Annotated in this window: 65 protein-coding genes and 1 pseudogene (2 of these 66 running past the window's edge); 61 read left to right on the forward strand and 5 right to left on the reverse strand. The window is 36.7% G+C overall.

Annotated elements, in window-relative coordinates:
- The 4 genes from AC6IWN_RS18820 to AC6IWN_RS18835 form a co-directional block, all read right to left on the reverse strand.
- A protein-coding gene (locus AC6IWN_RS18820) for an SPFH domain-containing protein (protein ID WP_497989654.1) crosses the window boundary here: on the reverse strand, nucleotides 1-6 show its beginning. Its footprint begins 1011 nt before the window's first position; 6 of the gene's 1017 nt are visible here — the first part of the coding sequence; it begins with the start codon at nucleotides 4-6; its stop codon lies beyond the left edge, outside the window.
- An 83-nt stretch (nucleotides 7-89) separates the two neighbouring features.
- The gene (locus AC6IWN_RS18825) at nucleotides 90-884 is read right to left on the reverse strand and encodes a TPM domain-containing protein (protein WP_497989656.1); all 795 of its coding nucleotides are present in this window, start codon (nucleotides 882-884) and stop codon (nucleotides 90-92) included.
- Nucleotides 884-2026 carry a hypothetical protein gene (locus tag AC6IWN_RS18830; protein WP_497989658.1) on the reverse strand — a complete coding sequence of 381 codons (1143 nt, stop codon included), beginning with the start codon at nucleotides 2024-2026 and terminating at the stop codon, nucleotides 884-886. Before AC6IWN_RS18830 ends, AC6IWN_RS18825 begins: the two co-directional genes overlap by 1 nt.
- A 143-nt stretch (nucleotides 2027-2169) precedes the next feature.
- A complete protein-coding gene (locus AC6IWN_RS18835) occupies nucleotides 2170-2844 on the reverse strand; it encodes a PspA/IM30 family protein (RefSeq protein ID WP_497989660.1) in 675 nt (224 codons plus the stop codon).
- 436 nt (nucleotides 2845-3280) lie between these two features.
- Between AC6IWN_RS18835 and AC6IWN_RS18840 the strand changes: the two genes are divergently transcribed.
- The 56 genes and pseudogenes from AC6IWN_RS18840 to AC6IWN_RS19115 all read left to right on the forward strand — a co-directional run bounded on the left by AC6IWN_RS18840 (nucleotide 3281) and on the right by AC6IWN_RS19115 (nucleotide 46846).
- Nucleotides 3281-4144 (forward strand): class I SAM-dependent methyltransferase, encoded by an 864-nt coding sequence (locus tag AC6IWN_RS18840; RefSeq protein ID WP_497989663.1) that lies wholly within the window; start codon nucleotides 3281-3283, stop codon nucleotides 4142-4144.
- 63 nt (nucleotides 4145-4207) lie between these two features.
- The gene (locus AC6IWN_RS18845) at nucleotides 4208-4555 is read left to right on the forward strand and encodes a hypothetical protein (protein ID WP_497989665.1); all 348 of its coding nucleotides are present in this window, start codon (nucleotides 4208-4210) and stop codon (nucleotides 4553-4555) included.
- A gap of 595 nt (nucleotides 4556-5150) precedes the next feature.
- On the forward strand, nucleotides 5151-5462 hold the full coding sequence (rpsJ, locus tag AC6IWN_RS18850; protein WP_497989667.1) for a 30S ribosomal protein S10: 312 nt from the start codon (nucleotides 5151-5153) through the stop codon (nucleotides 5460-5462).
- 188 nt (nucleotides 5463-5650) lie between these two features.
- Nucleotides 5651-6280, forward strand: a complete 630-nt coding sequence (rplC, locus tag AC6IWN_RS18855; RefSeq protein ID WP_497989669.1) for a 50S ribosomal protein L3 — start codon at nucleotides 5651-5653, stop codon at nucleotides 6278-6280.
- Between the two features lie 27 nt (nucleotides 6281-6307).
- Complete coding sequence (rplD, locus tag AC6IWN_RS18860) at nucleotides 6308-6928, forward strand: 50S ribosomal protein L4 (RefSeq protein ID WP_497989671.1); 621 nt, start codon at nucleotides 6308-6310, stop codon at nucleotides 6926-6928.
- A complete protein-coding gene (gene rplW / locus AC6IWN_RS18865; RefSeq protein ID WP_497989673.1) occupies nucleotides 6928-7227 on the forward strand; it encodes a 50S ribosomal protein L23 in 300 nt (99 codons plus the stop codon). The genes rplD and rplW overlap by 1 nt, the downstream gene beginning before the upstream one ends.
- Nucleotides 7228-7312: 85 nt before the next feature.
- Complete coding sequence (rplB, locus tag AC6IWN_RS18870; protein WP_497989675.1) at nucleotides 7313-8155, forward strand: 50S ribosomal protein L2; 843 nt, start codon at nucleotides 7313-7315, stop codon at nucleotides 8153-8155.
- A gap of 101 nt (nucleotides 8156-8256) precedes the next feature.
- The gene (rpsS, locus tag AC6IWN_RS18875; protein WP_497989676.1) at nucleotides 8257-8535 is read left to right on the forward strand and encodes a 30S ribosomal protein S19; all 279 of its coding nucleotides are present in this window, start codon (nucleotides 8257-8259) and stop codon (nucleotides 8533-8535) included.
- Nucleotides 8536-8567: 32 nt separating this feature from the next.
- Nucleotides 8568-8951 (forward strand): 50S ribosomal protein L22, encoded by a 384-nt coding sequence (rplV, locus tag AC6IWN_RS18880; protein ID WP_497989678.1) that lies wholly within the window; start codon nucleotides 8568-8570, stop codon nucleotides 8949-8951.
- Nucleotides 8952-8962: 11 nt separating this feature from the next.
- Entirely contained in the window at nucleotides 8963-9622 is a 660-nt protein-coding gene (gene rpsC, locus AC6IWN_RS18885; RefSeq protein ID WP_497989680.1) for a 30S ribosomal protein S3, read from the forward strand.
- Nucleotides 9622-10059, forward strand: a complete 438-nt coding sequence (gene rplP / locus AC6IWN_RS18890) for a 50S ribosomal protein L16 (protein WP_497989682.1) — start codon at nucleotides 9622-9624, stop codon at nucleotides 10057-10059. The genes rpsC and rplP overlap by 1 nt, the downstream gene beginning before the upstream one ends.
- Nucleotides 10049-10258 (forward strand): 50S ribosomal protein L29, encoded by a 210-nt coding sequence (rpmC, locus tag AC6IWN_RS18895; protein ID WP_497989684.1) that lies wholly within the window; start codon nucleotides 10049-10051, stop codon nucleotides 10256-10258. The genes rplP and rpmC overlap by 11 nt, the downstream gene beginning before the upstream one ends.
- 57 nt (nucleotides 10259-10315) lie before the next feature.
- Nucleotides 10316-10570 (forward strand): 30S ribosomal protein S17, encoded by a 255-nt coding sequence (gene rpsQ / locus AC6IWN_RS18900; RefSeq protein ID WP_497989686.1) that lies wholly within the window; start codon nucleotides 10316-10318, stop codon nucleotides 10568-10570.
- Between the two features lie 158 nt (nucleotides 10571-10728).
- Entirely contained in the window at nucleotides 10729-11097 is a 369-nt protein-coding gene (rplN, locus tag AC6IWN_RS18905; RefSeq protein ID WP_497989688.1) for a 50S ribosomal protein L14, read from the forward strand.
- 14 nt (nucleotides 11098-11111) lie between these two features.
- A complete protein-coding gene (rplX, locus tag AC6IWN_RS18910) occupies nucleotides 11112-11429 on the forward strand; it encodes a 50S ribosomal protein L24 (protein ID WP_497989690.1) in 318 nt (105 codons plus the stop codon).
- Between the two features lie 23 nt (nucleotides 11430-11452).
- Complete coding sequence (rplE, locus tag AC6IWN_RS18915; protein ID WP_497989692.1) at nucleotides 11453-11992, forward strand: 50S ribosomal protein L5; 540 nt, start codon at nucleotides 11453-11455, stop codon at nucleotides 11990-11992.
- 12 nt (nucleotides 11993-12004) lie between these two features.
- Nucleotides 12005-12190, forward strand: a complete 186-nt coding sequence (locus AC6IWN_RS18920) for a type Z 30S ribosomal protein S14 (RefSeq protein ID WP_066712887.1) — start codon at nucleotides 12005-12007, stop codon at nucleotides 12188-12190.
- Between the two features lie 25 nt (nucleotides 12191-12215).
- Entirely contained in the window at nucleotides 12216-12617 is a 402-nt protein-coding gene (gene rpsH / locus AC6IWN_RS18925; protein ID WP_497989694.1) for a 30S ribosomal protein S8, read from the forward strand.
- A 48-nt stretch (nucleotides 12618-12665) separates the two neighbouring features.
- Nucleotides 12666-13208 (forward strand): 50S ribosomal protein L6, encoded by a 543-nt coding sequence (rplF, locus tag AC6IWN_RS18930; protein WP_497989696.1) that lies wholly within the window; start codon nucleotides 12666-12668, stop codon nucleotides 13206-13208.
- Nucleotides 13209-13225: 17 nt separating this feature from the next.
- Entirely contained in the window at nucleotides 13226-13594 is a 369-nt protein-coding gene (rplR, locus tag AC6IWN_RS18935; RefSeq protein WP_497989698.1) for a 50S ribosomal protein L18, read from the forward strand.
- 15 nt (nucleotides 13595-13609) lie between these two features.
- Entirely contained in the window at nucleotides 13610-14119 is a 510-nt protein-coding gene (gene rpsE / locus AC6IWN_RS18940; protein WP_497989700.1) for a 30S ribosomal protein S5, read from the forward strand.
- Between the two features lie 68 nt (nucleotides 14120-14187).
- Nucleotides 14188-14370 (forward strand): 50S ribosomal protein L30, encoded by a 183-nt coding sequence (rpmD, locus tag AC6IWN_RS18945; RefSeq protein ID WP_497989702.1) that lies wholly within the window; start codon nucleotides 14188-14190, stop codon nucleotides 14368-14370.
- Between the two features lie 26 nt (nucleotides 14371-14396).
- The gene (rplO, locus tag AC6IWN_RS18950; protein ID WP_497989704.1) at nucleotides 14397-14837 is read left to right on the forward strand and encodes a 50S ribosomal protein L15; all 441 of its coding nucleotides are present in this window, start codon (nucleotides 14397-14399) and stop codon (nucleotides 14835-14837) included.
- A complete protein-coding gene (gene secY, locus AC6IWN_RS18955) occupies nucleotides 14837-16159 on the forward strand; it encodes a preprotein translocase subunit SecY (protein ID WP_497989706.1) in 1323 nt (440 codons plus the stop codon). The genes rplO and secY overlap by 1 nt, the downstream gene beginning before the upstream one ends.
- 328 nt (nucleotides 16160-16487) lie before the next feature.
- A complete protein-coding gene (locus tag AC6IWN_RS18960) occupies nucleotides 16488-17132 on the forward strand; it encodes an adenylate kinase (protein ID WP_497989708.1) in 645 nt (214 codons plus the stop codon).
- Between the two features lie 79 nt (nucleotides 17133-17211).
- Entirely contained in the window at nucleotides 17212-17967 is a 756-nt protein-coding gene (gene map, locus AC6IWN_RS18965) for a type I methionyl aminopeptidase (RefSeq protein WP_497989710.1), read from the forward strand.
- Nucleotides 17968-17980: 13 nt separating this feature from the next.
- The gene (locus tag AC6IWN_RS18970; protein WP_497989712.1) at nucleotides 17981-18268 is read left to right on the forward strand and encodes a hypothetical protein; all 288 of its coding nucleotides are present in this window, start codon (nucleotides 17981-17983) and stop codon (nucleotides 18266-18268) included.
- Complete coding sequence (gene infA, locus AC6IWN_RS18975) at nucleotides 18268-18486, forward strand: translation initiation factor IF-1 (protein WP_497989714.1); 219 nt, start codon at nucleotides 18268-18270, stop codon at nucleotides 18484-18486. Before AC6IWN_RS18970 ends, infA begins: the two co-directional genes overlap by 1 nt.
- A 202-nt stretch (nucleotides 18487-18688) precedes the next feature.
- Entirely contained in the window at nucleotides 18689-18802 is a 114-nt protein-coding gene (gene rpmJ, locus AC6IWN_RS18980) for a 50S ribosomal protein L36 (protein WP_003497809.1), read from the forward strand.
- Between the two features lie 351 nt (nucleotides 18803-19153).
- Complete coding sequence (gene rpsM / locus AC6IWN_RS18985) at nucleotides 19154-19522, forward strand: 30S ribosomal protein S13 (RefSeq protein WP_497989718.1); 369 nt, start codon at nucleotides 19154-19156, stop codon at nucleotides 19520-19522.
- Between the two features lie 168 nt (nucleotides 19523-19690).
- Nucleotides 19691-20092: a 30S ribosomal protein S11 gene (gene rpsK, locus AC6IWN_RS18990; RefSeq protein ID WP_497989720.1), complete on the forward strand. Its 402-nt coding sequence runs from the start codon at nucleotides 19691-19693 to the stop codon at nucleotides 20090-20092.
- A gap of 17 nt (nucleotides 20093-20109) precedes the next feature.
- Nucleotides 20110-20706: a 30S ribosomal protein S4 gene (gene rpsD / locus AC6IWN_RS18995; RefSeq protein WP_497989722.1), complete on the forward strand. Its 597-nt coding sequence runs from the start codon at nucleotides 20110-20112 to the stop codon at nucleotides 20704-20706.
- Between the two features lie 80 nt (nucleotides 20707-20786).
- Nucleotides 20787-21746: a DNA-directed RNA polymerase subunit alpha gene (locus AC6IWN_RS19000; RefSeq protein ID WP_497989724.1), complete on the forward strand. Its 960-nt coding sequence runs from the start codon at nucleotides 20787-20789 to the stop codon at nucleotides 21744-21746.
- A gap of 23 nt (nucleotides 21747-21769) precedes the next feature.
- Entirely contained in the window at nucleotides 21770-22306 is a 537-nt protein-coding gene (locus AC6IWN_RS19005; protein ID WP_497989726.1) for a bL17 family ribosomal protein, read from the forward strand.
- A gap of 550 nt (nucleotides 22307-22856) precedes the next feature.
- A complete protein-coding gene (locus AC6IWN_RS19010) occupies nucleotides 22857-23813 on the forward strand; it encodes a hypothetical protein (protein ID WP_497989728.1) in 957 nt (318 codons plus the stop codon).
- Between the two features lie 506 nt (nucleotides 23814-24319).
- On the forward strand, nucleotides 24320-25174 hold the full coding sequence (locus tag AC6IWN_RS19015; protein ID WP_497989730.1) for an energy-coupling factor transporter ATPase: 855 nt from the start codon (nucleotides 24320-24322) through the stop codon (nucleotides 25172-25174).
- Nucleotides 25175-25253: 79 nt separating this feature from the next.
- Nucleotides 25254-26105 carry an energy-coupling factor transporter ATPase gene (locus AC6IWN_RS19020; RefSeq protein WP_497989732.1) on the forward strand — a complete coding sequence of 284 codons (852 nt, stop codon included), beginning with the start codon at nucleotides 25254-25256 and terminating at the stop codon, nucleotides 26103-26105.
- Complete coding sequence (locus AC6IWN_RS19025; RefSeq protein ID WP_497989733.1) at nucleotides 26102-26929, forward strand: energy-coupling factor transporter transmembrane component T family protein; 828 nt, start codon at nucleotides 26102-26104, stop codon at nucleotides 26927-26929. The genes AC6IWN_RS19020 and AC6IWN_RS19025 overlap by 4 nt, the downstream gene beginning before the upstream one ends.
- A 301-nt stretch (nucleotides 26930-27230) precedes the next feature.
- Complete coding sequence (truA, locus tag AC6IWN_RS19030) at nucleotides 27231-28001, forward strand: tRNA pseudouridine(38-40) synthase TruA (RefSeq protein ID WP_497989735.1); 771 nt, start codon at nucleotides 27231-27233, stop codon at nucleotides 27999-28001.
- Nucleotides 28002-28021: 20 nt separating this feature from the next.
- Nucleotides 28022-28708, forward strand: coding sequence for an MgtC/SapB family protein (locus tag AC6IWN_RS19035; RefSeq protein ID WP_497989737.1), 687 nt, complete (start codon nucleotides 28022-28024; stop codon nucleotides 28706-28708).
- Between the two features lie 376 nt (nucleotides 28709-29084).
- Nucleotides 29085-29276, forward strand: a complete 192-nt coding sequence (locus tag AC6IWN_RS19040) for a hypothetical protein (protein ID WP_497989739.1) — start codon at nucleotides 29085-29087, stop codon at nucleotides 29274-29276.
- Between the two features lie 17 nt (nucleotides 29277-29293).
- The gene (locus AC6IWN_RS19045) at nucleotides 29294-30709 is read left to right on the forward strand and encodes a sugar transferase (protein WP_497989741.1); all 1416 of its coding nucleotides are present in this window, start codon (nucleotides 29294-29296) and stop codon (nucleotides 30707-30709) included.
- Nucleotides 30710-31157: 448 nt separating this feature from the next.
- Nucleotides 31158-32159: pseudogene (locus AC6IWN_RS19050) on the forward strand (NAD(P)H-dependent glycerol-3-phosphate dehydrogenase); the annotation flags it as partial.
- A 66-nt stretch (nucleotides 32160-32225) separates the two neighbouring features.
- Nucleotides 32226-32627, forward strand: coding sequence for a glycerol-3-phosphate cytidylyltransferase (gene tagD / locus AC6IWN_RS19055; protein ID WP_497992225.1), 402 nt, complete (start codon nucleotides 32226-32228; stop codon nucleotides 32625-32627).
- Nucleotides 32628-32658: 31 nt separating this feature from the next.
- The gene (locus AC6IWN_RS19060) at nucleotides 32659-33480 is read left to right on the forward strand and encodes a LicD family protein (RefSeq protein WP_497989743.1); all 822 of its coding nucleotides are present in this window, start codon (nucleotides 32659-32661) and stop codon (nucleotides 33478-33480) included.
- A gap of 24 nt (nucleotides 33481-33504) precedes the next feature.
- Nucleotides 33505-34656 carry a glycosyltransferase family 4 protein gene (locus tag AC6IWN_RS19065; protein WP_497989745.1) on the forward strand — a complete coding sequence of 384 codons (1152 nt, stop codon included), beginning with the start codon at nucleotides 33505-33507 and terminating at the stop codon, nucleotides 34654-34656.
- 6 nt (nucleotides 34657-34662) lie between these two features.
- The gene (locus AC6IWN_RS19070; protein ID WP_497989747.1) at nucleotides 34663-35835 is read left to right on the forward strand and encodes a CDP-glycerol glycerophosphotransferase family protein; all 1173 of its coding nucleotides are present in this window, start codon (nucleotides 34663-34665) and stop codon (nucleotides 35833-35835) included.
- Nucleotides 35836-35966: 131 nt separating this feature from the next.
- Nucleotides 35967-36860, forward strand: coding sequence for a glycosyltransferase family 2 protein (locus AC6IWN_RS19075; RefSeq protein WP_497989749.1), 894 nt, complete (start codon nucleotides 35967-35969; stop codon nucleotides 36858-36860).
- 75 nt (nucleotides 36861-36935) lie between these two features.
- A complete protein-coding gene (locus tag AC6IWN_RS19080) occupies nucleotides 36936-38330 on the forward strand; it encodes an O-antigen polymerase (RefSeq protein WP_497989751.1) in 1395 nt (464 codons plus the stop codon).
- Nucleotides 38320-39804: a flippase gene (locus tag AC6IWN_RS19085; RefSeq protein ID WP_497989753.1), complete on the forward strand. Its 1485-nt coding sequence runs from the start codon at nucleotides 38320-38322 to the stop codon at nucleotides 39802-39804. Before AC6IWN_RS19080 ends, AC6IWN_RS19085 begins: the two co-directional genes overlap by 11 nt.
- Nucleotides 39805-39829: 25 nt before the next feature.
- Nucleotides 39830-40930, forward strand: coding sequence for a UDP-galactopyranose mutase (glf, locus tag AC6IWN_RS19090; RefSeq protein ID WP_497989755.1), 1101 nt, complete (start codon nucleotides 39830-39832; stop codon nucleotides 40928-40930).
- 213 nt (nucleotides 40931-41143) lie between these two features.
- Nucleotides 41144-42031, forward strand: coding sequence for a glucose-1-phosphate thymidylyltransferase RfbA (gene rfbA / locus AC6IWN_RS19095; RefSeq protein ID WP_497989756.1), 888 nt, complete (start codon nucleotides 41144-41146; stop codon nucleotides 42029-42031).
- A 53-nt stretch (nucleotides 42032-42084) separates the two neighbouring features.
- Nucleotides 42085-43104, forward strand: coding sequence for a dTDP-glucose 4,6-dehydratase (gene rfbB, locus AC6IWN_RS19100; RefSeq protein WP_497989758.1), 1020 nt, complete (start codon nucleotides 42085-42087; stop codon nucleotides 43102-43104).
- A 36-nt stretch (nucleotides 43105-43140) separates the two neighbouring features.
- Complete coding sequence (gene rfbD, locus AC6IWN_RS19105; protein ID WP_497989760.1) at nucleotides 43141-44013, forward strand: dTDP-4-dehydrorhamnose reductase; 873 nt, start codon at nucleotides 43141-43143, stop codon at nucleotides 44011-44013.
- Nucleotides 44014-44016: 3 nt separating this feature from the next.
- Nucleotides 44017-44619 (forward strand): dTDP-4-dehydrorhamnose 3,5-epimerase, encoded by a 603-nt coding sequence (gene rfbC / locus AC6IWN_RS19110; protein WP_497989762.1) that lies wholly within the window; start codon nucleotides 44017-44019, stop codon nucleotides 44617-44619.
- 205 nt (nucleotides 44620-44824) lie between these two features.
- Nucleotides 44825-46846, forward strand: a complete 2022-nt coding sequence (locus AC6IWN_RS19115; RefSeq protein WP_497989764.1) for an acyltransferase family protein — start codon at nucleotides 44825-44827, stop codon at nucleotides 46844-46846.
- Between the two features lie 77 nt (nucleotides 46847-46923).
- Here the strand turns inward: AC6IWN_RS19115 and AC6IWN_RS19120 are convergent, their stop codons facing one another.
- Nucleotides 46924-48036: an acyltransferase gene (locus tag AC6IWN_RS19120; RefSeq protein ID WP_497989766.1), complete on the reverse strand. Its 1113-nt coding sequence runs from the start codon at nucleotides 48034-48036 to the stop codon at nucleotides 46924-46926.
- A 282-nt stretch (nucleotides 48037-48318) separates the two neighbouring features.
- Between AC6IWN_RS19120 and tnpB the strand changes: the two genes are divergently transcribed.
- From tnpB to AC6IWN_RS19145, 5 genes are all read left to right on the forward strand, one after another.
- Nucleotides 48319-48483, forward strand: a complete 165-nt coding sequence (gene tnpB, locus AC6IWN_RS19125) for an IS66 family insertion sequence element accessory protein TnpB (RefSeq protein WP_497989768.1) — start codon at nucleotides 48319-48321, stop codon at nucleotides 48481-48483.
- 55 nt (nucleotides 48484-48538) lie between these two features.
- A complete protein-coding gene (locus AC6IWN_RS19130; protein WP_497989770.1) occupies nucleotides 48539-49249 on the forward strand; it encodes a LytR/AlgR family response regulator transcription factor in 711 nt (236 codons plus the stop codon).
- A 12-nt stretch (nucleotides 49250-49261) separates the two neighbouring features.
- The gene (locus AC6IWN_RS19135; protein WP_497989772.1) at nucleotides 49262-50545 is read left to right on the forward strand and encodes a GHKL domain-containing protein; all 1284 of its coding nucleotides are present in this window, start codon (nucleotides 49262-49264) and stop codon (nucleotides 50543-50545) included.
- A 143-nt stretch (nucleotides 50546-50688) separates the two neighbouring features.
- A complete protein-coding gene (locus AC6IWN_RS19140; protein ID WP_497989774.1) occupies nucleotides 50689-56079 on the forward strand; it encodes a leucine-rich repeat protein in 5391 nt (1796 codons plus the stop codon).
- A gap of 81 nt (nucleotides 56080-56160) precedes the next feature.
- Nucleotides 56161-57671 carry the 5' portion of a pre-peptidase C-terminal domain-containing protein gene (locus AC6IWN_RS19145; protein WP_497989776.1) on the forward strand. 64 nt of this gene lie beyond the right edge of the window, so 1511 of the gene's 1575 nt are visible here — the first part of the coding sequence; it begins with the start codon at nucleotides 56161-56163; the stop codon falls past the right edge of the window.

Here is a 57671-nt window from a genome sequence, read left to right on the forward strand (position 1 = left end):
ACCCATATATTTTCCTCCTATAGTTATGTTTGTTTTAAGTAGAACTCATATGTTATAAAAATTAATACCCAATTTGGAAGAATCATTTGTTAAAAACTAGATCCACCTGAACTATGAGAGCGTCCTCCAGGTGACACTCCACCGCCTGAACCTCCATTGTTCTGAGGCTTTCTTACACGTGTAACCTGTGTATGAAGATAATCATCACGTCGTCCGATTAATCCGGAGTGATTCGGATCCATGTAAGTACCGCCACCCGTGGTCATTTTGCCGCCGGCATTATAAGCCCATATGCCGACCACTGTTCCTCCGATGATAAGTGAAACAAGCAGTTGTAACCAGACATTCATTATGATATTCTCAGGCTTTTTCTTCATATACTTAGCGGACTTATCGATGGATAAGGTAAAAGCATTATAGTAATTACCTTCTTGCACGTAAGGTACCATCTTATCCGTAATAGCTTGAATACGGTTTGAGTTAATATAAGACTCCACTTTTCCATATCCCTGCATCTTAATTTCACGTGAACTCATATCAATTAAGATATAAACCCTGTCTCCGACAGGTAGCTGATCCTCAAAATCTTCAATATATCTTTCGGGGTCTGAGGAGTCTGTATCACTCTTTGTGAGGAGCATGATATCAATTCCGCTATCTTGCCCTTTCTCCATACACAATTGCTCCAGCTCTTTCGCCTCGGATGTGGATAAAAGCTTCGCATTATCGTATACATGTTGATTTTGTAACTCGGTTGAGTTGCCAACCTTAGTTTTATCATTCTCGGCAGCCAGGCTATGCGTTAAAGGCAGGAGTAACGTAGCGATAAAACATGCTATGATTATAGATACCAGCCTTCGCTTGTTAGAGATGAATTGTATCATTAGAAGCCACCTCCTATTAAGAATGTAAGGATACGCATTAAAGCGAAGGATGCGATGGAGATTCCTCCGAACCAGGCTACGATTTTACCAATGCTTAGTGGAGGTCTCCCTACCACTTTACCGGTCTGACCATTCATCGCAAAGATGTGATCCGCTTTTTTATAATCATAACAAACCATCCAAACCGGCATCAATGTATATTCAGAGTTAAGTTTGCGGATATAAATGTCCTTATTGTGGATATTTACCGTAGCATATCCTGCAATTGTGGAATTTATGTAGCCCTCCACATAGGACTGTGTACGTTGCTTGATGCGCGGTAACATCTCATTATCATCGAAATCGTACTTTTCTGCGATATAACCAGCAAGATAGGGCATATTAAAATCCTTCAGGTTGACGTATTCATAGGGCTCGAGCTTATCCATCATTTTGTCCTCCATCTTCTTAGAGGCATCACAGGGAATCCGGGAATAGTTCAGATCTACCTTTCGGTATACATGATAGTACTTTGTCTCCGTATAGATCCAATCACCCATGGTATAGGTTCGAACTTTCGTGCAGGTTGCATCGATTTCGCCGCGTCCGTTCAAATCGTATAACCAGAAGGGAACATAGATACCGGTTATATTCTTAATTCGATCCGCAGTCATAAAATCAGAAGGGGTTAAACGACCCTTCTTGCACCATTTTTTAAATGCTTCCTGGGCTTGTTCCTTATTAATAGTAAATGGTATAACTTTAGCAGGTGCCAGACTGCCAGACAGTCGGTCGCCAAGAACCACGCCTGCCCCGCAAAAGCTACAGGTGGTGGCGGTGGTCTGGGCGTCGGTGATCAGTACCGCGCCGCAGTTGTTGCAGTGATACTCTATTGCTTCATCATTATCAAAGGTGGAATGATTACTGGGTTCGTCCGTATCGGTTGTATCAGAATATTCCTGGTTGAAGGCGGCATCAGCGGCGCGTCGATCCTCCTCGTTCATATCATAAGTGTAATCGCCTCCGCGTGAATGCTGTTGCCCTGCCATTGATTCAATGCTATCCGTTCTTCCACAGCTGCCACAGCGTAGCATACCGGTTGTTGTATCGAATGCCATATCTGCTCCGCAGTTAGGACATTTATATTGAATAACCGTGGCCATTCTTAACCTCCTTGCTCGCTAAAATGTCCGCTAAGCTTCCGTATTAACTTTAGCGGACATTTTGAAAGTCTTATAAGTATATTGTCATCGTATTAATATTTTATGAAATCTACCAACATTTTTATGAATTATTAAGGATGGTCTTATTTGTTTAAATTAGCTTTTAAAGCAGCTAATTCATCATCTACGCTTGCATCGGTGGAGTATTTGCGTGTTAAATCCTCGATGGAATCCTCTTCGGTAGAACGGTTCAACTCGGCCATAGCATTCGCTTTATCCAGGGCTTTGTCAGCCATATCCTCAAATCTCTTAAAGCTTGCCATTGAATTATTTGCTCCCGTAACGGTGGAGCCCATTTTGTTGATACGTTCCTGTGTCTTAGCGACAGCCAGTTTACCTTTAATCATATCCTTGCGGGATTCTAACTCGCCGATGTCCTTCACGAGCTTGTCGTGCATCTCACGCATATGAGTTGCATTGGCATGAGCCAGATCATATGCTTCCTGAAGACCGGAGAGCTTGGCAGACAAAGAAGCTTTCTGTTCCAAGAACTTTCTTGCATCTGCCTCATTATTGGATTCTAATGCTTTAACCGCATAGGTTTGCATTTTGGTAATATCTTCGTTGCAATCATCTAGCACACGTTTTGCACGCTGCTCTTCTGCCATGATAGCGGCGGTCTCGGATTTTACCTTACCAAGATCGGAATTCAGATTACGAAGACACTGGTCGATCATTTTCTCAGGATCCTCTGCCTTATCTAATAGTGCGTTGATGTTACTGGACATAATGTCGCGAAATCTTGTTAAAATACTCATAAATGAATAATCCTCCTTATCATCGGGAGATCATCGCTCCCGTATCATATAATTGATAGTTGTTCCAAGTTGTATCTTGAAACTTTAGCCTAATAAACTAGAAGAAATATCGTTAACGTATAACCTATTTATGTAATTAAGTTTATAATTAATCTTATGTAACGTCAAGTTAAAATATGGTTAGAATAATAAGAGGAATCTTAGTTGAGAAAAGGCACTATATGATTGGTAGCTCACATGAGAAGAAGGAGGTTTTCGTTGTATTTATCAAGGTGGTATATTATAATAGGAAAGAATAATGACTAGAGTGTCAAAAGACCTTATCATTTGAAGGTTGTTAATATACTAGGAATAATGCATGCCATAAGAAGTGCAAACAAGTAATCTTAGGCAACTAACTCAAATCAATAATACAGTTTTAGAAAGAGAGAAAGTTATGTGGATAGCAAGCGATTGGAAAGACTATGAAGTAATTGATACCTCTAAGGGTGAGAAGCTAGAACGTTGGGGGAATTATATATTAGTAAGACCGGATCCTCAGGTTATATGGGATACGGTGAAAAGTAATAAGGGATGGAAGAAGCCGAATGCGCATTATCACAGAAGTTCAAAGGGCGGCGGCGAGTGGGAGTTTTTTGATCTTCCAAAGCAGTGGAATATCAACTATAAGGGGTTGACTTTTAACCTTCAGCCCTTCAACTTTAAGCATACCGGCTTATTCCCAGAGCAAGCAGTGAACTGGGATTGGTTCTCGGACAAGATTAAAACGGTGAAGGATAGACAGATTAAAGTTCTTAATCTATTTGCCTATACAGGTGGTGCAACTCTGGCAGCAGCAAAAGCCGGCGCGGCAGTTACCCATGTTGATGCGTCAAAGGGAATGGTGACCTGGGCGAAGGAGAATGCTACAGCTTCCGGGCTTGGAGAAGCTCCGATTCGTTACATTGTTGATGATTGTGTGAAGTTTGTTGAGCGAGAGATTCGCAGAGGGAATAGATATGACGCCATAATAATGGATCCGCCGTCCTATGGCAGGGGTCCAAAGGGTGAGATATGGAAGATTGAAGACAGCATCCATCCTTTTGTTCAGCTCTGTACGCAGGTGTTAAGCGATGAGCCGTTATTTTTCCTAATCAACTCCTACACAACCGGCCTTCAACCGGGCGTATTGTCATATATGCTATCCACAGAGATAAAGAGCAAATTCGGTGGGAAGGTTAACTCGGATGAAATTGGACTTCCTGTGTCTGGCAACGGTCTGGTTCTTCCCTGTGGTGCCTCGGGACGTTGGGAAGCATAAAAGTGGAGCAATGCGAGTGGTAAAAGAATATAATGTATTAAATAAGAAATAACAGGTGCAGCCATGAGAGTTTTTTGTAACCCACTTACAAAGGATATCCCACAGGTTAAGGTGCCATATAAGATTCATGAGGAAGAGCAGGAGCAGTTGAGTGTAGATGAGGGGCATTCCCCTTGGAAGCTTGATCCAGTATTTGTGGCTCAGGTATTTGCCAGTCTGCTGATTTCTCCTGAAGGTATTGTAGGCGACTATCCGATTGCTTATGATGAGATCGCATTAATTTATCAGGATAGCAAAAAAGCAATCGTTGAGATCCATAATAAAAACAGCCCAGCAAAAAAAGTATATTTAACCAGGCTGTTCCGCTGTAATTATACGGGGATATGGACAGTAGTTGGATATGATAAGTAGGAAACTTTAATTAAACTGATTGTTCCTAGGAATTGCAAAATTAAATGGAATTATATTCAAAGCTATATTGTCTGTAGAAGACAATATGGCTTTTTTATTTTTTAAATAGAATAAAGAATTCCGTACAGGGTGCAAAGCTTAACATCCTAAATTACATTGGATAAAGAGAATAAACTAAATAATTAATTTTTCATACATAATATAAAATAAGTTGGAAATACTAACTGCAATTATACATGACAAAATATAACAATTATAAATTTGTATATTTTTGAAAAAAGTACTTGCAATGCATTGCTCTTTAGTGTATAATAACCCGTGTTGTGACATTGATAGCGTTGAAACGTGAGGTTGCTACCGAGTGCGGTAGGTTTTCCGTGGAGCGAAGGTCAAGTTATGAAACTGGCGACAAGTCACTGTACCATATAATGTTCTGCCATCGGGCAGATAAAACGTGTGAAAATCATTTCGTACATTACATGGCAAATCCGTATAGGTTTGCTTTGTTGTTCGGATAACGAAGATACACACGGATGAGTGTACAGTCACCACTTGTCGTACTGAAATTAAGTGCGAAAAGGAGGCGGCTTTTTTTATGGCAAGTCAAGTAATGAGAATCACATTGAAGGCGTATGATCATCAGTTGATCGATCAATCTGCAGGAAAAATTATTGATACTGTTAAGAAGACAGGATCAAAGGTGAGCGGACCAGTTCCGTTGCCTACTAAGAAGGAAATCGTAACAATTCTTAGAGCGGTACACAAGTATAAGGATTCCAGAGAGCAGTTTGAACAAAGAACACATAAGAGATTAATCGATATCATCACACCAACCCAGAAGACAGTAGATGCATTATCCAGATTGGAAATGCCTGCTGGTGTGTACATCGACATTAAGATGAAATAATTCGTCTAATGTGTAAAAAGTCATCGCTCACGATGATGGACATCATAGGAAAGACAAAACAATTAATTAAGAAGAAATCCTTAGGGTTCATATATGTTTGTATATAACCATCTAGGATGATTGCATTAAAAACGCGATATCACGATATCGTGTGGCAATCCGCTGTAGATTAAACAGGAGGTAAGAAAATGAAGAAAGCGATTTTAGCTACAAAAATCGGTATGACTCAGGTTTTCGGTGAAAACGGAGTACTTGTTCCGGTAACTGTACTACAGGCTGGCCCGCTCTTTGTTACACAGGTTAAAACTGTTGATAATGATGGATATTCAGCTGTACAGGTAGGCTTCGGTGATATCAGAGAAACTCTGGTAAACAAGCCAAGAAAGGGACACTTTGCGAAAGCGGGTGTTGCTAGTAAGAGATTCTTAAGAGAATTTAAATTTGATAATGCAGCTGATTATACAGTTGGTCAGGAAATCAAAGCTGACATCTTTGCTGAAGGTGATAGAATTGACGCAACAGCAAAGACAAAAGGTAAGGGCTTCCAAGGCGGTATTAAGAGACATAACTTATCCAGAGGACCTATGAAACATGGTTCCAAACATCACAGACATGCAGGTTCCAATGGTGCTGCTACCACACCAGGTAGAGTATTCAAAGGTAAGCACATGCCTGGTCATATGGGTAATGTTAAGGCTACAGTACAGAACCTTGAAATTGTAAGAGTTGATGTTGAGAAAAACCTCATTCTTGTTAAAGGTGCAGTACCTGGACCTAAAAAATCCTTAGTAATGCTGAAGGAGACAGTTAAAGCGTAATTAGCTTTAAGAAAGGAGGAAGCATAAATGGCAAATGTAAAGATTTTTAATATCGAAGGCAAGGAAGTTGGTACATTAGAACTTAACGACGCAGTCTTCGGAGTAGAGATAAATGATCATTTAGTTCATATGGCAGTTGTTCAGCAGTTAGCGAACAAACGTCAGGGAACACAAAGCGCTAAGACACGTGCAGAAGTACGTGGTGGCGGTAAAAAGCCTTGGAGACAGAAGGGAACCGGTCATGCAAGACAGGGTTCAACCAGAGCCCCTCAATGGAAGGGCGGCGGCGTTGTATTCGCTCCAAAGCCAAGAGATTATTCCTTCAAGATGAATAAGAAGGAAAAAGCTCTTGCAATCAAATCAGCTTTAACATCAAGAGTAAACGATGCAAAATTCGTAGTTATTGATGAGTTAAACTTTGATGAGATTAAAACTAAGAAGATGAAAGCAGTTCTTGATAATTTCAAATTACAGAAAGCACTTATCGTACTTGATAAGAAGAATGATAATGTAGCACTTTCTGCTAGAAATCTTCCTAAGGTAAGAACAGTATTAACAAACTCCATTAATGTATACGACATCTTAAAGTATGATACTGTGGTATTGACTAAAGATGCTGTAGCTCAAATCCAGGAGGTGTACGCATAATGGCTAATATTAAATATTATGATGTAATCCTTAAGCCTATCGTAACTGAAAAAAGTATGAGCTCCATGGGAGAGAAGAAATACACATTTTCAGTTCATCCGGAAGCTACAAAGAACCAGATTAAAGAAGCAGTTGAAAAAATGTTCACTGGTGCTAAAGTAGCTAATGTAAACACCATCAACATGGATGGTAAGACACGTAGACGTGGCGCTACATCCGGTAAAACCTCTAAGGTTAAGAAGGCAATTGTTCAGTTAACAGCTGACAGCGCAGAGATCGAGATTTTCTCAGGTCTATAAAACGCGAAAGATAAAAACGTTTTTCCGTAATATATGAGATGTTAAGAAAACAATATTTAGCATCGTTTTGAAAGGAGTGCAAATCATGGGAATTAAAACCTATAACCCATATACACCTTCCAGAAGACACATGACTGGTTCTGATTTTTCAGAAATTACCACATCAAAGCCTGAGAAGTCCTTAATCGTTTCTTTAAATAAGAATGCAGGACGTAATAACCAGGGTAAGATCACAGTAAGACACCAGGGCGGTGGCTCTAGAAGAAAATATAGAATTATCGACTTTAAGAGAAGAAAAGACGGTATTCCTGCAACTGTAGTTAGTATCGAATATGATCCTAACAGAACAGCAAACATCGCATTAATCAGTTATGTTGATGGTGAGAAAGCATACATCCTTGCTCCTAACGGTCTTACAGTAGGAACAAAGATAATGAATGGTGAAACAGCAGAAATCAGAGTAGGTAACTGTTTACCTCTTCAGAACATTCCTGTTGGTACACAGATTCACAACGTAGAGTTATATCCTGGTAAGGGTGGACAGTTAGTTCGTTCCGCAGGTAACTCCGCACAGCTTATGGCGAAGGAAGGCAAATATGCTACACTTAGACTTCCAAGCGGCGAGATGAGACTTGTTCCTATCGCTTGTAGAGCAACTGTAGGTCAGGTTGGCAATATTGATCATGAACTTATCAATATTGGTAAAGCAGGACGTAAACGTCACATGGGTATCAGACCTACTGTACGTGGTTCCGTAATGAACCCGAATGACCATCCTCACGGTGGTGGTGAAGGTAGAACAGGTATTGGTCGTCCAGGCCCTGTTACTCCTTGGGGTAAACCTGCTCTTGGTCTTAAGACAAGAAAGCACAATAAGCAAACAAACAAGATGATCGTAAGAAGAAGAGACGGTAAATCATTTAAATAATTGAAAAATCGTTTCATTGGATTTCGAATGCAATAGTGGTATACAGATGAGTTTCATAATTGTAAATTCATTTGTCATTAATTCTAAGGAGGTTAGAATACATGGCTCGTTCATTAAAAAAAGGACCATTTGCTGATGATCATTTATTGAAAAAAGTTGATGCTTTAAATGCAAGCGGTGAGAAGACTGTTATCAAAACATGGTCTCGTCGTTCAACAATTTTCCCTCAGATGGTTGGTCATACAATCGCAGTACATGACGGAAGAAAACATGTTCCGGTATATGTGACAGAAGATATGGTTGGACACAAGCTTGGTGAGTTTGTAGCAACCAGAACCTATAGAGGTCACGGAAAAGACGAAAAGAAAACAAGAAGATAATGCTTAGGCATTAGATGGAAGGAGGTTCATCCATGGCGAAAGGACATAGATCCCAAATAAAAAGAGCTAGAAATGAGCAGAAAGACAACAGAGCAAGCGCAAAATTATCATTTGCTAGAATTTCTGTTCAGAAAGCTTGTTTCGTATTAGACGCCATTCGTGGTAAGGATGTACAGACAGCACTTGGTATCCTGGCATACAGCCCAAGATACGCATCTGCAGTAATAGAAAAAATATTAAAATCAGCAATCGCTAATGCTGAAGTTAAGAATATGGATGCTGCGAAGCTTTACGTTGATGAATGTTTTGCTAACCAGGGTCCGATTATGAAAAGAATCAGACCAAGAGCACGAGGCACTGCTTATCGTATCGAGAAGAGAATGTGTCACATTACTGTAGTGCTTAATGAAAGATAAGGAGGGAAATAATGGGACAGAAAGTTAATCCTCATGGCATAAGAGTCGGAGTTATCAAAGATTGGGACTCCAGATGGTATGCTGAAGCAGATTTCGCAGATAATCTTGTTGAAGACTACAACATCAGAACATTTCTGAAAAAGAAGTTATATAGCGCAAGCGTTTCTAAGATTGAAATTGAAAGAGCGTCTGATCGCTTAAAAATAATCATCTTCACAGCGAAACCGGGTGTTGTAATCGGTAGAGCAGGAGCTGAGATCGAGAACTTAAAGAGAGAAGTTCAGAAGTTCACTGATAAAAAAGTAAACCTCGAAATCAAAGAAATTAAAAGACCTGATCTCAATGCACAGTTAGTAGCAGAGAATATCGCTACTCAGCTTGAGAACCGTATTTCATTTAGAAGAGCTATGAAGTCCGTTATGTCAAGAACTATGAAGTCTGGTGCTAAGGGTATCAAGACTGCAGTTGCTGGTCGTCTTGGCGGTGCTGATATGGCTCGTACAGAGTTCTACAATGAAGGTACTATCCCGTTACAGACTTTACGTGCTAATATCGATTATGGATTTGCAGAAGCAGAAACCACATACGGTAAGACAGGTGTTAAAGTTTGGATTTACCTTGGTGAAGTCCTTCCTGTAAAAGCAGTGAAAGCAGAAGGGAGAGATAACTAATGTTAATGCCTAAAAGAGTTAAACGCCGTAAGCAGTTCCGCGGTAGTATGGCCGGTAAGATTTGCAGAGGCAATACAATTAACCAAGGTGAATTTGGTATTGTAGCTACTGAGCCATGTTGGATCAGATCCAATCAAATTGAAGCAGCCCGTATCGCTATGACACGTTTTACAAAGCGTGGTGGTAAGGTATATATTAAAATATTCCCTGACAAACCTGTAACAGCTAAGCCAGCTGAAACTCGAATGGGTTCCGGTAAAGGTTCCTTAGAGTACTGGGTAGCAGTAGTTAAGCCGGGTCGTGTAATGTTCGAAATCGGGGGTGTCTCTGAAGAAGTAGCAAGAGAGGCATTACGTCTTGCTATGCACAAATTGCCGGTGAAGTGTAAAATCGTATCCCGCGCAGAATTAGAAGGTGGTGCAAACAGTGAAAATTAATAAATATGTAGAAGAGTTAAAGGCAAAAACAACTACAGAATTAAATAACGAATTAGTAGCTGCTAAAAAGGAATTATTCAATTTAAGATTCCAGAATGCAACAAACCAGTTGGATAACACAAGCAGAATTAAAGAAGTTAGAAAAAACATCGCAAGAATTCAGACAGTAATCTCTGAACTTTCTAAGGCTTCTAAATAATCACGGATCGGTTGTTTAACTGCCGGTTAACTGGCGATCACAGAAAGGAGTATTTTTGTGGAAAGAAATTTAAGAAAAGTTCGTATCGGTAAAGTAGTTAGCGATAAGATGGATAAAACAATCGTTGTAGCTGTTGTTGACAACGTAAAGCATCCTCTATATGGCAAGATCGTTAAAAGAACTTACAAGCTCAAAGCACATGATGAGAACAATGCTTGTGCAATCGGAGATAGAGTAAAGGTTATGGAAACTAGACCGTTATCTAAGGATAAGAGATGGAGACTTGTAGAGATCGTAGAGAAAGCAAAATAGTATTTTTACAAATTGCGCTTTCGAAGCTGTTTTGACAGTAGAGAATTTTTGTATAATATGCTCACGATTCATGGGCAGAGCATATTGTTTGCAATACTTGATTAAAAAGCGATGGCAATGCCAACGGTTTTTAAGATTTTTCTGAAAGGAGTATTATCATGATACAAGCTGAAACCAGACTCAGGGTTGCTGACAATACTGGTGCTAAAGAATTACTTTGCATCAGAGTACTTGGCGGATCAACCAGAAGATATGCTAATATAGGCGATATCATCGTTGCTGCGGTTAAAGATGCAACACCAGGCGGTGTTGTTAAAAAAGGTGACGTAGTAAAAGCGGTTGTAGTACGTACCGTAAAGGGAGCACGTCGTAAAGATGGTTCTTATATTAGATTTGATGAGAATGCTGCCGTAATTATTAAAGACGATAAGAATCCGAAGGGCACTCGTATCTTTGGACCGGTTGCGAGAGAATTAAGAGAGAAACAATTCATGAAAATCGTTTCTTTAGCACCAGAAGTATTATAAGGAGGTGTCGACTAGTGGCAACGATGAAAATTAAAAAGAATGATAACGTTAAGGTTATCACCGGTAAGGATAAAGGCAAAGTTGGAAAAGTTATCTCCGTAGCAGAAGGCAAAGTATTTGTTGAAGGAGTTAACACAATATCCAAACACACTAAGGCAAGCCAGAAGAATCCTAAGGGTGGCATCATCCATCAGGAAGCTGCAATTGATGCATCAAACGTAATGTTAGTGCACAAAGGCAAGCCAACCAGAGTAGGCTTTACAACTGTTGAGACCAAGAAGGGTGTTAAGAAAGTTCGTATTGCTAAATCTACTGGTGAAGTGATTGATTAATTCAGAGAGGAGGAACATTTGCGTTGGCTAGATTAAAAGAGTTTTATAAAAATGAAATAGTAGCCGGCATGACAAAGAAGTTCGGTTATGCGAACGTTATGGAAGTGCCGAAGATCGATAAAATAGTAATCAACATGGGTGTTGGTGAAGCTAAGGATAATGCTAAGGTTTTAGAGACAGCTGTTAAGGATATGGAAATTATCGCTGGACAGAAGCCTGTTGTAACTAAGGCAAAGAAATCCATCGCTAACTTCAAACTCAGAGAGGGTATGCCGATTGGATGTAAAGTAACATTAAGAGGCGAGAAAATGTATGAATTCGCTGATCGTTTGATCAACTTAGCATTACCTCGTGTACGTGACTTTAGAGGTGTAAATCCGAATGCATTTGACGGTAGAGGTAACTACTCTCTTGGTATTAAAGAGCAATTAATCTTCCCTGAAATTGAGTATGATAAGGTAGATAAAGTTAGAGGTATGGACATTATCTTCGTTACAACTGCTAAGACAGATGAAGAAGCTCGTGAACTGTTAACACAATTCGGTATGCCGTTTAAAAAGTAGAGGAGGGTTCCCATGGCTAAAACGTCAATGAAAGTAAAGCAACAACGTACGCAGAAATTCTCTACAAGAGAATACAACCGTTGCAGAATTTGTGGCCGTCCGCATGCATATTTAAGAAAATACGGAATCTGCAGAATTTGTTTTCGTGAGTTAGCGTACAAAGGACAGATACCAGGCGTAAAGAAAGCAAGCTGGTAAGATTTAAGAAAGGAGGCAACTGAAAATGACAATGAGCGATCCTATTGCAGATATGCTTACGAGAATTCGTAATGCCAATACTGCTAAACACGATACAGTAGATGTACCTGCTTCTAAGATGAAAATTGCTATTGCCGAAATTCTTCTTAAAGAAGGTTATATTAAGAAATTCGAGATCGAAGAAGTTGAGAATTTTAAGACAATCCATATCACATTAAAGTATGGTAAAGATAAAAATGTAAAGATTATAACAGGCCTTAAGAGAATTTCCAAACCTGGACTTCGCGTATATGCGAACAGAGACAATATGCCAAAGGTTCTTGGAGGATTAGGAACTGCAATCATCTCTACAAACAAAGGTGTTATCACTGATAAAGAAGCTAGAGAATTAAACGTTGGTGGAGAAGTTTTAGCATTCATCTGGTAGTAACCAGATGAATACCACTTACACAAATAAAAATATGGAGGTGCGGGCATGTCACGTATAGGAAGAATGCCTATCGCTATTCCTGCAGGCGTAACTGTAGAAATAGCAGAAAATAATAAAGTGACTGTAAAAGGTCCTAAGGGAACTTTAGAGAGAGTGTTACCTGCAGAGATGCAAATCACTCTTGAAGGTTCTGAGGTTGTAGTTACAAGACCTAACGATTTAAAGAAGTTTAAGTCTTTACACGGTCTTACAAGAACACTGATCAACAATATGGTTGTTGGTGTTACAGAAGGCTATACTAAAAATCTTGAAATCAACGGTGTTGGTTACAGAGCTGCAAAAGCAGGAAAAGAATTAACATTAACATTAGGTTACTCCCATCCGGTTATCATGGTTGATCCGGAAGGTTTGGAATCCATATTAGATGGTCAGAACAAGATCATCGTAAAAGGTATTGATAAAGAAAAGGTTGGCCAATACGCTGCTGAAATCAGAGCAAAAAGAGAACCTGAACCTTATAAGGGTAAAGGTATTAAATATGCTGATGAAGTGATTAGACGTAAGGTTGGTAAGACCGGTAAGAAATAAGGGAGGAGTGAAATCAAATGGTAAGTAAAGAATCAAGAAGCGCAATTCGCGTAAAGAAGCATCTAAAAATCCGTAATCGTTTCACAGGTACTCCTGAGAGACCGCGTTTAGCTGTATTTAGAAGCAACAATCATATGTACGCACAGATCATTGATGATACAGTAGGCAAAACTTTAGTATCAGCCTCCACTTTAGAAAAAGATCTAAAGGCAGAGCTTTCTAAGACGAATGATGTAGCTGCAGCTTCCTATTTGGGATCTGTAATTGCAAAAAGAGCGTTAGAAAAAGGCATTAATACTGTTGTTTATGACAGAGGTGGCTTCATATATCAAGGAAAGATCAAAGCGTTAGCAGATGCAGCACGTGAAGCTGGTCTGATATTCTAAGCAAGGAGGAAAAACATGAAACGTCAAATCGTTGATGCTAGTCAATTAGAATTAGTAGATAAAGTAGTATCAATCAAACGAGTAACTAAGGTTGTAAAAGGCGGACGTAATTTTAGATTTACAGCTTTAGTAGTCGTTGGTGATAAGAACGGACACGTAGGTGCAGGCCTTGGTAAGGCATCCGAAATTCCTGAGGCTATCCGTAAAGGTAAAGAAGATGCGATTAAGAAATTAATCAGCCTTCCTCTTGATGAGAATGGTAGCGTACCTCATGACTTTATCGGTAAATTCGGTAGTGCATCTGTATTACTGAAACGTTCCCCAGAAGGTACCGGTGTTATCGCAGGTGGTCCTGCACGTAACGTTCTTGAGCTTGCAGGCTTCAAGAATATTCGTACTAAGTCACTTGGTTCCAATAATAAGCAGAACGTAGTTCTTGCTACTATTGAAGGATTAAGCCAGTTAAAGACCCCTGAAGAAGTAGCTAAACTTCGTGGTATTCCGGTAGAGCAGTTATTAAGATAATTGCCAAAACGTATTAATAGATGAATTGTCAAGATGATTCATCTTGTATAAACATGGAGGTGTCAGAAATGGCAGATAAATTAAAAGTCACATTAGTGAAATCAACAATCGGCGCCATTCCGAAGCACAGAGCAACCGTTGAGGCATTAGGCTTAAAGAAACTTCATTGGACCAATGAATTGCCAGATAACGCTGCTGTTAGAGGAATGATCGATCAGGTTAAACACTTAGTTAAGGTGGAAGAAATATAATTAGCTAATAGAAGGAGGTGCACGACATGAATTTATCAGAATTGAGACCGGCTGTCGGTTCCAAACAAAACGATAATTTCAGAAGAGGACGTGGCCATGGTTCCGGCAACGGCAAAACAGCCGGTAAGGGACACAAAGGTCAGAAAGCTCGTTCAGGAGCTCCAAGAATCGGATTTGAAGGCGGTCAGATGCCTTTATACAGACGTATTCCGAAGCGTGGTTTCCATAATAGAAACACTAAAGAAATTATTGCAATTAATGTAGACGTATTAAATAGATTTGAAGACGGTGCTGTAGTAACTATTGCTTCATTGATCGAAGTAGGTGCAATTAAAAACCCGAAAGATGGAGTAAAGATCCTTGGAAACGGAGAACTTACTAAGAAGCTTGATGTTAAGGTTAATGCATTCAGTGCAGGCGCTGTCGAAAAAATTAAAGCTCTTGGTGGAAATGCTGAGGTGGTATAATGTTTAAGACATTGCGAAATGCTTTTAAAGTTAAGGATATTAGAGACAGATTAATCTTTACACTTCTCGCACTTTTAGTAGTCCGAGTGGGAACTTTGCTTCCCGCTCCGGTTATTAAAAGTGAAATAACGGATAAGTGGTTTAATACGGATGCATTCAGCTTCGTAAACAGTTTAACTGGTGGTTCCTTTAGAAAAATGTCTATTTTCGCATTGAGTATTACACCTTATATCACAGCATCCATTATTATCCAGCTTTTAACAATTGCAATACCCAAACTGGAGGAACTGCAAAAAGAAGGCGAAGATGGCAGAAAGAAACTGAATGAAATTACTCGTTATTTAACCGTAGGACTAGCTGTAATCGAATCTGCTGCAATGGCAATCGGTTTTGGTAGAATGGGTTACTTAGATGAGTTCACATTTACAAATGTTATGATGGTTATCGCAGCATTTACAGCCGGATCCGCATTCTTAATGTGGGTTGGTGAAAGAATTACTGTTAAAGGCGTAGGTAATGGTATATCCATTATCTTAACCATTAACATTATTTCTAGATTACCTGCTGACTTTGTTGGTTTATTCCAGACATATGTAATTGGTAGTAGTTCTGTAGTTAATGCTATCGTTGCAATTCTTGCAATCGTGGCTCTTACAGTTGGTTGTGTAGTCTTCGTAGTTCTTCTACAGGCAGCACAGCGAAAAATTCCTGTAACCTATGCAAAAAAGGTTGTAGGAAGAAAAACAGTGGGTGGACAAACCTCCCATATTCCGCTTAAAGTAAATACATCAGGTGTTATTCCTGTAATCTTTGCAAACTCTTTAATGAGTTTCCCGATTGTAATTTCTCAGTTTTGGGGAATCAATCCGGCTAGAGAACATTTCTGGCCGAAAGTACTTATGGTTTTGAATCAGAACAGCTGGTTTAATGTTAAGAGCTGGGGCGATTTCAAATATACACTTGGTGTGTTAGTTTACATCGCACTTAATGTATTCTTTGCATATTTCTATACCTCAATTACATTTAATCCAATTGAAGTATCGAATAACATAAAGAAGCAGGGTGGTTTTATCCCGGGTATTCGCCCAGGTAAGCCAACCACAGAGTATTTACAGAAGGTATTAAACTATATTATTTTTATTGGTGCAATTGGCTTAACAATAGCAGCTTTAATTCCGATTGTATTCTCTGGTATATTTAGTGCAAACTTCAGCTTTGGCGGTACATCACTTATCATTATCGTTGGTGTTATCGTTGAGACAATCAAACAGATTGAATCTCAATTGCTGGTACGCCATTATAAAGGCTTCCTTACTGAATAATTCAGTATGTAAATATGACGGATGTTATAAACTAAGGACTTGCAATGTTCAAAAGTAATAATTCTTTCGAACAATGTGAGTACCTTAGTTTGTAGCATCCGCTATAGTGTTTCTCGAGGACTGTAAACACAGGAATGTTTATATGTTAGAGAAAGTTTGTATCAACTCTTTCGATATGGGATTCCATGTATGAAGGAGCATAAGTTAGGCGATAATTAAACTAGTTGTTATATGTTAAAATATGACATGTGATATCGAATTCTCAATGAAATTAAGAAACATTTTAATCAGACTATGAATATATTGATGATTAACAGGAGGTAGGGTAATGAAAATTATTATGTTAGGTGCACCGGGTGCCGGAAAAGGCACTCAAGCAAAGAAAATTGCTGCGAAATATGATATCCCACACATTTCTACAGGTGATATTTTTCGCGCAAATATCAAAAGCGGCACAGAGCTTGGTAAGAAAGCAAAAGAGTATATGGATCAAGGTTTATTAGTTCCGGATGAGTTAGTTGTTGATTTGGTTATCGATCGTTTTAAACAGCCTGATTGTGTAAAAGGGTATGTATTAGATGGTTTCCCAAGAACAATTCCTCAGGCAAAGGCTCTTGATGAAGCATTGGCAAAAAACGGTGATGCGGTTCAGTATGCAATCGACGTTGATGTTCCGGACGAAGAAATCGTAAGCCGTATGTCAGGCAGAAGAGCATGCGTAAACTGTGGTGGAACTTATCATGTTGTAACGATTCCTCCTAAGAAGGAAGGCATCTGTGACAATTGTGGTGCAAACCTCGTATTACGTGATGATGATCAGCCTGAAACAGTGAAGAAACGTCTTAACGTATATCATGAGCAGACACAGCCATTAATTGATTATTATCAGTCAAAAGGAATTTTAAAATCTGTAGATGGTACACAGATAATGGATGTTATCTTTGATCAAATTGTAACAATTCTTGAAGCATAGTTAGGTTAGGCTTAAGCCGGAATGAAACCCTTCTTATGTTAATATCATTTATTAAGTGAATAGAAAAGGAAGATGTATCATGTCAATAGGTATTAAATCGGAGAAAGAAATAGAGTTAATGAGAGAATCAGGACAGATCCTGGCTCGTGTACTCGAGGAGGTAATGGGTATGATTCAGCCCGGTATCTCTACTCTGGATATCGATAAGAAATGCTTTGAAATCATTAAAGGATATGATTGTATTCCTTCCTTTCTTAATTATAACGGATATCCTGCGTCCATCTGTGTATCAGTTAACAGTGAAGTAGTGCATGGAATACCAAATAAAAAAAGAATTCTGCGTAACGGGGATATCGTAAGTCTGGACTGCGGAGTGATCCATAAAGGATATCATTCCGATGCAGCCAGGACGGTACCGGTAGGTGAGATTTCAAAGGAAGCTGCGAAGCTGATTGAAGTAACCCAGCAGAGTTTTTATGAAGGTATTAAGTTTGCGAAAGAGGGTCATCATTTACATGAGATTTCTGAAGCAATACAAACATATGTAGAAGCACATGGATATTCAGTTGTTAGAGATTTGGTAGGACACGGAATCGGTAGAAATCTTCATGAAGAACCACAGATTCCTAACTTCAGACAAAAACGCAGGGGTCCGAAGATAGAAGCAGGTATGGTTTTTGCGATTGAGCCCATGGTAAATGAAGGACGTTATGATGTATATTGGGAGGATGACGATTGGACAGTAGTTGCTGCTGATGGTTCTCTATCCGCTCATTATGAAAATACCGTTCTTATTACAAAGGGAGAACCTGAGCTATTAACTATTTTAAAATAGGAGAGGTTTTCGCATGATGAATGAGTTTCAAGTAGGAGGATATGTTTTATCCACAGCGGGTCATGACAGGGGAGAATATTATGTAATATTACAACTGGATGATGAATATGCATATTTAGTGGATGGCAGAATCAGAACTCTAAACAGACCGAAGAAGAAAAAACAAAAGCATATCACTGCATTGGTGGAAACAGATCAGGTTTTGATCGATAAGATAATCCAACAAACAGTTAAAAATGAAGAGATAAAAAGAGCAATCAAGTTATTAAAGTATTCAAAATCTAATAAGGAGGTCATGTAATGTCTAAAACCGATGTAGTTGAAATCGAAGGAACCGTAATAGAGAAATTACCGAACGCAATGTTTCAGGTTGAACTTGAGAATGGTCATAAGGTACTTGCACATATCAGTGGCAAGCTTCGTATGAATTTCATTAAGATAGTTCCAGGTGACAAGGTTACACTTGAGCTTTCACCATATGATTTATCAAAAGGCAGAATTATCTGGAGAGATAAATAGTAGAACAGTAAAAAAAGAAGCAAATACAAAATTTTGTTTCATTTTATATTGGAAATGGACAAGCATAAGGCTTGTCGGGCGCACAATTGCATAACAAAAGAGAACTTATTCTTTTAATATATGTTATGAAAAATACTACTTGCTATTATATTATTTCAATGATATAATAGAAAACGGACTTTTTTGAAAGGGGTGAATTACTGTGAAAGTAAGGTCATCAGTAAAACCGATTTGCGAGAAATGCAAAATCATTAAAAGAAAGGGATCCATCAGAGTTATCTGTGAGAATCCTAAGCACAAGCAAAGACAAGGCTAATATACAATAGTTCGGGTACCTCAAAGACTCGTTATTGTTTTATATAATTAGTGTTCTGTGTCTTTTCTTGTAATGTAAACGAGAAAATGAGATACACAGAATACTTAGCACTTGCTTTCTGTGTTACAATCATCCGTCTATGTGACGGAAAGTTGTGATATTGTGGATAGTAGTACGGGTTCTATCTAAACCGTGATACTTCTATCTTAAGAACTGTGCCGTCATCACAGAGTCTTAGCTTCAGGCTGATTGTCCTGTGGGCCACAATTTAAAGCGGCTGGTGTAATGCTATGCATTCACGCCCGGCATTACAAGAACAAAACAAAATATTTTTGGAGGTGTAACTAGCACATGGCTCGTATCAGTGGTGTAGATTTACCAAGAGAGAAACGTGTAGAGATCGGACTTACCTATATTTATGGTATCGGTAGAGTAAGTGCGGTTCGTATCCTTGCTGCAGCAAATGTTAATCCTGACACACGCGTTAGAGATTTAACAGATGAAGAAGTAGGCAGAATTAAGGATGTTATTGATGAGACACAGCAAGTTGAAGGTGATTTACGAAGAGAAATCGCTCTCAACATTAAGAGATTACAAGAAATCGGATGTTACAGAGGTATCCGTCATAGAAAGGGTCTTCCTGTTCGTGGTCAAAAAACAAAGACTAACGCTAGAACAAGAAAAGGTCCTAGAAGAACTGTTGCTAACAAGAAGAAGTAATTCGAACAAGTGAGTTGATCAATCAATTATCTTGTAAACTGCAACAATCAAATAATATGAAAAAATCGCAGTTGAATTGCGCTTTTAAAAAACCAATTCAATCTTGTAGTGTAATTGAAATTCATCTATTTCAATTACTGTGAATAATCCAATAGGAGGGTTTGTTAGATGGCTAAGAAAATAGCAACAGCTAAAAAAGTGACAAAGAAGCGTGTGAAGAAAAATGTCGATCGTGGACAGGCACACATTCAGTCATCTTTTAACAATACAATTGTTACGCTGACCGATGCAGAAGGCAATGCACTTTCTTGGGCAAGTGCCGGTGGATTAGGCTTCAGAGGTTCCAAAAAATCAACAGCTTATGCTGCACAGATGGCAGCTGAAACAGCAGCTAAGGCAGCACTTGTTCATGGTTTAAAATCAGTTGAGGTTATGGTTAAAGGACCTGGCCAGGGTAGAGAAGCAGCAATTCGTGCGCTTCAAGCTTGTGGCATTGAAGTAACAAGTATTAAGGATGTAACTCCGGTTCCTCATAACGGATGTCGTCCGCCAAAACGCAGAAGAGTCTGATAGGAGGTTATTAAACTATGGCAAGAGATATGAGTCCAGTTTTAAAAAAATGTAGATCCCTCGGTCTTGAACCTGCTTATTTAGGAATTGATAAGAAATCAAATAGAGCATTTTCCAGAGCAGGCAAAAAAGTGAGTGAGTATGGTACACAGTTAAGAGAAAAGCAAAAGGCTAAGTTTATCTATGGTGTGTTAGAGCAGCCTTTTAGAAACTTATTCGCTAGAGCTCAGAAGATGAAGCTCGGCACAGCTGGTGAGAACTTAATGACACTGTTAGAGCTTAGACTTGATAATGCTATGTTCCGTCTTGGATATGGCAGAACAAGAAAAGAAGCTAGACAGATCGTTGATCATAAGCATGTATTAGTAAACGGCAAATGTGTAAACATTCCTTCTTACACATTAAAGGCTGGAGATACAATTGAAATTAAAGAAAAATTCAAAAATACACAGAGATATAAGGATGTCTTTGAGGTAACCGACGGAAGAACTGTACCTGCATGGCTTGAGTCAAATCATGAAGCTTTTACAGGTGTTGTAAAAGAAATTCCTACAAGAGACCAGATTGATGTTCCGGTAAACGAAGTGTTAATTGTCGAGTTGTACTCCAAATAATTAGAAGAGAAAGCGATATATTTGCTTTTTGTATTTAAGCTTTTAGAGCAACTCAAAATACCCAAAAGGAGGGTCCTGTTGTGTTTGATTTCGAAAAACCCAAAATAGAGATTGCAGAAATTTCTGAAGATAAGAAGTTTGGACGCTTTGTGGTAGAACCCCTGGAGAGAGGCTATGGTACAACTTTAGGTAATTCACTTAGAAGAATTATGCTTTCATCCTTACCTGGTTCTGCTGTAAGTCAAATTAAGATTGACGGTGTTGTTCATGAATTCAGTGTTGTTCCTGGTGTAAAGGAAGATGTTGCTGAGATTATCATGAATATCAAAAGCTTAGCAATCAAAAACACAAGCGATACGAGTGAGCCGAAGACCGCATACATTGAGGCAGAAGGCGAAGTTGTAGTGACAGCAGGGGATATACAGGCTGACCCGGATATCGAGATACTCAATCCTGATCAAGTAATTGCAACCTTATGTGGCGGTCCGGATAGCAGATTGTACATGGAATTAACAATTACAAATGGTAGAGGATATATTAGCGCAGACAAGAATAAAAATGATGAGTTGCCAATCGGTGTTATTCCGGTTGACTCCATCTATACTCCTGTTGAGCGTGTAAACCTTTCTGTAGAAAATACTCGAGTAGGACAGATTACTGACTTTGATAAACTTACATTAGATGTTTATACAAACGGAACTTTAGCTCCGGATGAATCAGTAAGTTTAGCAGCGAAAGTATTAAGCGAACATCTTAATTCCTTTATCGACTTGTCTGAACATGCAAAGACCGTGGATATCATGGTTGAGAAGGAAGACAATGAGAAAGAAAAGGTTCTTGAGATGAACATAGACGAATTGGAATTATCCGTTCGTTCCTACAACTGCTTGAAGAGAGCTGGTATCAATACAGTTGAAGAGCTTACCAACAAAACTGCGGAAGACATGATGAAGGTAAGAAATCTCGGACGTAAATCTTTAGAAGAAGTACTTGCAAAATTAAAAGAGCTTGGTTTATCCTTAAACGCAAGTGATGACTAAATAGATTCAAAGGAGGGAAACAAATGGCAGGTTATAGAAAACTTGGAAGAACCTCAAGCCAGAGAAAGGCTTTGTTGAGAAACCAAGTAACAAATTTATTATACAATGGTAAAATTGTTACAACCGAAGCTAAGGCAAAAGAGATCCGTGGTATCGCTGAAGGCCTGATAGCGCTTGCTGTTAAAGAAAGAGACAACTATGAAACAGTAGAAGTTACTGCAAAAGTTGCTCGTAAAGATAAAGATGGCAAGAGAGTGAAAGAAGTTGTTGACGGTAAGAAAGTTACTGTTTACGATGAAGTTAAAAAATCAATTAAAAAGGATAAGGCTTCTCGTCTTCACGCTAGAAGACAGATGAACAAAGTGCTTTACTCCGTAACAGAGGTTCCTACAGAGAACGCTGGTAAGAAGAGAAACACTAAGGAAATTAGCGTATCCGATAAATTATTCGATGAAATCGCACCTAAGTATGCAACCCGTAACGGTGGTTATACAAGAATCGTAAAGATTGGACCTCGTAAGGGCGACGCAGCTATGGAAGTATTAATTGAATTAGTATAGTCCGATTGGACCGTCACACATTGTGTGGCGGTCTTTTTTTGTTGTTATTCTATACGTTCTACTGTGAGGTAAATAGTAAAATAGATTAAAAAAAGCCATATCTTGTGACCTGCACGTAAACAAGCTAAATTTTCATGAGTTACTGCATGCGTTATAAGTATGCAATAACTCTGACAAAAACTTTACAATCGTTTATCGATATCTGATTAGCTGCCCTATATTCCGTAGTACATTTCCTGTTCTTGAATTGGAACAAGAAATAAAGAGATACATATCAAAAAACTAGGTAGAGTTAAATTCTCAAGTGTTAACCGCCGTGTTGTCGTTAAAAATGAGGTATAAGTGGAAGATTTTCTTTGAGAGTAGGGGAGTTTCTGTTATAATTATACATATAATAGAAGTTACAGAAAGAATGCGCACGATGAATGATATATTCTTTGATTCAGAAGAAATATGTGTAGGAATGGTTTTTATTAATGATGAACTAAACATTGCATAAAATATATAGCGGATAATGTGGCAATTATTAAAAAATATAGGAGGGAAAGAGTTGAAAAGAAGGATTTTATTTTTGGTAGTTTTAATTTTTACCACAGTATTTATGTTGAATGTTCAGACACAAAAAGCAAGTGCAGCAAAGGAGAAGGATAAGAATCACGAAACTGAAAATAACGGTAGCTTCCAGCAAGCGGATATTATTCGCACAAATGAAAATTATTCCGGGAGTATTACGAATAGGCAAGATAATGATTGGTTTACTTTTACAACCACAAAGAAGGGCTACGTTTCAGTTTTATTTTCTCATCCTAATTTTAAATCAGAGGTTAATAAACATTACTGGGATGTTGAACTATTTACACAGGATGGTACTAGTTATAAATCGATACAGAATGAACCCTGGTTTATCGGCGGAAATTATAATCTGAAAACAAATATGATGCTTCTGCCTGCGGGAAAATACTATATTAAAGTCAATAGCCACTCGGATGAAACAGGTTCTTATTTAAAGACTGACACCTATACTCTCCGTGTATCATTTACACAAGATTTTAGTAAAACCACAGTAAAGCTCAGTAAAAGCACCTTCACCTATAACGGATCTTCCCAAAAACCTAAAGTTAGCGTAAAAGATGGATCATTAACGCTAAAGGAAGGAAAGGATTATAAAATATCTTACCGTAATGTTACCAATGCCGGTACAGCAGTTGTTACTATTACGGGTTTAAATAATTATACTGGAAGTATTCAGAAAAGTTATACAATTCAAACGAAAAGTATCACTTCTTTATCTGCTTCTTTAAGTCATACCAAATACCAATATACCGGTAAGAAAAAGACGCCTTCTGTGAAGATAAAATATGGCAAGAAATCATTAGTTTTAAATAAAGATTATACTGTTACTTATTCCTCAAACATAAAACCAGGCACAGCCAAAGTAACAATAAAGGGAATAGGTAACTATAGCGGAACTATAACAAAAACCTTTAAGATCCTTCCTACAAAATAGAAGGTTTGATATTAACAACCAACATTGCTATCTGCCATGATACCCTATTTACCTAGAACGAAGTTCCTATTCTATGAATAGTATAAAAGAATATTGCTTTATACATCATCTGAAACACGCTATCGCTTGTACACCCAAGTACCGACAGTATACAGTTTCCGTCAGATTGTATAGAGCGATATTTTTTGCTATATGCTAAGATATATATGAAGAAAATTTAATAATATTGTTGCTTGCGAATGATCTGACCATCACTTTATAGATGAAATCTTTCTTTGGTAGTAAGCCTGTTATCGCTATTTTGTGCTATTTTAGTAATTATTTAGCCATATTTTCAAAATTATATTTTTTTTTATGACTATATGAGTTATAATCTTTTGTAACTCTTATTCATTTAGAAATAAAGAGATATACTAATTAATATGATAGCATGTTTACATGCAAGACAATTGTAGCGTAAACCAGAATGCTGATAAACTAATGTTATGGAAATGAGGACTTTTAACATGGATATGCTGAAGGTTGAAAAATTATCTTTTGAATATATCAGACGCGATGAAGATGGGAATGTGGAATCCATTAATAAAGCGATCGATGATGTTACCCTTAATGTAAAGAAAGGCGATTTTATCGCTGTGTTGGGTGCCAACGGTTCAGGAAAATCAACTTTGGCAAAACACATCAACGCAATCCTTTATCCGACTTCAGGCAGTGTATGGGTGAATGGCTTGAATACTGCTGAGGAAGAGAATATATGGAATATTCGTCAATCTGCCGGAATGGTATTTCAAAATCCGGATAATCAGATTATAGCAACGGTCGTAGAAGAAGACGTAGGCTTTGGACCTGAGAACCTTGGGGTACCGAGTGAAGAGATCTGGGAGAGAGTAGAGAAGAGCCTGGAAGCGGTAGGAATGTTGGAGTACCGAGACGCTTCACCGAATAAGCTGTCCGGAGGACAGAAGCAGAGGGTAGCGATTGCAGGTATTATGGCGATGAAGCCGCAATGCATCGTACTGGATGAGCCGACTGCCATGTTAGATCCTAACGGTAGAAAAGAGGTAATCTCAACAGTAAGAGATCTTAATAAGAAAGAAAATGTTACTCTGATTTTGATTACCCACCATATGGATGAAGTAATTCACGCAGATCGGGTATACGTTATGGAGAAGGGACACGTTGTGATGGAGGGAACTCCAAGGGAGATATTTTCCCGTGTAGAGGAGATTAAAAAATACCGTCTTGATGTACCACAGGTGACTGAATTGGCTTATGAGCTTAGAAAGGCCGGTCTTAATCTTCCGGAGGGAATCTTAAGCGTGGAGGAGTTCATGGTAGCTATTAAGGAAGCAAGAAGATAACGAGTGGATATTCTATGAGAATTGGTACGGTATTTATTAAATCGTACTTTGTACAATATTATAAGAAGCAGGTGAAATATTGCAATTAATATTTGATAAAATCAATTATATATATAGTCCAGGTACAGCCTTTGCAAGACATGCAATTAAGGATGTTAGTTTTTCTATCAATAAAGGAGAATTCATTGGTTTGATTGGCCATACCGGTTCCGGTAAATCAACCCTGATTCAGCATATGAACGGATTGGTGAAGGCTACAAGCGGGAGTATATATTTTAACGGTCAGGATATATATGATCAGAAATACAAATTGAAGGATTTACGAAGCAAGGTAGGGTTGGTATTTCAATATCCGGAACACCAACTGTTTGAAACCACAATATATAAGGATGTGCTTTTTGGCCCTACAAATCTAGGTTTGGATAAGTTAGAGTGCGAGATGCGTGCTTATGAAGCATTAAAGATGGTAGGAATCGGAGAGGATCTGTTGGATGCTTCACCGTTTGAACTGTCTGGCGGTCAAAAACGTAGAGTGGCTATCGCGGGTGTTCTTGCAATGAGACCGGAAGTCTTAATACTGGATGAGCCTACAGCGGGTCTGGATCCTAAAGGTCGAGATGACATTCTGGAACAGATCAATAAATTGCATAAGGAAAGTGGAATCACCATAATTTTAGTTACTCATAGCATGGAAGATGTGGCTAATTATGCGGATCGTCTCTTTGTTATGAACCATGGAGAGCTGGTATTCCAGCATCCGACGAAAGAGGTTTTCTCTCATTATAAAGAATTAGAGAAGATGCATTTGGCAGCACCTCAAGTAACCTATGTTATGAATTCTATGAAGAGTGCAGGATATCCAGTTTCTACAGAGGCTACTACAGTATCAGAAGCCAAAGAAGAGATTTTGAAGGCGTGGAGGTTATCATGATCAGAGACATTACTATCGGACAGTACTATCCAGCGAATTCCGTGATCCATCGATTGGATCCGAGGGTGAAACTGATCGCGACATTCGCCTATATTATATCATTGTTCTTCTTCAAATCCATCTATGGATATATTCTAGTGGCATTATTTTTGGGTGCAGTGATTTTGTTATCAAAGGTTCCATTTGGTTTTATTGTACGAGGGTTAAAGGCCGTTGTGGTACTTTTATTGTTCACGTCCGTCTTTAATCTGTTCTTGACGCCGGGTAATTCGATATATCGTATCGGTATTATTAATATAACCGATAAGGGTGTAAGCACAGCCATCTTCTTCAGTATTCGTTTAATTCTACTGATTCTTGGTTCGTCGTTGATGACCTTTACGACTACACCGAATCAGCTAACAGATGGTCTTGAGAAAGTTATGGGTCCGTTAAAACATATTAAAGTGCCGGTACATGAGATTGCAATGATGATGTCTATTGCACTCAGATTTATACCAATCCTACTGGAGGAGACGGATAAAATCATGAAAGCACAGATGGCAAGAGGGGCTGATTTTGAATCAGGCGGTGTTATTAAGCGTTCAAAAAGTATGATTCCACTGCTTGTACCGTTGTTTGTATCCGCATTCCGCAGAGCAAATGATCTTGCAATGGCAATGGAGGCAAGATGTTACCGCGGTGGTGAAGGACGTACGAAGATGAAGCCTCTGCGTTATCATAACAGAGATTATATTGCATATGTGATTTTACTGGGCTATATGGGCGCTATCATAGTAATTATGGTTCTTGAGAATAGAGGATTAATTCCCGTGATGTTTTAATCTAATTAATATCAGCCAGTATGTATACAATTATAAAGTGTAAGTTTAATCATAAGAGTTATATTTATAGGCAATCGATATAAAGAGAGAACATCATTGATGATTCGTGTAAGTAAATCTATGTGTAGATGATCATTATAGATGGACTATATCAATATCATAAATAACTCGTGTTGGTAAATCTGTGAAGATGATTATCGTAGATAGACAATAGCAACATCATATAGGATCAACATAGTTATTTATATATAAAGAATAGATTATATGTAAACTTTAAAAAACAAAATATCGGAGTTGATATATGAAACGAATTAAACTAACAGTAGCATATGACGGAACTGCTTATGCAGGATGGCAATTACAACCGAATCAACCTACTGTAGAAGCAAAACTGAACAAAGCATTATTAGAGCTTTTTGGAGAAGAGATTGCTGTGATTGGTGCTAGTAGAACGGATTCCGGAGTGCATGCACTTGGAAATGTGGCAGTATTTGATACGGATAGTGCTATTTCTGCGTCAAAGATATGTTTCGCACTTAATCAGAGGCTTCCAGAGGATATACGTGTTCAAACCTCTGTTGAAGTTCCGTGTGACTTTCATCCGAGAAAGACAGTAAGTTTTAAAACATATGAATATCATATACTCAATCGAAGAATTGCGCTTCCGACAGAACGATTATATTCCAATCACATATACTATGAATTAGATATCGCTAAGATGCAGGAGGCGGCAAGCTATCTTGTAGGTGAGCATGATTTTAAGAGCTTTTGCTCTGTAAAAACACAGGTTCAGGATACAGTAAGAACAATTTATCAACTGGATGTGAGCAAGAATGTGGATAATATAACGATACGAGTGACCGGGAGTGGATTTCTTTATAATATGGTAAGAATCATAGTTGGGACTTTGATTAAAGTTGGCTATGGTGCCTATCCTCCACAAAAGATATTATCTATTTTAGAGGGATGTGACAGAGGGTTGGCAGGACCTACCGCACCAGCTATGGGTCTCACTCTGATCAAGATAGAGTATCCTCAATTAGATGAAATGGAATGTAAGAAGGAGAGATAGACAGGAAGGGTGGAAAGTTAATGTTTCATTTCACAAGTGATTTATCTTCGGTTAATGATACAACGATAGTTGTTCGAATGGTTATGGCTATGGTACTCGGAGGGGTTATAGGATATGAGCGAGGTCGCGCTGGTCGGCCGGCAGGACTCCGTACACATATACTTGTATGTATGGGCTCTACTCTGGCAATATTGACAAATCAATATGTGTTTGAAAAATATAATGTAAGTGATCCGACAAGAATAGCGGCACAGGTTATATCCGGTATCGGTTTTCTCGGTGCGGGAACGATTATTGTAACCGGCAGACATCAGGTAAAAGGCTTGACCACAGCAGCAGGCCTTTGGGCTACCGCGTGTATGGGGCTGGCAATTGGGATTGGTTTTTATAAGGCGGCTTTCGTATCTTGTATACTTATTGTATTTGCTACCATCGTGCTACATCGTTTTGATAATCTTATGTTATCAAAATCGAAGATGCTAGACGTATACATAGAGATAAAAAAAACGACGCCAATTAACAAAGTGCTGGAAGAGATTAAGATGAATGATATAAGCATCGATTCTCTTGAGATGGTAAGAGCCTCTTATGACACCAATGCACTGGCTGTTATCATGACGCTTCGATTAAAGCATAAAAGAATTAGACTGGACATTATCGGCTCCATCTGTGCCATAGAAGGAGTGGAGTTTGCAGAGGAAATCTAGATTTACGTTAAATTGGAGATTAATAACACAAAGGGTAATATTAATAATGTTGAAATGCATTAAATAATGATATAATATAGGTATAGGACAAGCTTTAAAAAGGCTTGAATAAGTAATCAACCTAGATAAATGCAAATATGCAAGAATTCTAGCATTATAATACGTATTAGGTCGTTTTTTATAAGAAATTATTGACAAGCTAAAAAAATATATTATAATTAGTCTACCGTATTTATGTTTGGTTTTACAAATAACGACAAAACATAAATTTTACTTGCAATTTATGTGTAATTTATGTGTAATATATCTTTAAATTTTGAGGAATTAGTACTATAATGGTTAAATGTGGTAATAATATCACTTGTGGAGGTTTTGAATGAACAGTACGATGACATTTCTTATGACGTTTTTGAATCAAGAGCAAAATTTAGCGACATTTAATATTCCTTTACTAATTGCGGTAATAGCTATATTGCTAATTGCTTTGTTTATCTGTGTTCGTATTACGAGAAGGAATCGGCTTTATATTCACCACAAGAGAAAACCAAGAGCAAAAGCTACTGCATGATATGATAGGGGAACCATATGAGGCGTGAAAATATTAAAACAACAAAAGCGATAACTTTATTATTAGATTTATTAAGCGTAGTGGTTGCATTTTATCTATCCGGGTTTATTAGAGGAGGAATTATAGATAACCATGGCTTAATGCGAGAGCTTTATGTAAACGTATTAGCTATACTGATTTTATCAACCTTATTTATAGGTAGCGTGTCACTGAATGTGAATATATGCAAACGTGGCTTTTATCGGGAATGCGCTAGTTTAATGAAAGATCAAACCATTCTATATTTTATAATCTTTGGTTATATAATAGTAATGAAAGAATCAAATGATATCTCCCGATTATTCTTGGGAATATTTATAGTTTTGAATTTCTTAATAACCTATGTTGTAAGAGGTTATATGAAGATGATACTTATGCTTGTATATAAGAAGAGTTCATCTAGTAATAAGGTAATGTTAGTAACGATATCACAGAATGTAACAAATGTAATTCAACAGATTAGAAAAGAGTATGAATGGCAGATTCATGTTAATTCAATTGCACTTCTAGATAAGAATGAAATTGGACAAGTAATGGATGGTGTTGAAGTAGTAGCAGATAAGGATAATCTTATCGACATCGTAAGACGTAATGTTGTTGATGAAGTTTTTATATGCCTGCCGAATGACTATAATATAGAGATTGAAGAATTAATACTTACATTAGAAAATATGGGAGTGGTTATCCATTTGAAAATGGATCTGTTCCACAATCTGAGTATTAAAAACAAAGTTGTTGAAGAATATGCGGGACATCAGGTAATAACCTTCTCTACAGTATACTTTAATGAAGGTTATGTAATTATAAAGCGAGTTCTGGATATTATAGGTGGTTTGGTTGGCTGCTTCTTTATGCTGATTATTACACTGTTTTTAGCGCCTGCCATCTTAATTGAGTCACCGGGACCTATCTTCTTTTCTCAAGTGCGTGTGGGTAAGAACGGTAGAAAGTTTAAAATATATAAGTTCCGTTCCATGTATCGCGATGCGGAGAAGAGAAAAGCCGAGCTCATGGAGAAGAATGAAATGAGTGGTCTGATGTTTAAGATGACCAATGATCCGAGAATTACGAAGATCGGAAACTTTATACGTAAGACAAGCTTAGATGAATTCCCACAATTTATTAATGTCCTTAAGGGAGATATGAGCCTAGTTGGAACAAGACCACCGACACAGGATGAATTTGAGCAGTATGAAGGATGGCATAAGAGAAGGCTGAGCTTTAAGCCCGGATTAACAGGCATGTGGCAGGTTAGTGGTAGAAGTGATATCGAAGACTTTGAAGATGTTGTTAAGATGGATCTACAATATATCGATAACTGGTCAATATTACTGGACATTAGGATCTTGATTAAGACGGTTGGGGTAGTATTACTAAGAAGAGGCTCAAAGTAGAATAAATTGATAATTATATATCTAAAAATATATCGGCTTTAATTAGTTGAAAATGTTTGATTTTCAGCTAATTAAAGCTACTTATGCGAATATGGGCCAAGAGAAGTTGAAATTCAAATTGATACAGAGTATGTTTGAGATACTTGAATAATAAGGCTTGAGAGCCTATCGTGATGTTAAATGCTGTTGACATTTGACGTATGAAATAATATAATTTCGAAGTAACGTAAAATTATGGTATTTTATTCATAAATAGAGTAATGCATTATAGTGATCATTTATCGTGGAAAAGCATTACAAATGAGAACTGCACAGTTCTTTTTTTATACTATAGCATACACCTGCTAGAGTTAAATGTTAAGTTTGTAGTTATAATGTAAAAATATAAATATAAAAGTCAGAGCGTTTTGTTATTACTAAAAGAAATCTTGATAGGAATGGATTAACTATGAAAACAATAGGAGTACTGGGAGCAGGAACCTGGGGAATCGCTCTAGCGAAATTATTAGCAAACAATGGGAATGATGTAACAGTTTGGTCTGCGATAGAAAAAGAAATTGATGATATTACTACTAATCGTATCCATCCAAACTTACCCAAAATGATTATCCCTGATACGATAAAATTTACAAAAAAAATTGAGGATGCCTGTTCAAAAAAGGACATTATTTTGTTCGCAGTACCTTCCGTATTTGTTAGATCAACGGCGTTGACGTCCAGAGATTATATACCGGATGGTCAAGTGATTGTGGATGTAGCGAAGGGAATAGAAGCAGATACACTCTTTACGATGACCGAGGTTATTAAGGATGAGCTACAAAAGGACGGGAAACACAGTAATGTGAAATTAGTAGCTCTCTCCGGTCCTACGCATGCGGAAGAAGTAAGTATGGATATGCCGGCTACAATAGTTTCAGCTTGTGAAGATTCAAATGTAGCAGAGTTAGTACAGGATGTGTTTATGAACACATGTATGAGAGTATATACGAATGTGGATGTTGCCGGCGTCGAGCTGTGTGGTGCTATGAAAAACATTATTGCACTTGCAGTTGGTATATCAGCTGGATTAGGATATGGTGATAATGCGAAAGCTGCATTAATTACCAGAGGTATGGCCGAAATATCAAGACTTGGTATTGTTATGGGATGTGTAGAACAAACTTTTCATGGTTTAGCCGGTATGGGTGATTTGATTGTAACTTCAACAAGTATTCATAGTCGAAACTATAAAGCTGGTTATTTAATAGGAAAAGGGTATAAGTCGACGGAAGCTGTTAAGAATGTGGGTATGGTAGTTGAAGGAATCAATGCATTGCCTGCAGCGATGAAACTTTCTCAGCTTTATGAAGTTGAAATGCCTATCATTACTTCTGTTCAAAAGATTATAAACGAAGAGGCAAGTCCGACAGATATTGTTATCGAATTGATGGGTAGAGATAAAAAAACAGAGCTTATTAAGTCAATTCATGATATAAACTTTGAAAATATTATTTTAAGAAAACAGAGAGGTACTTGTATGAAAAGGGTTATTACTTATGGTACGTTTGATCTATTGCACTATGGTCACATTAATCTTTTACGACGAGCTAAGGCATTAGGCGATTATCTGGTAGTTGTTTTGTCATCGGATGAATTTAATTGGGATGAGAAACAGAAGAAGTGTTATTTTAGTTATGAGCAGCGCAAGGCGCTCTTAGAGGCAATACGTTACGTTGATTTGGTTATTCCTGAGAATAGCTGGGAGCAGAAAATTTCTGATGTACACACGTATCATATTGACACTTTTGTAATGGGAGATGATTGGGTAGGCAAATTTGATCACCTGAAAGAGGAAGGTGTAGAAGTTGTCTATTTGCCACGTACTCCTGAAATAAGTACATCTCAAATTAAGAATGATATTCAGAATATTGAAGTATAACATGTAAACAATGGGAACTGGAGAAGAAACTATGGAGACAGATAATAAACGTTCTGAAGTGCAAGAAATAATATGGAATATTATGAAAGAAATCAAGACGTTTTTGGAAGATGAAAATATTGAATATTATATGTTAGGTGGCACATTGTTAGGTGCAATAAGACATAAAGGGTTTATCCCGTGGGATGATGATATTGATATTGGAATACCACGTAAACAATATGACATGTTTCTTAAAAAGATATCCTCTAAACTTCCTGAATATATGGAGCTTCAGACATTTTCCAATAGTAAATCGCATCATTACTATTTTTCTAGAATCGTTGATTCACGACATGCATTAAAGAGAATGGGTAGTGAAATCGAGAGGAATGAGAATGTATGGGTAGATATATTTCCTCTGGATGGGATGCCAAATAGTTGGATTACCAGAAAAATTCAAATGTTCAAACTGTTAGCAATAAGAACGATGTATCATATATCATGCTTTGAAAAAGTGAATTTGAAAAGGCCAAATCGCCCTTTATCAGAACGCATTATAATTTCTTTTGTACAGATAACGGGATTTGGGAGAAACAGTGATATGTATTCATGGCTTCGCCGCTTGGATAAAGCCTTAATAAAGTATCCCTATGAGAACTCAAAATGGGTCGTTAATTTTATGGGTCAATATAAGTTTAAAGAAATGTTTCCAAAATCTTATTATGGACAAGGGAAGCTATACGATTTCGAGGATGATAAATTAATGGGACCAGTGGATGCAGGTGCTGTGCTCACTCAAATGTATGGCGATTATATGACACCGCCTAAGGATGCGGATAAAAATGCTCATGCTGCAGAGATAGTTAAATAAATAAACGATTAGGTGGTTTCTTTTATGAAAGTATGTTTTGTTACACATTTGCCGAATTTAACCGGAGCAAATCGCTCACTACTGGATATGTTAGACGGGATCGATAGAGATAGATATACTCCTTTTGTTTTGTTGAATGCACATGGACCAATTGAAAATGAGTTAAAAAAGCGTAACATAGATTATAAGATAGTTTTTTATTCACCTGCTACAAATTCTGATAATAAGGTAAAGGATATAGTGAAAGCAATCCTCAATACTAGATTGCTGAATCGGATATCAGTTCAGCTTATTAAATCCGTATTTAAAAAAGAAAAAATTGATCTGGTTCATAACAACACATATATTGTAGGAGCCGGAATGGAAGCTGCGAATGAATTAAAGATTCCGTATATTTGTCATATTCGAGAGTTTATTTGGGAAGATCATCATAGAAAGTTTTTTAATGAAGAACGACAAGTAAAGTTATTAAAGAATGCAACCTGTGTATTAGCAATAACGAATGCAATTAAGAACAAATTCCAATCGAGTGCAACAACCGATATTCAGGTGTTGTTGGATGGTATAAATGTAGATGACTACGTACTACCTTATAGAAATATCTTTGATAAAAGTGAAATAAATATCTTAATGGCTGGTAGAATTTCACCAGGCAAGGGACAGTTTGAGGCGATACAAGCAGTTGAATTATTGCATAAGCAAGGTTACAACAATCTTAATTTGTTAGTAGTTGGGGGCATCGGAGATGATAAATATCATCAGAAAATCCACCAATATGTTGATGAGAAATCTTTGAATTTTATAAAGTTTTATGAGTTTACGAATGATTTAAAAGGGCTAAGGGCTGGGTGCGATATAGGATTAACTTGTTCCAAGGCGGAGGCATTAGGCCGAGTTACTATTGAAAATATGCTATCGTCTTTATTGGTAATAGCCGGAAAGTCTGCCGGGTCTGAAGAATTAGTAAAAGATAGACAGACTGGATATTTTTATGAAACAGGTTCATATACAAGTCTGGCTGATACGATTCGTCAAGCGATTGAAGAACCGGAATTGAGCAATATAATTACAAAAGCAGGTTATGAAGAAGCAAAAGTACGATATGACAATCAGAAATATGGGAAAGATATTATGGAAGTATATCAACATATCTTAATTGAAGGAAAACATAGATAAGAGATTATGAATAAGCATATTAAAACAATTAGTGAAAAATTATTATTTGGAATTTTGAAATGGTTTCCAATTAAAAAGAATACAGTATTATTCAAAAGCTTTGGAGGCCAATATGCGGATAACCCCAAATACGTATCAGAGTACTTCCATGAGAATTATCCGGAAGTAAAACTTGTATGGGCCGTGTCAAATAAATCATCCGGTATAGATATTCCGGAATATATAAAGAAAATCGATATTGATAGTTTCAGTTTTATCTATTATTGCGCAGTAGCAGAAGCTGTAGTCGATAATATGAGCGGAATTCGAGGAGTGCGAGGAAATCGTTATATTAGGGTACTTGATTATCTAATAAAACGAAAGAAGCAAATAAATATATCAACCTGGCATGGTACACCCCTAAAGAAAATTGCATGTGATGTAGTAGAAGACGGCATCTCAAATTACCAAACATCAGCAAAGTATATAACTGCGGGAAATCAATATGCTTATGAAATTTTTAAGAGAGCGTTCCATGGAATTAATATCCAAATGAATGGTTCACCTCGAAATGACATTCTGTGCAAGAAGGATGTTGATACCGCATTACTAAGAAAAAAACTTGAATTGCCAATAGATAAAAAAATTATACTTTATGCACCAACCTTTCGTAAATCTGCTGAAAATTCAGGGGTTGAGCAACTAAAACAAATGGATCTGCAAAGATTATTTGAAGTCTTAAATCATCGCTTTGGAGGGACATGGGTACTTGTGCTTCGAGTACATCATGAAGTTCTTTTAAAAATCCATAGTGAATGTGAAGGACTTATCGATGGAATCAAAGTTTTCAATGGAAATGCACATGATGATATGGCAGAATACTTGGTTGCCTGTGATGTACTATTAACGGACTATTCCAGCTCGATGTTTGATTATATGTTAACAAAAAAACCATGTTTTCTATTCGCATTTGATAAAGATAATTATGTTAATGATGAGAGGGGTGTTTATATCCCTCTAGAGAGAGTACCATATACATTCTCTGAAACTTTTGATGCGTTGTATCAAAGTATTGAAGCATTTAATGAAGATCATAATAACCAACAATCACAAATCTTTCTAGATGAGATTAGTAATTGTGAGGACGGACAATCGTCAGGGCGTATTGCAAAAGAAATAATAGCTTTTATGAATAGGTAATGTGAGAAGATGAGTAGTTTTCTTAAGATTACTGCAATTTAATATGAGTATTAAATCAATAGAAAAAAGGTTACAACAGTTCTTTATAATTTGTGTGTGGCTTGTACGAAGTGAAAGGAAATGGATATAGTATGGATAATAAAGATGTTGCAGTTATTGTTGTGACTTTTAACAGAAAAGAATTATTAATTCAATGCATTCAATCAATACTGGAACAAACGTATGAAAACATGTCAGTTTTTGTTATTGATAATAATAGCAATGACGGTACGCAAGAGTTATTTCAGGAAAAGATTAGTGATGAGAGAGTTCGTTACTTTAATACCGGTGCAAACATTGGTGGAGCAGGCGGCTTTAACTTTGGCATGAAGAAAGCGATAGAAGCTGGATATGAATATTTCTGGCTTATGGATGATGATTCTATGCCTAGTCCTGACGCGTTGAAAAGAATTTATGCAGCATCAGATTTGCTGAATGATGATTATGGATTCTTATGCAGTTATGTAAAGTGGGTCGATAATAGCCCATGTATGATGAACATTCCAAAGATTGATGCAAAATGGCTTGAGTCTGGAGATTTGGCACATAATAATCTTATAGCAGTAACTTCTGCAACCTTTGTGGGATACTTTACGAGAAAAGATGTCGTTGAAAAAGTTGGATTGCCAATTAAAGAGTTTTTCATATGGAATGATGATACAAACTTCAGCTTACGTATTAATAAGCATTATAAGTCCTATATTGTTCTAGACAGCACAATTACCCATAAGATGGTGACAAATAATAATGCTTCTATCATAACAGATACAAGTGGAAGATACTCTAGATACTTCTATGCTTTTAGAAATAGATTTTATACAGCGAAAACCATGGGAGGTGCCGGTAAATTTGTCTTGGAAGTTCTTAAGACCTCTGTGCATATACTAATGCGATCCAAGGGAAAAACAAAGAAATTATTTTATATGTATAAAGGATTTTTTGCCGGAATCGGCTTTAACCCTAAGATTGAATTTATAAAAAAATAAATAGATAAGATAATTATATATATTAAATGATTGTATAAGGTAGTTCATTGGTCTATGTAATAAGGAGGGTACCAGGTGGTTTTGTATATACTGCTTTTTTTCTCAATAGCATTTCTAATAGGTAACTATGTGCTGGACGGATATGATTTGTTAAATCCGGCAGTTGTTTTTTGTGGTATGGTCTTACTAAGTGTGGTAAATTGCATTCTATATCAATCGGAATATGGTTATACTATTCATTTTCAAACATTATTACTTCTTGTCGGAGGAATGCTGATTTTCACAATTGCTAATTTTATATCTAAAAAAAGATATGCGGAGAAAATCGATACACAAAGAGAATTTGCGGTAAAAGATGTTAATGTTTTTATTACATTAGTAGCGATTGCAGCAAATGTACTGACTATTATAGCAACAATGGATTATGTCAGGTATGTTGCTGGGGTTTTTGATAGAACAGGAAGCTATTCGAGATGTTTAAATATGTACAACCATATAATGAAATTTACAGAATATAGCGTTAATGGAACTCTTGCTGGGAAGCCAAAACTAATGACAGTCGGTGAACCCGTTTGCTTGGCATTTGCATTGATTTATATCCTGGTTTTAGTCAATAATTATTTTGCAAAAACAAAAATTATACGACTTATTTATGAAGCAACTCCGGTAATACTTTATATAATCGTATGCCTTGTAAGAGGATCTCGAACAGGCGCTTTTGTTGTGTTGACTGCACTGTTATTTGTGTATTATACATTTTGGCATTATAAAAACGGTTATAATCAAGGCCGTTTTAAATTTGTCCTATACATGATAGGCTTCGCAGCTGTCAGTATTGCGGGATTTACAGCAATGCGTGTAGCAATCGGACGAGCATCAAGCTCGATTACATCATCACTATTCCATTACTTAGGCGGACCAATTGTGAGCCTAGATATGTTTTTGCAAACAAAATGGGAACATTCGGTGATATTTGGTAGGGAAACTTTTATATTTGCGATCAGATATCTAGGACAACAGTTTGGAATTGAGTCTTGGGTATACAAAGCAAATCTTCCGTTCAATTCAATTAATGATTTGAATGTTGGTAATGTTTACACTACATTTTATGCATGGCTTCAAGATTTCGGATATATCGGGGCAGTAGTGTTGATGGCACTTCTAAGTTGGTATTATACTGCGACCTATGCAAAAATTAAGAAAAAAACAAAGAACATATTCAGTTTTAAAATATTGGTTTATATGTATCTGTTTAACTCACTTATTATGTTAATGTTTTCAAACAGATTCTATGAAGATTTATTAAATCCGGTATTTTTGAAAGTGTTTATTATGATAGTGATTTTTAAATTAACTTTTATTGATAGAAATCTATATACCAAAGAAAATGCTATAAAACTGATAACAATTCTAGATGGGCAGAGGAAGAGAATACTAAAAACCTTCTTAAGGAAAAACAATGAGAAATAATGGACAAAAGTATATAAAACTTAATATTATCATGAATGCCATCTTAACGATGTCATCATTTATCTTTCCGTTGATTACATTTCCATATGTGTCAAGAGTTCTTTTACCGATTGGAACAGGAAAGGTATCATTTGCAACGGCGTTAATTTATTATTTTAATATGTTTGCACAGCTTGGTATCCCGACGTACGGAATCAGGGCTTGTGCTAAGGTACGTGATAACCGTGAGGAATTAACTCGAACGGTTCATGAGTTGTTTTTCATTAATTTAATTATGAGTGGTATCTCTTATGCTGGTTTAGCGGCTACTCTATTGTTTGTGCCTAAATTAAATAATGAATTATTACTTTATCTTATAATTAGTCCTTCGATTATTCTATCTACTATTGGTATCGAATGGCTCTATAAAGCGCTGGAACAATATACGTATATCACCGTGCGTTCGATTATCTTTAAGTTTGTAGCTCTGGTAGCAATGTTTTTATTTATACATAATCCAGAGGACTATGTGATATACGGCGGTATTACAATTTTTGCTGCTTCAGCCTCCAGTATATTCAATTTTATTAATGTTCACAAATTTATAGACTTGAAACCAATCGGGAATTATCACCTAAAGAAGCATTTAAATTTGATTATTGTCTTTTTTGCTATGACCTGTGCTACTGCAATTTATACTCATCTTGATACGGTCATGTTAGGTTTTATGAAAACGGATCAGGATGTTGGATATTATAATGCAGCAGTGAAATTCAAAACGATATTAGTTAGTATTGTAACCTCACTTGGTACTGTTTTGTTACCTCGCGCATCCTATTATATTGAACATGGATTAATGACTGAATTTGAAAGAATTAGTAAGAAGGCGCTGAATTTTGTATTTCTAATTGCATCACCAATGATGGTATATTTTATTCTTTATGCAAAGCCAGGAATTGACCTGTTATCGGGTTCGGAATTCGCGCCATCTATTGTACCGATGCAAATCATCATGCCGACCTTATTACTAATTGGAATAACCAATATATTGGGTATACAGATATTAGTACCGTTAGGAAAAGAGAAAACCGTACTCAATTCGGTAATCGTCGGAGCAGTCGCAAATATTATAATCAATATAATTTTGATTCCAAGATTAGCATCTTCCGGTGCGGCTATTGGTACCCTGGTTGCTGAGCTTGTTGTTCTTATCATTCAATTTTCGGCTTTGAAAAATGATGTCGCAGAGACTTTTAAAAAAATACACTATATCAGAATCATCATTGCATTATTGTTAGGAACTGCTGCCTCAATCTGGGTTATGATGCTTTCATTCGGAAGCTTTATTAAATTGGTTATTTCAGCATGCCTGTTTTTCGGTTTTTACGGAGGAAGCTTGTTGTTAATGAAGGAGCCATTAGTCATAGAGATTACGGGTCAAATATTTGGATTTATAATTAAATTATTAAAGAAACTTATAAGAAAAGGAAGATGACAAATTTATTCCGGGAGGTAGAATTATGTATGATTATTTAGTAGTAGGAGCAGGATTATATGGAGCAATATTTGCACATGAAGCAAAATTAAAGAATAAGTCAGTTCTGGTTATTGATAAGCGCCCTAACATTGCTGGTAATGTTTATACAGAAGAGGTGGAAGGAATTAATGTTCATAAATACGGTGCACATATATTTCACACAAATAACAAAAAGGTATGGGATTATATAACACAGTTTGCAGAGTTCAATCGTTTCACGAATTCTCCTATTGCGAATTATCATGGAGAGATTTATAGCTTGCCTTTTAATATGTACACATTTAATAAAATGTGGGGTGTAGTTACCCCGGAAGAGGCTGCTGCAAAGATTGAAGAGCAGAAAAAGGCAGCAGGTATCACTGAACCGAAAAACCTCGAAGAACAGGCAATTAGTCTTGTTGGTACAGATATATATGAAAAACTAATTAAGGGATATACAGAAAAACAATGGGGAAGACCTTGTGATCAACTTCCTGCGTTTATTATAAAACGTCTGCCGGTTCGTATGACCTATGATAATAATTATTTCAACGCTAATTATCAGGGAATTCCTATGGGCGGATATACACAGATGGTTGCAAATATGCTGGAAGGTATTGAAGTTCGTCTGAATGAAGACTATTTGGAGAAGAAAGAGGAGTATGATGCGCTAGCTCACAAGGTGGTTTATACAGGACCGATTGATGCCTACTTTGGATTTAAACTAGGAACTTTAGAATATCGTTCGGTACGTTTTGAAAATGAAATTTTGGATAAACCGAACTTCCAGGGTAATGCTGCTGTAAATTACACGGATTCTGAGACACCATGGACACGTATTATAGAGCACAAATGGTTTGAATTCGGTGAACAACCGAAAACTGTAATTAGCCGCGAATACAGTTCTGAATGGAAACTTGGTGATGAGCCATATTATCCGGTAAACGATGAAAAAAATGGCGCTTTATATGCTAAATATAAGGATTTAGCTGAGTCAGAAAAGAACATCATCTTTGGTGGTCGACTTGGTGAATATAAATACTATGATATGGATGCAGCAATTGCATCGGCGTTAGATATGTGTAGTAATGAACTAACGAATTAGATAAAATTAGCCGTTCCTGGATACTATGATGTTGTTGAAGATTAAGCAACTAAGGTCTCAGGGGCGGTATTTTTTTGCAAATCAACAGCAAATGATTCGGATTATCTCATATTTTGCGTTGAAATATATATTTATTATATGGTTTTTCCAGTACTTTTGTAGTAGTATAATAAAGAATGAAAATGAATATGCAATTAATATGGAGGAACAAAGATGAAAGGAATCGTACTAGCGGGTGGAGCAGGAACTAGACTCTATCCATTAACGATGGTTACATCAAAACAATTATTGCCAATTTATGATAAACCTATGATTTATTATCCGCTGTCAGTTCTTATGCTGGCCGGAATTAAAGATATCTTAATTATATCAACACCAACGGATACTCCACGATTTGAGGCTTTGTTTGGAGACGGTAGTCTATATGGAATTAACTTAGAATATAAAGTTCAACCATCACCGGATGGACTTGCTCAAGCGTTTATTATTGGGGAAGAATTTATAGGTGATGAAGCATGTGCTATGATATTAGGTGATAATATATTCTATGGTAACGGCTTTAGCAGTACATTAAAGAAAGCATTAACAAATGCGGAGCAAAATAATAGGGCAACAGTATTCGGTTATTACGTAACGGATCCGGAGCGTTTTGGAGTAGTAGAATTTGATCAGGATGGACATGCAGTATCGATTGAAGAGAAGCCTGTATCACCAAAGAGTAATTATGCTGTAACCGGTCTTTACTTCTATCCCTCCGCTGTTTCTGCAAGAGCGAAGTCGGTAAAGCCAAGTAACAGAGGAGAGTTAGAGATAACGACCTTGAATGAAATATATCTGAATGATGGACTACTGGATGTACAACTTCTGGGAAGGGGTTATGCATGGCTTGATACCGGAACGATGGACAGTCTTGTTGATGCGGCTGACTTTGTTCGTATGATAGAACAGCGCCAGGGAATTAAGATATCTGCGCTGGAAGAAATCGCATATAACAATGGGTGGATTGACAAAGATATGTTAATGGAATCCGCATCACGTTATGGTAAGAGCCCGTATGGAGAGCATCTGAAAGCAGTTGCAGAAGGTAGGATACAGTACTAGGTAAGTATAACTTGTAAATAGTAAAATAAAAGCCAATATTAAGGAGATGAAGTATGACAATCATAGTAACAGGAGGAGCCGGATTTATTGGTGCGAATTTTGTGTATCATATGCTAAATAAATATCCGGATTACAAAATAGTATGTGTGGATTGTTTAACCTATGCTGGTAATTTATCTACATTAAGTAAAGCAATCGAAAATCCGAATTTTAAGTTTGAGAAGATTAATATCTGTGATAGAGACGCTATCTATCGATTGTTTGAAGAAGAACATCCTGACATAGTGGTTAATTTTGCAGCGGAAAGTCATGTTGATCGTTCAATCGAGAATCCGGAGGTGTTCCTACAGACTAATATTCTAGGAACTCAGGTCATGATGGATGCTTGTCGTAAATACGGTATTACAAGGTATCATCAGGTGTCGACGGATGAAGTATACGGTGATCTGCCACTGGATCGACCGGATCTATTCTTTACGGAAGAGACCCCTCTTCATACAAGTAGTCCTTATAGTTCCTCGAAAGCAGGAGCAGACTTACTTGTTTTAGCTTATTACAGAACTTATGGTTTACCGGTGACAATCTCACGTTGTTCTAATAATTATGGACCATATCATTTCCCAGAAAAGCTCATTCCATTGATGATAGCGAATGCACTTGCAAACAAGCCATTGCCGGTATACGGTGAAGGTTTGAACGTGCGCGATTGGCTCTATGTGGAAGATCATTGTAAAGCAATTGATCTTATCGTTCATAAGGGTCGTGTGGGTGAAGTCTATAACATTGGCGGACACAATGAGATGAAGAATATTGATATCGTTAAAATTATATGCAAGTCACTAGACAAACCGCAAAGTCTGATTACCTATGTTACTGACCGTAAGGGTCATGATATGCGTTATGCAATTGATCCAGCGAAGATACATAGTGAGCTTGGGTGGCTCCCTGAAACCAAATTCGCAGATGGAATTCAGAAGACCATTCAGTGGTATCTTAATAATAGAGAATGGTGGGAAACAATCATTAGCGGTGAATACCAGAATTACTATGAGAAGATGTACGCTAACAGATAAGGTTAGAAATTATCAAATTGATTGGCGGGTAAAGATATGAAAATATTAGTAACAGGTGCAAAGGGTCAGCTCGGTCATGACGTAATGAATGAGTTGAAACAACGAGGTCATGTTGCGTTCGGAGTAGATATCGATGAGATGGATATCACCGACAGTAACAGTGTTGATAAAGTTATCAATGAGGTGCATCCGGATGGAGTGATACACTGTGCGGCATGGACAGCAGTTGATTTAGCGGAAGAGGAAGAGAATATTGATAAGGTACGCCTGGTCAATGCTATAGGTACAGAGCATATTGCGAAAGCATGCAAAGCAATTAGTTGCAAGCTTATGTATATCTCTACGGATTATGTGTTCGACGGCCAGGGTGATAAACCATGGAATCCGGATGATGAGCGACATCCGATTAATGTCTACGGTCAGACCAAGTATGAAGGTGAGTTGGCAGTTGAAATGAATGTGGAGAAGTACTTTATCGTACGTATTGCTTGGGTGTTTGGATTAATGGGTAAGAACTTTATAAAAACCATGGTAAATCTAGGGAAATCCAAAGATACAATCAGTGTGGTGAATGATCAAATTGGTACTCCTACCTATACTTATGATCTGGCGCGTCTGTTAGTGGATATGGTAGAAACAGAGCATTATGGCCGTTATCATGTAACGAATGAGGGAGAATATATCAGCTGGTATGACTATACTATTGAGATCATGAAGCAGGCAGCAGAATATAATCCGATTTACAAACAGGTAAAGATTCTTCCGGTGGGCAGCGAAGCATACGCAGCAAAGGCAAAGAGACCTAGCAATAGCCGTATGAATCGGAGCAAATTAATAGAAAATGGCTTTCGACCATTGCCAACCTGGCAGGATGCACTCCAACGATATTTGAAGGAAATTGAGGTATAATTCATGGGACAGATTAAAGTTACAAAGTGTCCAATTGAAGGACTGTATATAATTGAACCGGTAGTACATGGAGATAGCCGTGGTTACTTTATCGAAACATATAACCAGAGGGATATGCAGGAAGCAGGCCTTAATATGGTATTTGTTCAAGATAATCAATCTATGAGTGTGAAAGGTGTATTACGCGGTTTACATTATCAAAAGCAATATCCTCAAGGCAAATTAGTACGAGTAATCAAAGGAAGTGTCTTTGATGTGGCTGTAGATCTTCGTGGAGATTCACCTACATATGGACAATGGTATGGAGTAGAATTGACAGAAGAGAATAAAAAGCAGTTTTATGTCAGTGAAGGGTTTGCTCACGGATTTTTAGTGCTCTCTGAGACTGCGGAATTCTGTTATAAGGTGACGGATTTTTATCATCCCGGAGATGAAGGCGGATTAGCATGGAATGATCCTGAGATTGGCATTGAATGGCCTGATCTGTTAGGGAAATATCAAGGTACAGCGAGTGCAGAGGGATATATGCTCTCGGATGGTACGAAGCTAAATCTAAGTGATAAGGATCAGTTGTGGACTGGTTTAAAAGATACATTTCAATTTTAATTAGGATGGAACTTAATTTACTGATTTACAGCAAATCAATAAAAATAGGGATCAGATTTTAATCTGATCCTTACTTTTATATTTTCGCTATATAAATTTTGTATTAGCATTGTCAAATTACAAGATTTGTGGGAGAATATAGTCGATTACGTCACACACTTAAAGTGCATTTGAATAACTATATAATATGGGCGGTATAAAAAATATGAACAAAAGAATTCAATGGATTGATGTGGCAAAAGGTGTCTGTATGATATCAGTAATAGCAGGTCATCTAGGAGTTGAGGGTATTAACAATGTTGTTTACTCTTATCATCTAACCGTTTTCTTTATATTAAGCGGTTACACATTAAAACAAGAAGAAATCAATATGAAATATTTGAACAAGAAATTTAAGGCGCTAATGGTCCCTTATTTCATCACATGTTTTTGCATTATGTTAATGGATGTTATAAATTATATTCTTTTATACCATCAGACAACAAATGAGTTTATTACAGCAATTGTTGCTAAAGATTTTAATAGATCCTTTTGGGCGTCAGGAAGCATAAAGACGTTTGCTGATGTTAATATCGGATCACGAATCGGTGCGATTTGGTTCTTTCCAGCATTGTTTTTTGCATTATTAATAGTACAATTAATACTCCAATACGTAAAAGATAAACGATTACAATATTGTGTAGTAATTATACTGGCGTTGTGCGGAAGTATGACGGCAAAATTTATATGGTTACCTTTCAGCATACAATCAGCTATGTATGCATCTCCTTTTATTTTATTTGGCTATGACTTAAAATCAAGAGAGTTTATTGATAAGATAAAATTTAGAGATTTTGTAATATGCTTAGTGGCATTTATAGCAGGGATTATTACAAAAATTACTCCCATTTATTTTGTGTATGCATCTGCACCGGATTTTATTCTTTCATTAAGTATAGGTATTGGCTCAAGTATATGTATTATATATGTATCAAGGCGTATACAAGATTTTAGACCTCTGGCTTTAGTTGGAAAATACTCAATGTACTTTCTTTGTATTCATTTGTTTGAGTTGGAAACTATGCGGGTTTGGTTCGGTAAATTCTTGGAATATTTTAATATTACAGATTATGAATTATCACGATTCATTGTAAAACTGTTATTTATCTCAATTTCAACATGTATATTAGTTAATGCTAGAAAATTAATTATTAAGATAAATGAGGTAATTAAAAAGAAACATATTTCAGTTAAACAGAACAATCCTAATGATAGGGATGACTCATTAGACATTGCGAAAGCAATATTGATAACTCTAATGCTGGTGGGGCATTTCAAAATTGATAGAAACTTAAGAAATATAATATATAGCTTTCATATGGTTGCATTTATTTTTTACTCCGGTTATTGCTTTAAGCCAAGTGCAACCCAAAACTTGAAAAAGTCAACATTTAAACTTGGTAAAGCATTTCTTATTCCGTATGCTTTTTTTGGAGCGGTTTATATAATTGTAAAACACGATGGAATGGCAAATGAAATAAGGAACTTAATATTTGGAATGAGTTTTTCTAATAAAATATTTACTAATGTTCTTACCATTGGACCAGTGTATTTCATTTTACTGTTATTTCTTATCAGAGTAATTTACTTATTTGTTGAGAAGTATATAAAGACCGAATTACATAAGCATATATCAATTTTTCTTATTTCCTTTATTGGATATGTAATAGGAAATCAATATTGTTACTGGCTTCCATGGAGTGCAGATTGTGCGCTGTATGGGATAGTGTTCTATCATTTGGGTTATTGTTTTAAGAAATATAATATTTTAAGTGATGTGTGTAACCGATTTTACTCATATTTTCTGCTCAGTTGTTTATGGGCTTTCATGATTTATGCGGGGAGTATGGAATTAGCAATAAGAAAATACGGTAATTATGGAATTGTTATTATTGGTTCTGTGTCTGCATCGGTATTGTTATATATGCTATCAAAAATTATTTCACAATTGATGGTAAGCAGATTAAGAGAAGTAATCACCTTAGTAGGGGAGAGCACGTTATATATTCTGATCTTTCATACTTTGTTTAATAGTTATATTAATCAATGGTTATCACGATATTTTAGTCAGGGATATATTTATCATACGACTATCACGATTATTATTCAATTATTGACAGGTACCATACTTGCTTTTGGAATTACAAAGTTTAAGATATTTTTTCTAAACACACTTTCGAAGGTTTAATTATAGATAATAACGGTTTTTATATCGGAAAAAATAAGGCAGCAGCTAGGAACGATATCCTAACTGTTGCCTTTTGATTATATCTTTGAGGCTTTCTTTTCAGGTGCATTCATTGCATTTATCGATGACTTTACCAGACGAATGACACACTGTAGTATATAGGCTGCAATCACGGATGCAATGGACACAAATACATAATAGAATAGATAGGTTAAGCTCAAATACGGAATATGCTTTACAACCCATCCATTAAGATAGGTGCGATAATAAGCCATTACCAACGGATGAACCAAATATATGTTTAATGATAGAGCACCGATAAAGCAGCAGATGCGAATAAATAAAGAATTTGGCCTAAAGTATTTAGTAATATACTTTATCATAATAAACATACAGATTGACGCTACTATATTAGTGAGTAGGGGAGTTACATAATAAGCTTCGGTGTATCGGTTAATTCTGTTACATTCCAGATAAGTTAAGATTGAAGTAATTATATTAGTACTTACAAAAATAGATACAGTCACTATAAATTGACGCTTACTTATTTTACTAATCGTACTTAGATATAAACCTAAAATTAAACAACCTAACTGCCAATCCATAAAAGGTAATTTTAAAAATATCGTAGTATTGAAGTGGAATAGAGTTCTCAAAAGCAATGGAAGTATTTGAATAAAGGAATAGAAGAGAAATACACCAATATAATACTTTTGAAGTTTTTTACTAATATTATCGAGTAGAGGTTTCACAAAAGGTAGAACGATATATAGTCCGATCAACATATATAAATACCATAGATGATAGAATATATCAGCACTTAAAAATCGATGAATCGTCTCTTGAACAGAAAACACCCTATGACCAAGTAAAAAATAGAACAAGAATAGGTATGCCGCAGACCAAGCAACTAAAATCAATAAAAATTTAAATGCTTTGTTTAATGATTTTTCCATAGGATAAGTCTTGGTCAATACGAGAGCACCGGTGATCATAACAAATAATTGAACCGGCCAACGAGTGAAGCTTTCCGCAAGGTTTGGTAGATACCAACTAGAGGTCTTTATTGTACCAAACATCATGAAATATTTACCGAAAATGTGTATCGCAATAACGGCAAAACAAGCAAATGTCCTCATAACTTCTATGGAATAATCTTTTTCTTTTTTTAGTTCTTTTATATCGTTCATTTTAAGCCTCCGCGTGGATTTGGTATGTTTTTATAAATATTTAACTTATTCATAAATATTTTATATTCGAAGTAGAAAACTGTCAAGATAAATAGAAATATGGGAATTTGTGGATGGATAAAATATCCTAATTTATTCAGTTAATATGGATCGAAACATAGCAGTATAGTAAACGCTCCAAAACAAGTGCGTAGATTTCACCCTATACATTTGAGTAAATAGGCTCACCCATGTAAAAAAGTTGAGGTTTAACTTTTTTACATCTATCGAAGAGGAAAGTCTATGTTTAAAAGATTGGAGCAGGGGGATTTTCAGTGGACAGATTCTGAATCGGAAGTAAGGAGTCTTACTCAGCAACAGTTTTACTGGCTGATGGAAGGAGCTACGAAATCAGAGAATCAATACTATACTTTAAGTAGCGCTTACTTTTACTCTCTCGCATCTTGATTAATGCTGGGATATTCTGTATGATATAAGCATATTATGTAATGAGGTGAGAGGTTTGAGAGTTGCTGTTGTAGATGACGAAAAATATGTTGCAGAATATCTAAGTACTCTGTTAAAGAAGAGTGTACTCCCGACATCAATTGGAGTGTTCTTGGACAGCAAGAAATTTTTTGAGGCGATAGAGGACGGAGAAAGATTTGACTTGGTATTAATGGATATAGAGTGGAATCAGAAGGAGAATGGCATTGATTTTTCAGTACACCTGAAACGTCTTTGTCCTAGAACGCTCATTATATATGTAACAGGATATAATGACCGATTTTCTCAACAGATATTTCTTAAGCCGTCCAATATGTGTGGTTATCTCGTAAAGCCAGTTGATCCCGAGTTATTGGAAGCGTTATTGTTGAAGGCAAGTGATGAACTAAATCGACAGGAAGAAGCGAAGCTTCTTGTCCAGCAAAAAGGTGTTATTCATGCAATTCCTTATAGTGATATCGTCTACATGGAAAGCAAGGGTCATCAGCTTTATATACACACTCATATAGAGCATATTCTGTGCTACGAGCAATTGGAGGAATTAAAAAGTCGCTTGCCAAGACATTTTTTTCAATGCCATAAGAGTTATCTCGTTAATCTGGCACTTATCAGACGACTTAATAAGAATTCGATTTTTTTAAAAACAGGAGAAGAGATTCCGATAAGCAGAGCTCGATATGCGGATACCCGTTCCGCATATTTTGAATTTATAGAACAGATTCTATAAAAGGAGGGGGACATGTTATACTGGATAACATTTTTAATTAGTGGCCCATGCTATACATATCTTATTGTGCTTCTTTGGGGATTAATGCTAGAACCTAAGTGGGAGAAGATTCCTCCGTGGGTGATGGCATTCCTATACATCATCGTAGCTTTTCCAACAATGTATATACGGTCAATTGATCTAGGAGGAACCTGGTTTGGTTTGATGGAAGTTATCCAAGTGATAACTGCCATAGCATATTTATTATTTGTTTTTCGTGATCCAATATGGAGAAAGATATTTGCATTTATCCTAATCTATGTCATAGCAATGGTAGGGGAGCAAATAACATTTCCTTTAATGAGAACTATGGGAATCGCTTATAGTTCGGATATGTCATCCCCCGAAATGTTTTATTTTTTGACAATTGGATCTGCCATTATTCTTTGCCTTTATGCAATTGTCGTTGCTATATGGAGGCGAATTATGCATAGAGGCAGGCTGGCCAAAAATGCATGGATTTTTCTTTTATTCCCGGTAAGTCAGGTGTTTCTGTTGTGGAATGTTGAGACGCCATTTTTGAATAGCTCATATAGTAGTATTTATGCATGTATCGGAGCGATCCTAGGATTTATGGCAGATATAATACTGCTTTATGTAGTATTAACACAGGGAGAAAAGGAGGAGAGCTTACGCCGACTACAAGAGACAGAGCATTTAAGACAAGTTGAGGAAGCCCATTATCATGCCATTGAGATGCGACGTGAGGAGTTAGCAAAAGTTCGCCATGATTTTAATAATCAGTTAACTACGGCATTATATCTTACTCAACAAGGCAATAGAGCGTTAGCACAAACTCAGCTGGAACAGCTTCAGCTTCAAATAGCACAAACCAAGGAAGAGATGTGGTGTTCGAACGCAGTGGTTAATGCTGTCTTGGCGGAAAAGAGCATGGTTTGTGCTACGGAGAGAGTTCCATTGGAGATTGATGCAACAGTGAATAATGACTGTTCTATAAACCCGGTTGATCTATGTAGTGCGTTCACTAATCTACTTGATAATGCGATACACGGGTCATTGACTTATGAAGCAGAGAGGCGGTTTATACGTCTTCATGCTATTCAAGATGGTGACTATCTACATATTAAAGTAGAGAATTCTTCGAATAGACCACAGAAAAAAGCACCCAAAGCAAATGGACATGGTTATGGTCAGAGAATTCTTCATGATATTGCGATTCGGTATCGCGGGGAATTACATACAGAGTGGAAAGATAATATCTATAGTGCAGTTCTTTCTCTGGAGACACCACTATAATTGTTAGTTCATCCAATTTTGCTAAATAAGAATCCAATTTTGCTCGCACTCTCAAATGGGTGCGAGTTTTTGCTATATTTATATGGCATGTATGATAAATAAGCAAAGGGTTATACAAAAAAATAATAGTAAAGGGTGAGATTATGAGAGGAGTAAAAAAGTTATTAAGTTGTTTTATGTCATTCATTATTTTTGTATCAATTTTATATGCACCAAGTTTGGATGCTTTTGCACAATCAAAGACTACCTCAGTTAATACATACAGTTTAAGTAATCTGCAAACAACTTCAGAACTTGTCTCAGGTGATTATAAGTATGAGATGGATTCGAACGGTTTACTAACCATATTAAGCTATACCGGTTCAGCGGAAACGCTGACGATACCATCCAAGTTAAATGGAAAATATGTAACTGAAATTGGGCAAGAAGCATTCAAGAACAATTCAACATTAAAGAGCGTAACAATTTCGGAAGGAATTGAGAGGATTAGTGAATATGCCTTTTCGGGTTGTACTAATTTGCAAAGCATAAACCTGCCTGATACCTTAACCTCGATTGGTTCTTATGCATTTGCAGATTGTAATTTATTAAATAGTATTGCTTTGCCTGAGTCGATCGAAACTCTGGGCTTTCAAGTATTTAATGGTACCAATATAACGTCTATTTTTATCCCACAATCCTTACAGAATAGTAATAGCCCATTCTATGAAAATGAAAAATTAACTACGGTTACCTTTGAAGATGGAATGGAATCAATAACACCTTATATACTAGATAGAGCGTCCAATGTTACAAGTATTACAATTCCGTCCAGTGTAATTGAAATAAAACAAAGTGCTTTTAGTGGTTGTAGTTCCCTTTCAAACATTGCTTTACCGGCTGAACTTGAAACAATAGGCGACTCTGCATTTTCTGATTGTTCGTCCTTGGGTAATATTCAACTTCCTAATACATTATTATCAATTGGAGAATATGCGTTTAAGAATTGTGCGTTGATGGATCAATTTACGTTACCCAATTCAATAGAAAGTCTAGGTTTTCAAGTGATAAATGGTACGAATATCACTACGATGATAATTCCAAAATCATTAAAACATAGTAATCATCCATTTTATGAAAATTACATATTATCATCCGTTACCTTTGAAGTAGGTAGTGAAGAGATATCTGGTTATATTCTAGATGGAGCGAAGAATGTTTCAAATGTAACAATTCCGGTGAGTATAAAATCAATCGGACCTTCAGCTTTTACAGGGTGTATCTCACTGACGGATATAAAACTACCATCGCAATTAAAAGAGATAAAGGATAGTGCATTTTCAGATTGTACCTATTTGGAACAGATACAAATTCCTGACAGTGTAACAAGAATAGATGACTATGTTTTTAAGAATTGTCGTTTGATTGACAATATCACATTACCTAGTTGCTTGGAGAATCTAGGATACCAAGTGTTTGACGGAACAAAAATCTCAACAATATTTATTCCGAAATCATTAAAGGGATGTAACAAACCATTTTACGAAAACAACAAATTAACGTCAGCTGTATTTGAAGAGGGAACGGAAGCCGTACCTGCTTATATATTATATGGTGCAAATAAGCTTACAAGTGTATCCATTCCTAGCAGTGTTACTTCCATTGGGGATTATGCTTATGGATATTGTAGCTCATTAACAGAGATAAAACTTCCTTCCCAATTGAAAGAAATTAACGATGGTGCATTTTCAGATAATACCTACTTAGAGAAGATTCAAATTCCTGATAGTGTAGCATTAATAGGTTCGTATGCTTTTCAGAATTGTCGATTAATTGATCGTATTAGTTTGCCAAATTCGCTAGCAACACTGGGATCACGTGTGTTTAATGGAACGAAAATTACTTCTGTTGTAATTCCAAAAACTTTAGTAAGTGGTGGAGCTGCTTTTGAACAAAATGCAAAGTTAACTTCACTTGTATTTGAAGATGGTATTAAAGCGATACCCAATGGAATGGTAACGAGTGCTCAAAAAATAGCAAATCTTATTATTCCTAATAGCGTAGAGACAATTGATAGCTATGCTTTTTCATATTGTCCTAATTTAACTAGTATCATTCTAGGTAATAATATTAAGACAATAAACTACAATGCCTTTGAAGGGTCAGATAAATTGGTGATTACAGCACCAAGAATCTCCAAGTCAGCGATATCACTTATGGATCAAAGCAAATCATTTGTATCTAACAGTGACGATCGGTTTGATGAATTAAAATATTTGGATCAAAATTCAAGCAGCTATGCGACCAACTATAGCGCCAATGCGAATGGAGGGAATGTATCGTTCACTGGTAACTATAAGATAAAAGTTGGTTTATACAAGGCAGATAAATTCAAGATAAAGTTCAAGCTCCCTGCCAATTCAGAACTGATTGAAAAATCCTTATATTATAATAATACCATTTGTACTGATTATGATTATGATTCTTATGACGGTACATTAGAGATTCCGGTTACAAAAGCAGATGGGAAAGTAGCCTTTTCCGTAAAGATGAAACAAAGTGGCAATATTAATTCTTATGCAATAATGGAATACTATAATGATACAAATTATAACCGTGATTATGAGATAATTAATGTCGTTAATGAGACGGTTCCGATGATCTCAGTTAATGCAAGTACATTTACCAATCAGGCAGAGTTTGATGTGAATGGTATCGCAAAAGCAGATACAGATGTGAGCTTATATATCGATAACAAATTAGCTAAAACAATAAAAACGAATAAAGTTGGTATGTATAGCACCAGTGTAAAGATATCCTCTCCTGAAAATAAAAAAACTTATCTCATAAGTGCTAGAATGAAGGATGGGAGCCAAACATTAACGGCAGAGACAAATGTAAAATATGCTCAGAACGCTCCTGTGGTATCAGATTTTATTATGCTTTATAATGGACGTTCCTATAATTTAGATTCAAATTTACAAGCATCTCCCGTATTTGTTCCAGGAGTACCATTTGAATTTCAAGTAAAATTTGATTATATCGAAAATGTTGGAGATGTTTATATTGATAGTGTAAGAAATAATCAAATTAAATCGCTAAAAGCAGAATGGGATTCTACAAAACAGGCCTATGTTGCAAAAGGGTTTTTTGATGGGGATACCTCGTATGTACCCGGTAAAATATCGGTCTCCTATAATCAGAAGGATAGGAAAGTGCCGGATTACTCCTTATCGAAAGCGCAGGAATATTATCAGGACATTCTTGATAGTCAAGCAGCAAAATTCCCGGGGATAGTTAGTACAACAAATCAGGTTGACGCAAATACAGTAGAATATATTAATGATTATAGTAAAGTAAGCGAATTAGCCGATCTGGGTATAGAGAAAACAAAGATGACAGTAACACAAGCAGCCAAGAATTCCGGTGCAGAGTGGCTCGATTATGCAAAGAGTGGCCAGGATATCTATACCAATACTATTAAAGATAATAGTAAAGAATACACAACGACCTATGATTTTTCGAATCCGACTAATTGGATAGTGTATGTAGATGAAGCGGCAACAAGTGAAATAATTAAAATTAATATCGGTATTATTGGTGATGAAATCAGCAATGTTGATTGTGATGGGTTTTTATCTCATGTAGTCGACGCATACAAGGTATATAGTTATGTAAGTGATGTATTTGAGATAGAAGATGATTATGACAATCTGGTCAGAAATATCAACATGACGAATTTATCACCCGAGCAGAAAGAAATCCGTATAAAACAGGCGGCGGAACTTAAATTAGATCGGCAGATGTTTATGCTTTTCAACTTGGCAGCGTCAGGAGCTGCAATGTTAGGCGGTCCTTCCGCGTTAGGACTTACCTTACTAGTTGGTGGAATCAATATACTCGCTGATAGTATGTTTGAAGCAAGAGCGGCGGGTATCCTGAATTCTGAGATGAAAGCAAGGTTGAATTGGGCGATTGATCCAAGTGGTTATGTATACGAAGGGGTAACGAATAATCGCTTATCCGGTGTAAAAACAACCTTATCCTGGATCCCATATGATGAGAATGACAGCACGTATTGGACCGTACCTAAAACAAGTAAAGCAGTAGTATGGAATTCAGCAGATTATGGACAGGAGAATCCTTTGTTAACCGATGCAGATGGTAATTACGCTTGGGATGTACCAGAAGGCCTATGGAGAGTAAAATACGAGAAGGATGGCTATGAAACATCTTATAGTAATTGGCTACCGGTTCCGCCGCCTCAAACGCAGGTACATGTAGGGCTTGTATCCAAACTTCAGCCGAAATTAGTTACAACGAATTACAAAAAAGATGGGATAGAACTGACCTTTGATATGTATATGAAACCAGAATCAGTAAAAACCATTAATTTATATGATAGCAAAGGAAATATAATCGCTTATAATCTGGAGTATAGTAAATCAGAAGTAAATCAAAGCGGTGTTGCATATTCAAAATCATTTAAGCTTGTATATAAAAATGCAATACCTACAACAGAAAAGCCAACGATAAAATTAAGCAGTAGTGTAGTGAACTATGCTGGAAAATCGCTTAATATAACCAAGAAGGATGTATCAAAGGTAAGTGTTTCAGCGATACCATCGCAAGTGTATAATGGCAAAGCAATCGTACCGTTACCCAAGATACAAGATGGAGCAGTGGTTCTAGTTAAGGATGTGGATTACACACTTAGTTATGCGAACAATATAAAAGCAGGTACCGCGTCATTAACCATTACTGGGAAAGGTAATTACACTGGAACTATTGTTAAGACATACACGATTAATGCAAAGACAATGCAAACTCTATCTCTATTAGTTGGCTTGTCGAGCACATCCTATACCTATGATGGAAAAGTCAAGACACCTACTATAACGGTGAAGGATGGTAGTTTGATACTCAAGAAAGATGTTGACTATACCCTTACTTATTCCAACAATATTAAAGCGGGAACAGCAAACGTGCTGATTAAAGGAAAGGGAAATTATAGTGGAAGTATTAATAAACCGTATATTATAAAGGCCAAGATAATTACCTCCCCCACTGTATCATTATCGACTTCTACATATACCTATGACGGCAAAGCAAAGATACCTGGTGTGACTGTGAAAGATGGGCCGTTAATATTGAAAAAAGATACTGATTATACCATTGTTTATTCCAATAATATTAAACCCGGAACGGCTAGCGTCACAATAAAAGGAAAAGGTAATTACAGCGGTAACATTACGAAAAACTATATAATAAAGCCGAAAGCACCAGTGATATCTGTTACAGGTGGGAAGAAATATGCAACAATCAAATGGAATAAGGTGACCGGTGCATCCGGTTATCTCGTGTATATGTCAACCTCTAAGAATGGAACCTATACCAAAATCACTATGGTTACTTCGGCATCAAAATCAAGTTACAAGAAGACAGGGTTAAGTTCAGGAAAGACTTATTACTATAAGGTCATCGCATATACGAAAGCTGGCAGCAGTACGATTAATAGCGCAACTTCATCGGTGGGGAGTATAAAGATTAAGTAGTAAAAATGAAAGGTTCATTTTTAATTAGAGAAAGAGCTTTTAAGTAGTAAAATAAAATATAAAAAGTAAGGAGTGAAAGTTTTGAAAAGAAAATTTTTATTTATTATTAGTTTTCTATTTATAACAATCTTTACCTTCGGTATTCAAGGGCAGAAAGCAAGTGCAGCTACAGAGACAGAGGATAATGGAAGTTTTTTGTCAGCGAACCCAATTGCCGTTAATACCAATGTTGATGGGGTAGCTAATTACGATGCTAATAATTATGATTATGATTGGTACAGTTTTACACTGACTAAGCCTGGTAAAGTTAACATTCAATTGAATCATTCACCACTGGATAATCCTTCAGAATTATGGTATGTTTTCTTGCTCACGTCAGATGGTAATACAAGGCCAGGTCATGATACAGACTATTGGAGTGTTAATGGTAATTATAACTTAAAAACTTGTGAAGTAGGTTTACCAGCGGGAAAATATTATGTATTAGTTAAAAATATCTTGGATAATGAAACACCATATACAGTACGAGTAAATTATACAGCGACCAGTAATTTTGAAAAAGAGTATAATGGCAGCTATTTACAAGCCAATCCAATTAAAACAAATACGAATTATTATGGATCAACTTTGAATGACGATGATTTTGATTGGTTTACCTTTACCGCAGCAAAAAGTGGGTATGTATCGATAGCGTTTAATCATCCTCCACTTGATTCCAATAGTGATTATTGGCAGATTAATTTATATCAGCAAGATGGTATGTATTATAAACAGATTAGTGACTACATATGGGAGGTGAATGGTAACTATAACTTTAAATCCAACCAAATATTCTTGCCAGCAGGGAAGTATTATATTAGAGTAACAAGTCCATACTATAGTGGTTATGACGATTCAACCTATTCTCTTCGCGTATCCTACCAACAACATGTTAATAGCACAAGTATTAAATTGGGGGCAAATGCGTATACCTATACCGGTTACGCAATTCAACCACAGGTAACTGTGAAAAATGGATCAGCTACTCTGAAAGCAGGAAAAGATTATAAACTGTCCTATAGGAATAATGTAAATACTGGAACCGGAGTTGTTACAATTACCGGAATAGGATATTATACAGGAAGTATTCAGAAGACATATAAGATATATCGAAAAAGTCTTACTGCGTGTTCTTCTGGTTTGTCGCAATATCAATACCTCTATTCAGGAGGGAAGAAAACACCATACGTTTATTTGAAAAACGGGAAGAAGGCGTTAGTACTTAATAAAGACTATACGGTGATATATTACAACAACAGCAAACCGGGAACAGCGAAAGTCACGATTAATGGGAAAGGTAACTATAGCGGAACAATAACGAAAACCTTCAAGATACTTCCGGCTAGTATAAAGCCAAGCGTAGTATCAGGATCAAAGTATGCAAAAATAAGCTGGAATAAAGTCACAGGGGCAACAGGGTATGAGGTATATATGTCTACTTCATCACAGGGAAAGTATACAAAAGTAGCAACCGTATATTCGCCTACCAATTATACAAAGAAAGGGCTTGATCCCGGTAAAAAGTACTATTTTAAAGTGATCGCTTATCGACT

This window comes from Variimorphobacter sp. HTMS_6 (assembly GCF_059717775.1).

Bases quoted from the DNA above. Each gene is read 5' to 3' on its own strand.
- tnpB (WP_497989768.1), top strand. From the start codon at position 48,319: ATGTTTAAAAGATTGGAGCAGGGGGATTTTCAGTGGACAGATTCTGAA.
- rplB (WP_497989675.1), top strand. From the start codon at position 7,313: ATGGGAATTAAAACCTATAACCCATATACACCTTCCAGAAGACACATG.
- tagD (WP_497992225.1), top strand. From the start codon at position 32,226: ATGAAAAGGGTTATTACTTATGGTACGTTTGATCTATTGCACTATGGT.
- AC6IWN_RS19140 (WP_497989774.1), top strand. From the start codon at position 50,689: ATGAGAGGAGTAAAAAAGTTATTAAGTTGTTTTATGTCATTCATTATT.
- AC6IWN_RS19135 (WP_497989772.1), top strand. From the start codon at position 49,262: ATGTTATACTGGATAACATTTTTAATTAGTGGCCCATGCTATACATAT.
- AC6IWN_RS18970 (WP_497989712.1), top strand. From the start codon at position 17,981: ATGATGAATGAGTTTCAAGTAGGAGGATATGTTTTATCCACAGCGGGT.
- AC6IWN_RS19035 (WP_497989737.1), top strand. From the start codon at position 28,022: ATGTTTCATTTCACAAGTGATTTATCTTCGGTTAATGATACAACGATA.
- AC6IWN_RS19045 (WP_497989741.1), top strand. From the start codon at position 29,294: ATGAGGCGTGAAAATATTAAAACAACAAAAGCGATAACTTTATTATTA.
- rfbC (WP_497989762.1), top strand. From the start codon at position 44,017: ATGGGACAGATTAAAGTTACAAAGTGTCCAATTGAAGGACTGTATATA.
- rplC (WP_497989669.1), top strand. From the start codon at position 5,651: ATGAAGAAAGCGATTTTAGCTACAAAAATCGGTATGACTCAGGTTTTC.
- rpmD (WP_497989702.1), top strand. From the start codon at position 14,188: ATGGCAGATAAATTAAAAGTCACATTAGTGAAATCAACAATCGGCGCC.
- AC6IWN_RS19085 (WP_497989753.1), top strand. From the start codon at position 38,320: ATGAGAAATAATGGACAAAAGTATATAAAACTTAATATTATCATGAAT.
- rpsC (WP_497989680.1), top strand. From the start codon at position 8,963: ATGGGACAGAAAGTTAATCCTCATGGCATAAGAGTCGGAGTTATCAAA.
- rpsM (WP_497989718.1), top strand. From the start codon at position 19,154: ATGGCTCGTATCAGTGGTGTAGATTTACCAAGAGAGAAACGTGTAGAG.
- infA (WP_497989714.1), top strand. From the start codon at position 18,268: ATGTCTAAAACCGATGTAGTTGAAATCGAAGGAACCGTAATAGAGAAA.
- rpsJ (WP_497989667.1), top strand. From the start codon at position 5,151: ATGGCAAGTCAAGTAATGAGAATCACATTGAAGGCGTATGATCATCAG.
- rplD (WP_497989671.1), top strand. From the start codon at position 6,308: ATGGCAAATGTAAAGATTTTTAATATCGAAGGCAAGGAAGTTGGTACA.
- AC6IWN_RS19065 (WP_497989745.1), top strand. From the start codon at position 33,505: ATGAAAGTATGTTTTGTTACACATTTGCCGAATTTAACCGGAGCAAAT.
- truA (WP_497989735.1), top strand. From the start codon at position 27,231: ATGAAACGAATTAAACTAACAGTAGCATATGACGGAACTGCTTATGCA.
- secY (WP_497989706.1), top strand. From the start codon at position 14,837: ATGTTTAAGACATTGCGAAATGCTTTTAAAGTTAAGGATATTAGAGAC.
- map (WP_497989710.1), top strand. From the start codon at position 17,212: ATGTCAATAGGTATTAAATCGGAGAAAGAAATAGAGTTAATGAGAGAA.
- AC6IWN_RS19060 (WP_497989743.1), top strand. From the start codon at position 32,659: ATGGAGACAGATAATAAACGTTCTGAAGTGCAAGAAATAATATGGAAT.
- rpsK (WP_497989720.1), top strand. From the start codon at position 19,691: ATGGCTAAGAAAATAGCAACAGCTAAAAAAGTGACAAAGAAGCGTGTG.
- AC6IWN_RS19115 (WP_497989764.1), top strand. From the start codon at position 44,825: ATGAACAAAAGAATTCAATGGATTGATGTGGCAAAAGGTGTCTGTATG.
- rfbA (WP_497989756.1), top strand. From the start codon at position 41,144: ATGAAAGGAATCGTACTAGCGGGTGGAGCAGGAACTAGACTCTATCCA.
- AC6IWN_RS19005 (WP_497989726.1), top strand. From the start codon at position 21,770: ATGGCAGGTTATAGAAAACTTGGAAGAACCTCAAGCCAGAGAAAGGCT.
- rplP (WP_497989682.1), top strand. From the start codon at position 9,622: ATGTTAATGCCTAAAAGAGTTAAACGCCGTAAGCAGTTCCGCGGTAGT.
- rplV (WP_497989678.1), top strand. From the start codon at position 8,568: ATGGCGAAAGGACATAGATCCCAAATAAAAAGAGCTAGAAATGAGCAG.
- rpsH (WP_497989694.1), top strand. From the start codon at position 12,216: ATGACAATGAGCGATCCTATTGCAGATATGCTTACGAGAATTCGTAAT.
- rfbD (WP_497989760.1), top strand. From the start codon at position 43,141: ATGAAAATATTAGTAACAGGTGCAAAGGGTCAGCTCGGTCATGACGTA.
- rpsS (WP_497989676.1), top strand. From the start codon at position 8,257: ATGGCTCGTTCATTAAAAAAAGGACCATTTGCTGATGATCATTTATTG.
- AC6IWN_RS19070 (WP_497989747.1), top strand. From the start codon at position 34,663: ATGAATAAGCATATTAAAACAATTAGTGAAAAATTATTATTTGGAATT.
- rplN (WP_497989688.1), top strand. From the start codon at position 10,729: ATGATACAAGCTGAAACCAGACTCAGGGTTGCTGACAATACTGGTGCT.
- rpsD (WP_497989722.1), top strand. From the start codon at position 20,110: ATGGCAAGAGATATGAGTCCAGTTTTAAAAAAATGTAGATCCCTCGGT.
- AC6IWN_RS18845 (WP_497989665.1), top strand. From the start codon at position 4,208: ATGAGAGTTTTTTGTAACCCACTTACAAAGGATATCCCACAGGTTAAG.
- AC6IWN_RS19015 (WP_497989730.1), top strand. From the start codon at position 24,320: ATGGATATGCTGAAGGTTGAAAAATTATCTTTTGAATATATCAGACGC.
- AC6IWN_RS18825 (WP_497989656.1), bottom strand. From the start codon at position 884: ATGATACAATTCATCTCTAACAAGCGAAGGCTGGTATCTATAATCATA.
- AC6IWN_RS19025 (WP_497989733.1), top strand. From the start codon at position 26,102: ATGATCAGAGACATTACTATCGGACAGTACTATCCAGCGAATTCCGTG.
- AC6IWN_RS18835 (WP_497989660.1), bottom strand. From the start codon at position 2,844: ATGAGTATTTTAACAAGATTTCGCGACATTATGTCCAGTAACATCAAC.
- AC6IWN_RS18960 (WP_497989708.1), top strand. From the start codon at position 16,488: ATGAAAATTATTATGTTAGGTGCACCGGGTGCCGGAAAAGGCACTCAA.
- rplR (WP_497989698.1), top strand. From the start codon at position 13,226: ATGGTAAGTAAAGAATCAAGAAGCGCAATTCGCGTAAAGAAGCATCTA.
- AC6IWN_RS19120 (WP_497989766.1), bottom strand. From the start codon at position 48,036: ATGAACGATATAAAAGAACTAAAAAAAGAAAAAGATTATTCCATAGAA.
- AC6IWN_RS19075 (WP_497989749.1), top strand. From the start codon at position 35,967: ATGGATAATAAAGATGTTGCAGTTATTGTTGTGACTTTTAACAGAAAA.
- AC6IWN_RS18840 (WP_497989663.1), top strand. From the start codon at position 3,281: ATGTGGATAGCAAGCGATTGGAAAGACTATGAAGTAATTGATACCTCT.
- rplO (WP_497989704.1), top strand. From the start codon at position 14,397: ATGAATTTATCAGAATTGAGACCGGCTGTCGGTTCCAAACAAAACGAT.
- rpsE (WP_497989700.1), top strand. From the start codon at position 13,610: ATGAAACGTCAAATCGTTGATGCTAGTCAATTAGAATTAGTAGATAAA.
- AC6IWN_RS19040 (WP_497989739.1), top strand. From the start codon at position 29,085: ATGAACAGTACGATGACATTTCTTATGACGTTTTTGAATCAAGAGCAA.
- AC6IWN_RS18830 (WP_497989658.1), bottom strand. From the start codon at position 2,026: ATGGCCACGGTTATTCAATATAAATGTCCTAACTGCGGAGCAGATATG.
- AC6IWN_RS18920 (WP_066712887.1), top strand. From the start codon at position 12,005: ATGGCTAAAACGTCAATGAAAGTAAAGCAACAACGTACGCAGAAATTC.
- rplF (WP_497989696.1), top strand. From the start codon at position 12,666: ATGTCACGTATAGGAAGAATGCCTATCGCTATTCCTGCAGGCGTAACT.
- rfbB (WP_497989758.1), top strand. From the start codon at position 42,085: ATGACAATCATAGTAACAGGAGGAGCCGGATTTATTGGTGCGAATTTT.
- glf (WP_497989755.1), top strand. From the start codon at position 39,830: ATGTATGATTATTTAGTAGTAGGAGCAGGATTATATGGAGCAATATTT.
- rplW (WP_497989673.1), top strand. From the start codon at position 6,928: ATGGCTAATATTAAATATTATGATGTAATCCTTAAGCCTATCGTAACT.